A 46,471-nucleotide genomic window follows, 5' to 3' on the forward strand; every position below is an offset into this window, starting at 1 on the left:
AGCGCGCGCCGGATCACATCGCTCGTCCGCTCGCCTTCTTCCATGGCCGCCCGGATGATGCGTTCGTCCTCGGGGGTGGCCCGGAAACCGATGTTCGCCATCATGGTTCCAGCGTACCCCGGCGCGTTCGACTTTTGTCTTGCAGTTGTTCAACGGGGCGGCGGCCGAAGAGGTAGATGACGGGCAGGGTGCACAGGAGGGGGCCCACGATGGCGATGGGGCGCTCCAGCCACCACTTGAGGTCGGGGGGCACCTGTGCGCCCAGGGTGCCGAAGAGCCACCACGACACCCCCAGCGCGATCGCCATGCCGGTCGTGTGGAAGAGGAAGAGCGGCAGGGCGAAGCGGTTGATGGTGTGGTTGACGCGCCGCCAGCCCGGTTGCTCCAGGAGGCGTTCCATCGACGGCCGCAGCATCTCGACCAGGCCGATCTGGAAGATGAGCAGGGCCACGATGACGAAGGTGGGCGGGGCCATGTTCGACCACTTGTCGCCGGGCACGCCCACCATCGAGCCCGGGTAGATGCCCGAGTAGACGAGCCCGAACAGCGCGAACAGTCCCGTTCACAGCAGGCCGGCGTCGTAGCGTCTGGGCAGGGCGACGATCCGCTCGTAGAAGAAGCCCGCCTGGTGGGCCAGCCCCCAGACGACGATCATGTTGAGCCAGCCGACCCATTCGACGCCGTAGCGGAAGCGCAGCACGTCGATCACCAGGGCCGCGCCGCCGAACCAGATGAGCGTGAGCACGTCGTAGCGCCGGTGCAGCCAGAGGGCCACCGGCAGCAGCGCGATGAGCACCAGGTAGACGCCGAGAAACCAGAGCGGGCTGAGCACGAGCAGCACCACCCGCCACATCCAGTCGACCTGGAATGACCAGGTGACGACCGCGCCGACGGCGACCCAGACGCCGGACAGGGCGAGCGCGGGCACGGCCAGCGCGCGGATGCGCCGCCAGACGAACGCCCCGATGCCGACGCCGCGCGCGTGGGCCCGGTTCCAGGACAGCAGGTGGACGTGGCCGCCGACGTAGAAGAAGAGGGGTAGCACCTGCAGCAGCCAGGTGAGGATCCAGAGGCCGGAGGTGAAGCCGAGCGGGCTGGTCGGCTCGGGACCGCCGGGCTTCCACTGCAGGATCGTGAACGCCCAGTGCCAGACGACCACGACGATCAGGCTGAGGGCGCGGAGCCAGTCGACGTACCGGTCGCGAGGCGGGGGAGGGACGGCCGGGGTCACTTGTCGATGTCGCCCACGACGAAGAACATCGAGCCGAGGATGGCCACCATGTCGGCCACCAGATGCCCGGGCAGCATCTCGCGCAGCACCTGGATGTTGTTGAAGGAGGCCGAGCGCAGCTTCAGCCGCCACGGGGTCTTGTCGCCCCTGGACACGAGGTAGTAGCCGTTGATGCCGAGGGGATTCTCGGTCCAGGCGTAGGTGTGGCCCTCCGGCACCTTGAGCACCTTGGGCAGGCGTTGGTTGATGGGACCCGGGGGCAGCGAGCGGAGTCGTTCGACGCAGGAGTCGGCCAGGTCGAGCGAGACCTTCAGCTGGTCGAGCAGCACCTCGAAGCGGGCGTGGCAGTCGCCCGCGGTGCGGGTGACGACCTTCACGGGCAGCTCGGGGTAGGCGAGGTAGGGCTGGTCGCGGCGCAGGTCGAAGTCGACGCCCGAGGCCCGCGCGATGGGCCCGCTCACGCCGTACTGCATGATCTGCTCGCGGCCGAGCACGCCGACGCCCTTGGTGCGGGCGAGGAAGATCTCGTTGCCCAGGATGAGGTCCTCGATGTCGGGGACGCGGCGGCGGGTCTCGGCGACGGTCTCCGACACCCGGTCGAGCCAGCCGAGCGGGAGATCCTCCTTGAGCCCGCCGACCCGGTTGAACATGTAGTGCATGCGGCCACCGGAGATCTCCTCCATGACGGCCTGGATGCGTTCGCGCTCGTTGAAGGCGTAGAAGAGCGGGGTGATCGCGCCCAGCTCCAGGGGATAGGAGCCGAGGAACATCAGGTGGCTGAGCGCCCGGTTGAGCTCGGCCAGCAGCGTGCGCGCCCACACCGCCCTGACCGGTGGCTCCATGCCCAGCATGCGTTCGGCGGCGATGACCACGCCCAGCTCGTTGGCGAAGCCGGACAGCCAGTCATGCCTGTTGGCCAGCATGATGATCTGCCGGTAGTCGCGGACCTCGAACAGCTTCTCCGCGCCCCGGTGCATGTAGCCGATGATCGGCTCGCAGGTGGCGATGCGCTCGCCGTCGAGGGTGAGCCGCAGCCGCAGGACGCCGTGTGTGGACGGGTGTTGCGGGCCGATGTTGAGGATCATGTCCTCGGTCGCCAGCTCCTTGGCGCCCGCACCGATCCCCACCACGCGTTCCGTCATATGGCCCATGCTGCCACCGCCCGCGGTGGGGGGCCAGCCGAGCGGATGGTCAAGGAACGGTACGGGAGTGCATCGCATAGTCGGACATGGGGAGGATAAACGGAAATGGGGGGAGATATCACCATGAAAAGATCCATGTTCGATCTAGCCGCCCTGATCTCGCGGGTGACGATCGGCGTGATCTTCGTAGCTCACGGATGGCAGAAGTGGCAGGGCGGTCTCGGAGCCACGACGCAGGCGTTCGCCCAGTCGGGGGTCCCGCTGCCGCAGCTCGCCGCCGGGTTCGCGTCCGTGGCGGAAATCGTGGGAGGCGTCCTGCTGATCCTCGGACTGTTCGTACGGCTGTCGGCGCTGGTGTTGCTGATCGTGAGCCTCGGCGCGCTCATCTTCGTCCACGCCCCGAAGGGAATGTTCGTCCAGGAGGGCGGCTGGGAGCTGGTCGGCTCGCTGGCCGCGATCTGCCTGCTGTTCCTCGTGCTGGGCGGAGGGCGGCTCGGCCTCGACAGCCTGTTCGGCGGACTGCACCGCAGGCGCGCCGCGCGGCAGGTCGCCGCGGGCGAAACCACCGGCCGCACCCCGCCGCCGACGACCGGGCCCACCTCCACGACCGGCGAGACCACGACAGGCCCGCCGAACGTGCCCAGGCAGCCCCGGGGGTTCAGGTCGAGCAGCGACCTGAGCGACCAGGACATGCAGGACATCGACGCCATCATCGACGAGCCGACGAAACGCCGCCCGCCCAACCGCTGAGCCGGCTAACGGCCGGTGAGGTCCCGCAGAGCCCCGACGAGGCGGTCCACGTGCTCCTCGGTGCTGCCGATGCCGATCGACGCCCGCACCGCGGAGGCCGTGCCGTCCTCGCAGCCACCGTCGTGCTCACGGTCGTGCCCGCTTCGGTCCTCGTCGGCTCCCGCGTCGCCCACCCCGTCCGGGCTCCTGCGCTCCGGCGTGCCGAGCAGGTGGCGGACGAACGGGTGCGCGCAGAACTTGCCATCCCGTACGCCGATCCCGTACTCGCCGGAGAGCGCCTCGGCGACCTCCCGCGCGGAGTGGCCCTCCACGGTGAACGAGACGATGCCCACGCGCGGGTGGTCCGGCCCCCACAGGGACAGCTCGCGCACGCCGGCGATCGAGGCGAGCCCGGAGCGCAGCCGGGAGATCAGCCGCTCCTCCTCGCGGACCAGCGCGGTCCACCCGGTGGCGGAGAGCGCGTCGCAGGCGGCGGCCAGCGCGATGGCGCCCAGCACGTTGGGGGTGCCGGCCTCGTGACGCGGCTCGGGGTCGTCATGCCACACGGGCTCGCCGTCCACCGAACGCACCGCGCCACCGCCCTTCAGGTACGGCTCGCCCCCGGCCAGCCAGTCGCGCCGCCCGATCAGCGCCCCGGCGCCGAACGGCGCGTAGAGCTTGTGCCCGGAGAAGACCACGTAGTCGAGGTCCAGCGCGGTCAGGTTGAGCCGCCGATGCGGCACCAACTGGGCCGCGTCGACCAGGATCCGGGCGCCGTGGCGGTGCGCGATGTGCGCCAGCGCCGCGATCGGCCAGAGCTCGCCGGTGACGTTGGAGGCGGCGGTCACCACGAGCAGCTTCGGCCCGTCGACGGCCGCCAGCGCCTCGTCGGCCGCGCGTACGGCCGCTCCGGGGAAGTCGGGCGGCGGCAGCCGTACCGCATTCCTCCAGGGCAGGAGGGAGGCGTGGTGCTCGGTGTCGAAGACGACGGTGGTCGTGCCGGCGGGCAGGCAGGCGGCGAGCAGGTTGGTGGCGTCGGTGGTGTTGCGGGTGAAGATCACGGCGTCGTCGGGGCGGGCGCCGACGAAGGCCCGTACGGTGTGCCGGGCCTGCTCGTAGCGGGTGGTGGTGAGCTGGGAGGCGTAGCCCGCGCCGCGGTGCACGCTGGAGTAGGCCGGGAGCGCGGCGGCGACGGCCGCGCTGACCGGCTCCAGACAGGGGGCGCTCGCCGCGTAGTCGAGGTTGGCGTAGCCCACCAGCCTGCCGCCCCTGACCGGGACCTCCAGGCCGGCGCCGAGCACGGCCGGGATCGGGCGGCGGCCGTCGTCGGCCGACGCCTCGGCGGGCTGGGCGGGCACGGAGTTGAAGATCGTCAACGTGGACACGGCGAACCTCCTGAGGGCCGTCGGACCCCTGGAGCAGCCACGGAGCCCGCGCTTGCCCGCCACACCTCGTGACGGACCAGGTCTTCACCCGGGGCACCCCGCCGCGGACGCGAGGGTTGCCGGCCAGCGAGCCGGGGCTTGGCGCTGGCGCTCATGACCTACGCCCGCACTATAACCGACCCGCCACATTCGATCGCAACCCGGTGAACTTCTGAGTCGCCTGGCTCGTTGGTACCCCCGATATCCCCCGATTGCGTGGAGGCAGGCAGATGCTGGACTGGGTGGCCGACCCACAGATCTGGATAGGGTTCTTCACGCTGGTGGCCCTGGAGATCGTCCTGGGCATTGACAACATCATCTTCATCTCCATCCTGGCCGGGAAGCTCCCGCCGGAGCAGCGCGACAGAGCACGCGTCCTCGGCCTGGCGGCGGCCCTGATCAGCCGCCTGCTCCTGCTGCTTGCGCTGTCGTGGGTGGTGCGGCTGACCGAGCCGTTGTTCGAGGTGCTGGACCACGAGATATCCGGGCGTGACCTGATCTTGCTGCTGGGCGGGTTGTTCCTGCTGGCCAAGAGCGTCACCGAGATCGGGCACAGCATGGAGCCCAAGCACCAGGACGGCAAGACGCGGGCCGTCACCTCGTTCGCCTCGGTGATCGCGCAGATCATGGTGCTCGACGTGGTGTTCTCGCTCGACTCGGTGATCACCGCCGTGGGCATGGTCGACGAGCTCGGCGTGATGGTGGCGGCGGTCATCGTGGCGGTGCTGGTGATGTTGTTCGCCTCGGGGCCGATCAGCAGGTTCGTGGACCAGCACCCGAGCATCAAGATGCTGGCGCTGGCGTTCCTCGTGCTGATCGGGGTGCTGCTCATCGCCGAGGGTTTCGGCCAGCACATCCCGAAGGGCTACATCTACTTCGCGATGGCGTTCTCGGTCATCGTCGAGCTGCTGAACATCCGGATGCGCAGCAAGCACTCCAAGCAGGCAGAACTTCCTTCTAAGATGAAATAGTGCGCTTTGATCCTTGGAATCCGGATTTTGTGGCTTATCCCTACGACGTCTACGCCGACCTGAGGCGTGAGGCTCCGGTCAGCTTCTTCGAGCCGACCGGGCAGTGGCTGATCTCCCGCCACGCCGACGTCAACACCCTGCTCCGAGACCGCCGGCTGGGCCGCTCCTACCTGCACGTGGCCGGCCACGAGGAGTTCGGCCAGGAGGCCGAGCCGGAGTTCCAGGAGCCGTTCTGGCGGGTGGTCAGAGCGGGCATGCTGGACGTCGAGCCGCCGGTGCACACCCGGCTGCGCCGCCTGGTCTCCAAGGCGTTCACCCCGCGCATGGTCGAGTCGCTGCGCCCCCGCGTGCGCGACATCGCCGGCGGCCTGGTCGACACGTTCGTGGAGAAGGGCGGCGGCGACCTGATCGCCGAGGTCGCCGAGCCGCTGCCGGTGACGGTCATCGCCGAGATGCTGGGCATCCCCGAGGCCGATCGTCACCTGCTGCGCCCCTGGTCGGCCGACATCTGCGGGATGTACGAGCTCAACCCGTCGCCGGAGGCCCAGCACACGGCGGTGCGGGCGGCCGACGAGTTCGCCGGTTACCTTAAGGCCCTGGCCCGCGAGCGCTCGGCCCGCCCGGGTGACGACCTGATCAGCGCGCTGGCCGCGATCGACGAGCTCACCGAGGACGAGCTGATCGGCACCTGCGTGCTGCTGCTCAACGCGGGTCACGAGGCCACCGTGAACGTGACGGGCAACGGCTGGTGGTCGCTGTTCAGAAACCCCGCCGAGCTCGTACGGCTGCGCGAGGACCGCGGCCTGCTGCCCACGGCGATCGAGGAGCTGATGCGGTGGGACACCCCGCTGCAGATGTTCGAGAGGTGGGTGCTGGAGGACCTCGAGGTCGGCGGCGTCGAGATCCCGCGCGGAGTCGAGGTGGCACTGCTGTTCGGCTCGGCCAACCGCGACCCGGAGGTCTTCGACGACCCGGACCGGCTCGACGTGGGCCGGACGGACAATCCGCACATCTCCTTCGGCGCGGGCATCCACTTCTGCCTCGGCGCGCCGCTGGCCCGGATCGAGCTGCTGGAGTCGTTCGGGGCGCTGCTCGACCGGGCGCCCAAGCTGGAGCTGGTCACCGAGCCGGTGTGGAAGCCGGGCTACGTCATCCGCGGCCTGCACTCCCTGGACCTCGCCGTCTAGCGGGTCTGGCTGAGCCAGCCGAAGCCGCCGAGGCCCCGCGGGTCGATCAGCTCGGCCTCCTCCGAGGCGCGGGCCAGCGCCCGGAGGTAGCCGCTCGGGTCGTGCCCGGCCAGGTCCAGTGGCGGTCGCGCGCCGGTGATCCCCAGGGCGCGCAGCGCGTCACGTTGTGTGGACAAGGCTGTGGATATCGCGCCGGCCCGTTCGCCGGCGGCGGCGCAGGCGTCGAGGGCCACGTGCGCGGTGATGTCGCAGGTGCCGTCGGGGACGGGCGTCACGACCGAGCCGTCGCGGTATCCGGTGAGGGTGCCGTGGGCCGGACGGTTATCCACAGGATGTGCATAATCGACGGCGACCGCGCACCCCCGCGCGAGCCGCTGTATCACCGACGCCCAGGCCGCGTCGCGCGGGTGGCCGATCTCGGCACGCGAGCCCACGCAGGACAGTGGCCACCACCGGTCGATCCACTCGCGGTCGGCGGCTCCGATGGGCTCGCCAAGCCGTTCCTCGCCGGTGCGGACATTGACCATGACGAGGTGTGGCCCGTCGGGTGTCTGCTCGGCCACGTCGAGCGGGATGTTGTCGAGCCATTCGTTCGCGATCGCCAGGCCGGTGATCCCGGACGGGATGACGGCGCTCCAGGTGATCGACTCGGCCAGCCCGGCCGGCCGGAGGGAGAGGTCGACGGCCGTGACGCGCAGCCTGTCGCGCAGGCCGGGATCGGCGGCGTCGAGGACGTGGCTGACGAGGACGCCCTCGCCCGCGCCGATGTCGACGAGGTCGAGCACGGGCGGCGTCTTCAGCTCGGCGTCGACCTCGACCAGCAGCGCCAGCACGGCCTCGGCGAACGCCGGTGAGGCGCCGACCGAGGTGCGGAAGTGGCCGGACGGGCGTTCGCGGAGGTAGAAGCCGCCTTCGGCGTAGAGGGCGTGCTGTGTCGCGGCGCGCCAGGTGAGCCACATTCCTGGACTATCTCATGACCCGATAATGCAGACGTGATGTTATCGAGCGAACACTCTTGGTCACGTCATTGCGCTAGCGTGTACGCGTTCGTAAGAGCTCGGACCGGCCCTGTCCAGCCGGCCCGAGCTCCGATTCCCGGCCGGTCAGTCGGCGGATGGCCGGCCAAGGTGCGCACCTCCAGGGGTTCGCACGACGCGGGCGTCGGGTCCGGTTCGGGGACTCGGCGCCCGCTCCTCTGCGTGAACCCCTTTCCTCATCTCTTCCGACAGGGGTGCACCTTTTTGTCTGCCCTTGTCCGATATGTCACTAACTCAACATGCGGCAAAACCCCAGTCACATCCGCAGTCCCCAACAGTCGTTACGCTGGTCGGCAGTGCCATCGGGTCGACAGGGGTGGGACGTCATGGACGCAGGTGATCGCCCGGCACGGCTGGCCGTTGGCGTGCTGGGAGCAGGAAAGGTGGGCTCCGCGCTCGGCGCGGCGCTCGCGCAGGCCGGGCACCGGATCGTCGCCGCCAGCGGGGTGTCGGACGCCTCGCAACGCTGGGCCGCCGAGAGGCTCGGCGTCACGCCGACGCGCCCGGAGCAGGTCGTCACCGCCGCGGAGCTGATCCTGCTCACCGTGCCCGACGACGCGCTGCCTGATCTCGTCAACGGGCTGGCCACGACCGGCGCCGACCTCAAAGGCAAGCTGGTGGTGCACACCAGCGGCGCCTACGGGCTGTCGGTGCTCGATCCGGCCGCCAGGGCCGGAGCCCTGCCGCTGGCGCTGCACCCGGTGATGACGTTCACCGGCAGAGACGACGATCTCAACCGCATCACCGGCTGCTCGTTCGGGGTGACCGCGCCAGATCCGCTCAGGCCCATCGCCGAGGCCCTGGTCATCGAGATGGGTGGCGAGCCGGTCTGGATCGCCGACTCCGACCGGGCCCTCTATCACGCGGCACTGGCCGGAGCCGCCAACCACATGGTCACGCTCATCGCCGAGTCGTCCGAGCTGCTGCAGCGCATCGGCGTCGAGCACCCGGGCAGGATGCTCGGCCCGCTGCTCGGCGCGGCGCTCGACAACGTGCTCAGGCTCGGCATCGCCGCGCTCACCGGGCCGGTCGTGCGCGGCGACGCGGGCACCGTGCGCAAGCACGTCGACGCGCTCATCCTGGCGGCTCCCGAGGCGGCCGACGCCTACATCGCGCTGGCCAGGCTCACCGCCGACCGCGCGCTCGCCGCGGGGCTGCTCAAACCGGAGGAGGCCGAACGGTTGCTCGACGCCCTGGGTGGCAACATATGGACCTGACCGTGACCCGCATGGCACGGATCCAGCCGTCGCCCTCGGAGGCACCCCATGGACCTGATCGTTGCCCGAAACCGCACCGACCTGCTCAAAGCACGCGGTGACGGGCCCGTCGCCCTGGTTCCCACGATGGGGGCGCTGCACGAGGGTCACCGCTCGCTGATCCGTGAGGCCCGCGCCCGCGCCGCCCAGGTGGTGGTCAGCATCTTCGTCAACCCGCTCCAGTTCGGCCCCCATGAGGACTTCTCGCGATACCCCCGGACGTTCGACGCGGATCTGGAGGTGTGCGAGGTCGAGGGGGTCGACGTGGTGTTCGCCCCGTCGGCCGAGGACATGTACGCCCCCGACCGCCAGGTCAGCGTCCGCGCCGGAGAGATGGGCCGGATCGTCGAGGGCGCGGCCAGGCCGGGCCACTTCGACGGCATGCTGACCGTCGTGCTCAAGCTGTTCAACCTGGTCCGGCCCGACGTCGCGGTCTTCGGCCAGAAGGACGCCCAGCAGCTCGCGATGATCCGGCGGATGGTGGCCGACCTCGACCTGGACATCGAGATCATCGGCGCCCCCACGGTCCGCGAGCCCGACGGCCTGGCCCTGTCGAGCCGCAACCGCTACCTGTCGGCCCCCGACCGCCAGGTGGCGCTCGCGCTCTCCCGGGCCCTGGCCGCGGGAGCGGAGCGGGCCACGCCGTCGAAGGTCCTCGCGGCGGCGCGGGCGGTGCTCGACGAGGCCGGGCCCGCGCTCGACCTCGACTACCTGGTGCTCGTCGACCCGGCCACCTTCGCCGAGGTGGACGAGTCCCACTCCGGCGCCGCGGTGCTCGCGGTCGCCGCCCGGGTCGGCGCCACCCGGCTGATCGACAACGTGGTCGTCTCCCTCGGCCGGTGAGCCCCCCGGGCATGGAGCACGCGCCGGCAGGCGTTATCGTCATACTGACGAAATCGCCTCGATGAGGAGACTCCATGAGCGCACCGGCGATTCCCCTGCGTCTGACGGCTCCGGCACCGGGCTGGGTCGTCGAAGCGGACGTGGTCGTCGTGGGGTCCGGCATCGCCGGGCTCACGGTGGCCCTGCGTCACGCCGAGCTCGACCCCTCGGCCAGGATCCTGGTCGTCACCAAGGACGTGCTCTCGTCCGGCTCGACCAGGTGGGCGCAGGGTGGCATCGCCGCCGTGCTCGCCCCCGACGACACACCCGACGAGCACCTGAACGACACGCTGGTCGCCGGAGTCGGCCTGTGCGACGTGCGGGCCGTACGCATGCTGGTGACCGAGGGGCCCGGCGCGCTGCGGCGGCTCATGGGACGCGGCGCGCGGTTCGACCGGACGCCCGACGGGGAGCTCCAGCTCACCAGGGAGGGCGGACACCGCCGCGACCGCATCGTGCACGCGGGCGGCGACGCCACGGGCGCCGAGGTGCAGCGCGCGCTGGTCGAGGCGGTGCGGGCCGGCGCGATCGAGGTGATCGAGCACGCGCTCGTGCTCGACCTGGTCAAGGACGCCCGTGGCCGGGCCCGGGGCGTGACGCTGCACGTCATGGGCGAGGGCGCGCGTGACGGGGTGGGCGCGGTGCACGCCAGGGCGGTGGTGCTCGCCACCGGCGGCATGGGACAGGTCTACGCGGCCACGACCAACCCCGTCGTCTCCACGGGCGACGGGGTGGCGCTCGCGCTGCGCGCCGGAGCCGAGCTGCGCGACCTCGAGTTCGTCCAGTTCCACCCCACCGTCCTCTGGCTCGGCGAGGGCTCGACCGGTCAGCAGCCGCTGATCTCCGAGGCGGTCAGGGGCGAGGGCGCGTTCCTGGTCGACCACGAGGGCAACGCGTTCATGCGCGACGTGCACGAGCTGGCCGACCTCGCCCCGCGCGACGTGGTGGCCAAGGCGATCATGCGCACGATGCGCGCGACCGGACGGGATCGCGTCCACCTCGACGGCCGCCACTTCGGCGAGGAGAGGTGGCGGACCAGGTTCCCCACCATCTACGCGGTCTGCCGGGCCAACGGCATCGACCCGGTCACCGAGCCGATCCCCGTCGCCCCCGCGGCCCACTACGCCAGCGGCGGCATCCGTACGGACCTGCGGGGCCGTACGTCCATCGAGGGCCTCTACGCGTGCGGCGAGGTCGCCTGCACGGGCGTTCACGGCGCCAACCGGCTCGCGTCCAACTCCCTGCTGGAAGGGCTGGTCTTCGCCGAGCGCATCGCCGAGGACATCCACGCCGTCCGACCCGCGCCCGGCGACCCGGTCGACGGCGGGGCGCCCGGTGGCCTGGTCGATCCCCGGGTGCGGACCCGGATCCAGGCCCACATGAGCACGGGGGCGAGCGTGCTGCGCAGCCGCGAGTCGCTCACGGCCACCGCCACGGCGCTGCGCGACGCCCGCTGGACGCCGGTCCACGTGCCGCCGTGCACCGAGTCGTGGGAGGCGACCAACCTGCTCACGGTCGCCACCGTCCTCACCGGAGCGGCCCTGACACGGCTGGAGACGCGCGGCTCCCACTGGCGCGAGGACTTCCCCGATCGCGACGACAATGAATGGCTGGGGCACCTGGACGTGACCCTGACGGAGGAGGGCCTGAAGATGACCTACACGCCGCACGGCGACGCGATGCCGCCGCGCCTGGCCCAGGAGCTCACCGCCGCCGGTCTGGACCCGGCCGAGGTCGACGCGGTCGTCGACCGGGCGCTCGCCGAGGACCTGACCGAGGCCGGCGACGTCACGAGCGAGGCGACCATCCCGGCCGGGCAGCGCTCGATCGGCGACGTGGTGGCACGGAGAGACGGCGTCGTCGCGGGCCTGGGCGTGGCCGAGGCGGTGTTCCTCCGCCTCGGCGCCCGCGTGGAGCGTGGAGCCAAGGACGGCGAGCGGGTCAGGGCGGGCGACGTGCTGATGACCGTCGAGGGGCCGACCAGGGGGCTGCTGACGGCGGAGCGCACCGCGCTCAACCTGCTCACCCATCTGTCCGGCATCGCCACGCTCACCGCGCGGTGGGTGGAGGCGGTCAGCGGCACCGGGGCGCGGGTGCGCGACAGCCGCAAGACGCTGCCGGGCCTGCGGGCGCTGGAGAAGTACGCGGTGCGCTGCGGGGGCGGCGTCAACCACCGGATGTCCCTGTCCGACGCGGCCCTGATCAAGGACAACCACGTGGTGGCCGCGGGCGGCGTGGCCGAGGCGTTCCGCGCGGTGCGAGAGCGCTATCCCGACCTGCCGATCGAGGTGGAGGTGGACAGGATCGACCAGCTCGCGCCGGTGCTCGACGAGGGGGCGGAGGAGATCCTGCTGGACAACTTCACGATCGAGCAGACCGCCCTGGCCGTAAAAATCGTGAAAAATCGGGCGAAACTGGAGGCGAGTGGCGGGCTGACCTTGGAATCGGCCCGTGATGTGGCCGAAACTGGCGTTGACTACCTTGCGGTGGGAGCGCTCACGCACTCGGCGTCGGCCCTGGACATCGCACTGGATCTACGGGGGTAATCGATGCTGCTCACGATCGACGTCGGCAACACGCACACGGTGCTCGGCCTGTTCGAGGGCGAGGAGGTCATCGAGCACTGGCGGCTGGCCACCGATGCCCGCCGCACCGCCGACGAGATCGCGGTCGTGCTCCAGGGGCTGCTCGCCCAGTCACCCCTGCTCAAGGGAGCCGACATCAGCGGCATCGCGATCTGCTCGACGGTGCCCAGCGTGCTCAACGAGATGCGTGAGATGTGCCGCCGCTACTACGGCGACGTGACCGCGGTGATCGTGGAGCCCGGCGTGCGCACCGGTGTGCCGGTCCGGATGGACAACCCCAAGGAGGTCGGCAGCGACCGCATCGTCAACGCGCTGGCCGCCATCGACCAGTACGGCGGCCCCTGCATCATCGTCGACTTCGGCACCGCGACCTCGTTCGACGCGGTGTCGGCCAAGGGCGAGTACGTAGGGGCGGTCACCGCGCCCGGCATCGAGATCTCGGTCGACGCGCTGGCGGCCGCGGGCGCCCAGCTCCACAAGGTCGAGCTGGTCAGGCCCCGCTCGGTGATCGCCAAGAACACCGTCGAGGCGCTCCAGGCCGGCATCATCTACGGCTTCGCGGGCCAGGTCGACGGCATCGTCGAGCGGATGGCGGCCGAGCTGGCCGAGGATCCCGACGAGGTGACCGTGGTGGCCACCGGCGGCCACGCGGCGCTGGTGGTGGGGGAGTCGCGCTCGATCGACGTGCACGAGCCGTGGCTGACGCTGATCGGACTGAGGCTCATCTACCACCGCAACACGGCATAGAACAAGCGGCCCCCCGCTCGGGAAGGGGGCCGCTTGGGTTCTGGTCGGGTCACTCGCTCTCGGCGGTGTAGATGTAGTCCCAGCGACCGCACTTCGTGGGGTAGCCGCCGTGGACGCTGATCTGGCAGACCTTCACCCGCAGGCTGCTGACGTCGTCGGTGTCGAAGGCGAACTTCTTGTAGCCGGGGAAGCCGCAGTACTTCTTGGTGTAGACGGTCGACCAGTCGTGCTCGAAGTCGCCGGCCTGGAACTTCACGTACGCGCACTTGCCGCCCTCGTCGTAGCCGCGGTTGTCCAGGTCCCACAGCCTGCCCTTGACCTCGACGGTGTTGGACTCCTGCTCCTCGTCCCACTCCACGCCGACCCAGCCCTGAGCCTTGGCCAGGTGGTGACGGGCGTAGACGGGACCCCAGTACTCGGAGTAGTCGTCGGCGGAGGAGCTCGCGGACGAGGACGCCGCGGAGGCGGAGGCGTTCGCCGCCGAGGGCAGCGACAGCGCCAGTGCGGAAGTGGCGGCGACGGCGAGGACGCCGGTCGCGATCTGCTTCATCATGATCTCTCCTTGAGCCCTCCGGGCCGGCTCCCTGCCGGCTTCCCACCTGAGCTCGTGGGACATTGGTAACGAAGGGTTCTTGCAGCGTCCCTGCAGCGAACCGACGAGTCCTTGCAGTTCGCCATATCCCCTACTCTTTGATGCTGTGAGCGACGAACTTCCCGAGCAGATGCGCATCCGGAGGGAGAAGCTCGACCGCCTTCGCAGCGAAGGCGTCGACCCTTACCCGGTGAACTTCCCGCGTACGGCCACCAACGCCGAGGTCAGGGCCCGATACCAGGGGCTGGAGGCCGACACGGCGACCGGTGACCGGGTGTCGGTCGCGGGCCGCGTCATGCTCAACCGCGTGGGCGGCAAGCTGTGCTTCGCCACGCTCCGCGACGGCGGTGGCGACCTGCAGGTCATGATCTCGCTGGACAAGGTGGGCGAGGAGTCGCTGGCCGCCTGGAAGCGCGACGTCGACCTCGGCGACCACGTGGGCGTGACGGGAGAGGTCATCACCTCCCGGCGCGGCGAGCTGTCGATCCTGGCCGACAGCTGGCAGATCACCTCCAAGTGCCTGCGCCCGCTGCCGGAGAAGCACGTCGGCCTCACCGACCCCGAGGCGCGGGTGCGCCAGCGCTACGTCGACCTCATCGTCAACGACGAGGCGCGCGAGATGGCCCGCGTCCGCAGCGCCACCGTGCGCGCGGTGCGCGACTTCTGGCACGAGGAGGGCTACCTCGAGGTCGAGACGCCGATGCTGCAGCCGATCCACGGCGGCGCCGCGGCCCGGCCGTTCAAGACCCACATCAACGCCTACGACATGGAGCTCTACCTCCGCATCGCGATCGAGCTCTACCTGAAGCGGCTCGTGGTGGGCGGCATCGAGAAGGTCTTCGAGATCAACCGCACCTTCCGCAACGAGGGCGCCGACTCCACGCACAACCCCGAGTTCACCATGCTCGAGGCCTACGGCACCTACCTCGACTACCACGACATGGCCGACCTGACCCAGCGGATGTACCAGAAGGCCGTGGTGGCCGCGCTGGGCACCACGGTGGTCGTGCACGAGGGCGTCGAGGTCGACCTGGGCGTCGCCGAGTGGCCCCGGGTCACCCTGTACGGCTCCGTGTCCGAGGCGGTGGGCGAGGAGGTCACCACCGACACCCCGGTGGAGCGGGTCCGCGCGCTGGCCGACAAGCACGACGTCCACTGGGACGCCAAGTGGGGCCAGGGCAAGCTCGTCCAGGAGCTGTTCGAGGCGCTCGTCGAGCACACGATCATCCAGCCCACGTTCGTCATGGACTACCCGATGGAGACCTCCCCACTGGCCCGCCAGCACCGCGACGACCCGCTGCTGACCGAGAAGTGGGACCTCATCGGCTTCGGCAGCGAGCTCGGCACCGCCTACTCCGAGCTCAACGACCCGATCGAGCAGCGCCGCCGCCTGGTGGAGCAGTCGCTGCTGGCGGCGGGCGGCGACCCCGAGGCGATGCAGCTCGACGAGGACTTCCTGCAGGCCCTCGAGTACGCGATGCCTCCGACGGGCGGCATGGGCGCCGGGATCGACCGGATGATCATGGCCTTCACCGGCCGCAACATCCGCGAGACCATCCTGTTCCCGCTGGTCAAGCCGGCTCGCTGAGCGCCCGCACCGGCAGGGTGGCGAGGCCGCGCAACACCAGGTTCGCCTTGTACGGCGGATCGGGGTCGAGAAGCTCCAGCTTGGGCGCCGCCTGGGCCAGGGCGCGCAGCGCGATCTCGCCCTCCAGCCGGGCCAGCGTCGCCCCGAGGCAGAAGTGGATGCCGAGCCCGAAGGCCAGGTGCCTGCCCGGAGCGCGCAACGGGTCGAACCGGTCCGGGTCCGCGTATTCGGCGGGATCCCGGTTGGCGGCGCCGATCAGCGCGAGCACGGGGGTGCCCGTCGGCGTCGGTGTCCCGCCCAGCTCGGTGTCCCGCAGCGCGGACCTGAGCGTCAGCTGGACCGGCGGGTCGTACCTCAGCACCTCTTCGACGACCTGCCGGGGCCGTTCGGCGGCCAGGGGCAGCGCGCCGTGCCTCAGCAGGGTGAGCACGCCGTTGGCGATGAGGTTGACAGTCGTCTCGTGACCGGCGACGAGTAGCAGAACACAGGTGGCGATCAGCTCGGCCTCGGTCAGCTCCTCGACCCGCGCGAGCGCGCTGAGCAGGTCGTCGCCCGGACGGCTGCGCCGTTGCTCGACCAGGCCCCTGAAGTAGTCGCCGAACTCCAGCCGGGCGCGTTCGCTCTCCGACATCAGCTCGGTGGACAGCAGCGGGTCGAGGCCGCGGGCCAGCGCCTCGCTCCAGCCCTGGAAGCGCTCGTGGTCCTCGGCGGGCACGCCGAGCATCTCGGTGATCACCATGACCGGCAGCGGATAGGCGAACCCGGAGACCAGGTCGCCCTCCTCGGGCAGCGCGGCGAGGAGCCCCGCGGTGATCGCCTCGACCCGCGGGCGCAGCCGTTCCACCATGCGCGGGGTGAAGGCCCTGCTGACCAGCCCGCGAAGGCGTGTGTGGTCGGGCGGGTCCATGCGCAGGAACGACGGCACGGGCTGGTCCGGACTGCCCGTCCTGAACGGGGTGGTGTCGTGTCCGAAGGCGGGGTCGCGCAACAGCGTCGAACAGTGCTCGTACGTGGTCGCCACCAGAAGCCCGCCACGGGTGCGGAGCAGCGCGCCCTCCTGCCGCATTTCGCGGTAGCACGAGTATGGATCGCGCACAAAATCCGGATCGAACGGATCGAAACCCAGCACGTCGGTGGCGCTCAACGACGAGCTGTAAGGATCACTGTGATCGCTCATCGCGCTCCGAAGTGTGACGACATATCACGAGTACTTCATATATAAGGGATCATGTCAACGTGTGTCGTCAAGCGCAGGCATTGTCGCGCTTGACGGCCTTTCAGATATGCGTTTACCGTCTGCGGGACGAGCAGGGTGTTTCGGGGAGAATCGCTGTTGGGGGGAGGGCTCCCGATGGATGTGCTCACCGAGGGTGTTGAGCTGAGCCATGCCGACTTAGCGTTGCTGGCGGAGCTTGCCAAGGGAGTCACGGTCGATCGGGTCGGCAGACGCCTGGATATCAGCGGCCGCACGGTCCGCCGCAGGCTGCGGGGGATCTGTGACCGCATCGGGGTCGCCACGGCGATCGAGGCCGTGGCCTGGGCGGCGCGGCGCCAGCTGATCTAGCGATTTCCGGCGACCGACCCGGTGACGCCGCCGCTCAGTCGGCGATGCGCACGGCACCGGCGAACGGCCGCCGGGCGATCGACGCGATGCGCACGACGTCACCCGTCCGGGGCGCGTGGACCATCATGCCGCCGCCGAGGTAGATGCCGACGTGGTGCAGGTCGGTGTAGAAGAACACCAGGTCGCCCGGCCGCAGCTCCTCCTTGGAGATGTGCCTGCCGGCGGTCCACTGGCTGCCGGTGTAGTGCGGCAGCGAGATGCCCACCTGCTGGTAGGCGGCCATGACCAGGCCGGAGCAGTCGTAGCTGCTCGGCCCCTCGGCGCCCCAGACGTAGGGCTTGAGCTGCTGCGTGAGCGCCCACCTCGCGGCCTCGGCGGCCTTGCCGCTGCCCGCGATCGGCAGGCTGACCCGCACGGCGCGGGTGCCGGGACGCCCGGCCTCGCCCAGCGCGCGGCTGAACAGGTTGCTCTCGACCTTGGCGACCAGCTTCACGATCTTGTCACGCTTGGTGTCGACGTCGGCGACGATCTTCTGCACCTCGTCGATGCGGGCCTTGGCGCTGTCTCTGGCCCGTTCGGCCGTCGCCCTGGCCCAGGTGACCTGGTTGACCTCCTCGCCCTGCTCATGCTCCAGGGCGAAGGTGGTGGCGGCGCGGTCGAGGAAGCCCTCGGGGTCCTCGGAGTTGATCAGGGCCATGGCCCGGCCGAGGCCACCGGTCATGTACTCGTTCTGGGCCAGCAGGACGGCCCTGGCACGCTTGGTGGCCAGGTCGGTCTCGCTGGTGGCCAGCGTCTTCTTCGCGGCCTCGGCGGACTTCTGGGCGGTCTTGAGCTTCTCCCGCTGGCCGTTGTATTCCTCGGTCAGCGTCTCGATCTGCGTGTGCATCTCCTCGACCTGCTTGGACAGGTCTTCGAGGGACGGCTTGGGGTCGGCGACGGCCGGAGCCGCGGGAACGGCGAACACGAGCGCACTGATCACCGCACCGAGGACGGCGAGCCGGCGGGGTCCGGAGTGTTCCGGAGGGCGGGCGTGCTCGCCCGCGGCCTTCCTTCCGCGATCGCGCGTGCGCTTCACCAACCAACTCCTCTCGTCGACGCCTACCGGGTTAGCTGACGGGTTCGGGCCGGAGCAGCCCTACCGAGCGTCGCGCTCGGATTCACCCCGGTGGTGGCGTTCGCCACCGGCGGGTCCCCGGCTCCCCGTGCGGGGATTGGGCGCGTCTCCACGCGGGGGTCGCGTGGGTGACATCGTCGCTGGACATTAGTGCACCTTGGGTTGGTGCTCAACCAGAACTGCCAACTCGGTCGAGGTTGAGCTACCGATGGGTCACAAGGTGATGTCGTGCCCGGCCGCCCCTGACTGATTTTATGTCCTGTTTGCCCTAGTTTGGGCTGGCCTTGTCCTCCTGGGGGTGACATGTCGGAGAGGGGTAAGACGGGAGATTTACGGGCGAGCCGTAATGCGATCTGTACTCTGGAGAGCCATGGAACAGGCCACCGAAGTGACGGTCCAGGACACCGGGATCCTCGTACGCCGTGCCCGCACCACCGATGTCAGGACCATCGGGCGCCTGGTCGCCACCTATGCCGGGGCCGGGCCCCGCCTGCTGCGGAAGGCCACGGTCACGTTGTACGAGGACGTCCAGGAGTTCTGGGTGGCCGAGCGGTCGGGGGAGGTCGTCGGCTGCGGAGCGCTGCACGTGCTCTGGGAGGACCTCGCCGAGATCCGCACGGTCGCGGTGGATCCCGAATTCCGCGGCCTCGGGATCGGTCACCGAATCGTCTCCGCGCTGCTCGGCACGGCGACGGAGTTGGGCCTGCATCGGGTCTTCTGCCTCACATTCGAAGTCGACTTCTTCGGCAGGCACGGATTCCGTCCCATCCAGGGCACGCCTGTCTCCCCCGAGGTCTATGCCGAACTCCTGGCCTCGTACGACGAGGGTGTGGCGGAGTTCCTTGATCTCGAACATGTCAAGCCGAACACCCTGGGCAACACCCGTATGCTGCTCCACTTGACATCGGGTGACACGGATCTTGACAAAGACGAAAGGTGATTGTTGATACCTATGTCGATACGTTGTGCAGCACAGGCATGTGTCCTGACACGTGCCACATGCGCACTCGAAGCGAGGTGACACGGTGAGCACAGGACAGCCGCCGTATCCTCAGGACGATTCCGGCGAGAATGCCGGGTCTCCTGAATACGGACAGCAGTACCAGGGTCGCCCCCATGGTGAGCCCGACCCCGATGTGACGGTCGTGGGCTACCGTGCCGACGACTACGGCCAGCAGCCCCAGCCCGGTTACGGCCAGCAGCCGCAGTACGGCCAGCAGGGTTACGGCCAGCAGGGCCAGTCCCAGCCCGGCTACGGTCAGCAGCCGCAGTATGGTCAGCAGCCCGACTACGGCCAGCAGGGCTATGGCCAGCAGCAGGGGCAGCAGCCCGGCTACGGCCAGCAGCAGCCCGGTTATGGCCAGCAGGCGCAGTACGGTCAGCAGCAGCCCCCCGGCCAGCCGTACGGCCAGCAGGGTCAGCAGCCTGGCTACGGTCAGCAGGGTCAGTCCCAGCCCGGCTACGGTCAGCAGCCGCAGTATGGCCAGCAACCGCAGTACGGTCAGCAGCCCGACTACGGCCAGCCAGGTTACGGCCAGCAGCAGCCTTCGGGCCAGCAGGGCTACGGCCAGCAGCAGCCCTCCGGCCAGCAGCAGCCCTCCGGCCAGCAGTACGGCCAGCAGCCCGACTACGGCCAGCCGCAGTACGGTCAGCAGCCCGGCTCCCAGCCGGAGTACGGCCAGCAGTACGGAGGCCAGCCCGGCTACGCGCAGCCCCAGCAGGGCTACGGCCAGCAGCCCGGCTATGGCCAGCAGTACGGCCAGCCGCAGCAGCCGGCCTACGGGCAGCCCGGCTACGGCCAGCCGGGCTACGGTCAGCCCGGTTACGGCCAGCCCGGCTACGGCCAGCCGGTGGGCGTGCAGCCGCCCGGCGCCCCGGCTCCGCTCGCGGAGTGGTGGCAGCGGCTGGTGGCGAGGCTGATCGACGGTGTCATCTTCGGTGTGATCATGACCGTGCTGTCGTTGATCCTGACAGCTCTCCTCCTCGCCAGGGTCGACTGGACGACCGGGCAGACGACGGGCTTTATGGGCCCGTTCGTGTTCGGTCTCGTGATGGCCATCATCCTCACCGGGGTCTATGTCGCCTACGAGTTCTTCCTGACGAAGGCCAAGGGGCAGACGCTCGGCAAGATGGTCATGGGTATCAAGATCGCCCAGGTCGGTGGGCCGGTGCCGCTGGAGGGCATTCCCAACGACGTCGCGCTCAAGCGGGCCGGCGCGACGTGGGGCGGCTACCTCCTCTACTTCCTGCCGTTCGCCGGGCCTTTGCTCGCCGCGATCGCCGTGGGCCTGAATGGCGCGTCCCAGCTGTGGGACAAGCCGCTGCAGCAGACCTTCGCCGACAAGGTGGCCGCCACCGTCGTGGTGAAGATCAAGTAGCCTTCGTCAACGTCAACAGAGGCCGGCCGCTGGTCGGCCTCTGTTTTGTGTGTACGACCCGTACCAATATGGGAGTCGACCGGATCGCCGACGGGGCGAGGTGGGGTTATGGCCGGGATGCGGGCGGGCGCGAAGCCCGCGGAATGGTGGGAACGACTCGTAGCCCGGCTCATTGAAGGTCTCGTCTTCGGGGTCTTCTATTACATTCTGTTCATTACGCTGTGGGGCGTCTTCCGAACTGTCGGGGTGTTGGGCGGGTTCGACGGCCGACTGCCGGGCGTGTTCGCCTGGTTGCTGACCGGGCTGGGATATACGGTCTATGACTGGGTCGCGCATTCCACGCGCGGTCGCACGTTCGGCAAGGCGATCATGAAGATTCACGTGACGCCGGGCGACCTTCCTCGGCGGGCTCTGCTGAAACGCGCCCTGGTGTATCCCGGTCCGGTCATGCTGATGGGCATTCCGGTGGTCAATGTGCTCGCCGGAATCTTCGTGTTCGCCGTGGGCCTGCTCATCCTGGTGGACAAGCCGCTCGAACGCGGCCCGCACGACAGGCTGGCGGGAACCCGGGTGGTCAAAGATCTTGGTTGACCCTCGACGGTCCCTCTGGCCGAAGCCTTTCCGCAAAGTTTTCCCTTGATCCGGTAAGGAGCCTGGAGAGACTGCCATTAGGCTATGGGGCGTCCGGGATGTCGGACGTTGGTGCCCCTGACACACCGAGTGCGTCTGTGTGCCGCTATGGTCAGGTGCGGGGGATGTCATCCCGCGCGGCGTGAGAGCCGCTCCTGCTCCTGCTCGCCGCGTCGGCGGTGCAAAAAGACGCCCCCTGAAAGCCCGTCCGCTGTGGAGACGAGGACGAATGGAAGCCGTAACAGACGTATTGTCAGCGCTCATCCCGCCGGTGGTGGTCGCCGGCGCCTTCATCTTTGGCGTTGTGAAGTTGGTCCGGGCGGAGGGCCCTGGACGCCGTCCAAACCCTGAGGATCAGGCCGAGAAGAGCAACTGATCGGCGAGTCAGCCGAATCCCCGTAGCGCTGAATTGTCTCCGCGCCTTTTCCGGTATATGTTTGGCCTCAGCGAATGAAACAATGCTCCGCGAAAGGATTGCGTAGATGGCCAAGCAGATCCAGGAGATTCTCATCGATGACCTCGATGGGGGCGAGGCCAATGAGACGGTCAGCTTCGCTATTGACGGCTCCTCCTATGAGATTGACCTCAGCGACCTTAACGCCAAGAAGCTGAGGGACGCGCTCACACCTTTCGTACAGCACGCTCGCCGGGCTGGTGCCGTGGCCGCGCGGCGACGGGGGCGTGGTGGGCAGCGTGCGATGAGCCGCGAGAAGAGCTCGGAGATCCGGCAGTGGGCCAAGGCCCACGGCCTGCCGGTGAGCGAGCGAGGCCGTATCGCCTCCACCGTTGTCGAGAAGTACGACGCCGCTCACTGAGCGAGCCTCGTCTCCTGACCATGCGCTTATGCCGTTCGCCTAGAACCCCGGCGATCGCCATAAGCGCATGATCATTTCTGGCTGTTCTCGAATGCTGGACAGCCCGGTCGGTTTGTCGATCTTGCGATCCCCTCCGTATGTGGACATTTGGGCCGGTGTCGCTCCCGTTACCGAATGCCACATGCGCAAGGCTTTTTGCGACGACCCCTGGCGAATGCGGTTTCTCCTCGCTGGTGCGTTCCACGCCTGGAGACGCGCGGGCGGGCCGAATGCCGGCGCCCTCCGCGCCGCCGGCGGGGGGCTCGGACGCCTCCGGTAACCGGGCTGACCAGTCTGCGGATTTCGGTGGAGCCGGGTCCGTTTCGCGGGCGGTTTGGCATGGTTTGAGTCCGGACATAGGATGTTTGCGTATGAGTCACGGACGCGACATCCGCGACGGCCGCCCCAGGCCCACTCGCTCCCGCGTCCGACGGCGATCCATGACGATCTGCCCCCGCTGCGTCGGCGAATTCGAGCCGCTTCCCGCAGGCCCTCTAAACATCGTTCGCTTGCGGCGTATCGGGAACACGTCACCCCCGAACGGTAGTTGGATAGAGGGTGAACGCCCTGCTCTCGGGGAACGTCTCTGCTATAGAGCGTGTCAGCGGCAGTCGGCGCGGTTCGCCGAGCCAGGGCTAGCATGCGGGATGACGGGACGGAGTTACCGGCCTGACTGACCGCTCTGTGAGGAGCGACGAGATGTTCGAGAGGTTCACCGACCGAGCGAGGCGGGTTGTCGTCCTGGCCCAAGAAGAGGCCAGGATGCTCAACCACAACTACATCGGCACTGAGCACATTCTTCTTGGTTTGATCCATGAAGGTGAAGGCGTGGCCGCCAAGGCTCTGGAGAGCCTCGGCATCAGCCTTGAAGGAGTGCGCCAGCAGGTCGAGGAGATCATCGGCCAGGGCCAGTCGGCTCCGTCGGGGCACATTCCGTTCACCCCGCGGGCCAAGAAGGTTCTTGAGCTGTCGCTCCGTGAGGCTTTGCAGCTGGGCCACAACTACATCGGCACCGAGCACATCCTGCTCGGGCTCATCCGTGAGGGTGAAGGTGTGGCGGCACAGGTGCTGGTCAAGCTTGGAGCAGATCTCAACCGTGTCAGGCAGCAGGTCATCCAGTTGCTCCACGGCTACCAGGGCAAGGAGCCGGCCGCCGCGGGCGGCCCGCAGGAGTCGGCCCCGTCGACCTCCCTGGTGCTCGACCAGTTCGGCCGCAACCTGACCCAGGCCGCCCGCGAGGGCAAGCTGGATCCGGTCATCGGCCGCGAGAAGGAGATCGAGCGGGTCATGCAGGTCCTCTCCCGGAGGACCAAGAACAACCCCGTTCTCATCGGCGAGCCCGGTGTCGGCAAGACCGCCGTCGTCGAGGGCCTGTCGCAGAAGATCGTCAGGGGCGAGGTGCCCGAGACGCTGAAGGACAAGCAGCTCTACACGCTTGACCTCGGCGCCCTGGTCGCCGGCTCCCGCTACCGCGGTGACTTCGAAGAGCGCCTGAAGAAGGTGCTCAAGGAGATCCGCACGCGCGGCGACATCATCCTGTTCATCGACGAGCTGCACACGCTCGTGGGCGCGGGCGCCGCCGAGGGCGCGATCGACGCCGCCAGCATCCTCAAGCCGATGCTGGCCCGCGGCGAGCTGCAGACCATCGGCGCCACCACTCTCGACGAGTACCGCAAGTACCTCGAGAAGGACGCCGCTCTGGAGCGCCGGTTCCAGCCGATCCAGGTGGCCGAGCCCTCGCTCAGCCACACGATCGAGATCCTCAAGGGTCTGCGCGACCGCTACGAAGCGCACCACCGCGTGTCCATCACCGATGGCGCGCTGGTCGCCGCCGCGCAGCTGGCCGACCGCTACATCAGCGACCGCTACCTTCCCGACAAGGCGATCGACCTCATCGACGAGGCCGGCTCGCGGATGCGCATCCGCCGGATGACCGCTCCGCCAGACCTGCGCGAATACGACGAGAAGATCGCCAACGTCCGTCGCGACAAGGAGTCCGCGATCGACGCGCAGGACTTCGAGAAGGCGGCTGCCCTCCGCGACCAGGAGAAGCAGCTCCAGCTCAAGCGCGAGCGCCGGGAGAAGGAGTGGAAGGCCGGCGACATGGACGTCGTGGCCGAGGTCACCGAGGAGCTCATCGCCGAGGTCCTGGCGACGGCCACCGGCATCCCGGTCTTCAAGCTGACCGAGGAGGAGTCGCAGCGCCTGCTCCGCATGGAGGACGAGCTCCACAAGCGGATCATCGGCCAGGACGACGCCATCAAGGGCCTGTCGCGGTCCATCCGGCGCACGCGCGCCGGTCTGAAGGACCCGCGGCGTCCCGGCGGCTCGTTCATCTTCGCGGGTCCGTCCGGTGTCGGTAAGACCGAGCTGTCCAAGGCTCTGGCCGAGTTCCTCTTCGGCGACGAAGACGCTCTGATCAGCCTGGACATGTCCGAGTTCATGGAGAAGCACACCGTCTCCAGGCTGTTCGGCTCGCCTCCCGGCTACGTCGGCTACGAGGAGGGCGGCCAGCTCACCGAGAAGGTGCGGCGTAAGCCGTTCTCCGTGGTCCTGTTCGACGAGATCGAGAAGGCCCACCCCGACATCTTCAACTCGCTGCTGCAGATCCTGGAAGACGGTCGCCTGACCGACGCCCAGGGCCGGGTGGTCGACTTCAAGAACACGGTCATCATAATGACCACCAACCTCGGCACCCGAGACATCTCCAAGGGCATCGGGGTCGGGTTCGCGAAGTCCAACGACGCCGACTCCAACTACGACCGGATGAAGTCCAAGGTGCAGGAAGAGCTCAAGCAGCACTTCCGCCCCGAGTTCCTCAACCGTGTCGACGACATCGTGGTCTTCCACCAGCTGACGCCGGCCGAGATCATCAAGATCGTGGATCTGATGCTCGCCCAGGTCGACGCCCGCCTGAAGGACCGCGACATGGGGCTCGACGTCTCGCCCGACGCCAAGCAGCTGCTGGCCGACCGCGGCTACGACCCGGTCATGGGCGCCCGCCCGCTGCGGCGTACGATCCAGCGCGAGCTGGAGGACTCTCTGTCGGAGAAGATCCTTTACGGCGAGCTCCGTCCGGGGCAGGTCGTCAAGGTCACGATCGAGGGCGAAGGCGACAACGCGAAGTTCATCTTCGTCGGTGAGGACACCGTCTCCAAGGTTCCCGACTCGGCCGCTGCGATCGCCGCGCCGATCCAGCACTGACGGCCGCCAGGCCGGACGAAGGCCCCCGTGTGAGTGATCACACGGGGGCCTTCGCGTGTCCGGGACACGCGGCAGGTAGTTGTTGCTGAATTGTTGGTCAGCGAGGTGTATCGCCACCGCAAGTAGTACTACACTGCGTAGAGTTCGCCGAAGCCTGCTCCAAGTAGGCCGCAAGATCGAGTGCCTAGGGTGTCACTGCTCCCAGAGGAGTAGTGAGCAATCAACTCAGGGTGGACGCGTGTGCCCACTTTGAGCAGGCATGCTCGACAGGGTCCGCGTGATCCCTGTGGCGGGCGACGAGAACGATCAATGCAAGCCGTGGAGGAAACCGATGCGCCTGCGTCACAACGACGGAACGCTCGTTCACCTCGCCTATAACGCAGGCGTCCACCCCGCTGAAGACCTGGAGAACCTGATCGCTCACCTCACCCGCTACGCCGTGCCGGTGCGCAAGCGGCTCGGCGTCGAGCGGATGGGCATCGGGCTGTGGCTCTCGCCCAGCGTGGCCGACCATCTCACGGCGGACCGCATCGAGCTCGTACGCCTGCGCCGCTCCCTGGAGGAGCGCGGCCTGGAGGTGGTGAGCCTCAACGGCACCGGCGGGCGCAACCAGGAAGTGCCGGGGCCCGACTGGGCCAAGCCCGAGCGCTACCGCTACACGATGGCGCTGGCCAAGATCCTGGCCTTCCTGCTGCCCGACGACGTACGGTTCGGCAGCATTTCCACGATACCGATCGGCTGGCGGCATGACTGGCCCGCCGACCTCCACTCGATCGCCACGCGCCGCCTGGAGCGGCTGGCCAGAGAACTGCGCGGCATCTACAGCGTCACGGGCAAGACGATCCGCGTCGGCTTCGAGCCGTGGCCCGGGTGCGTCCTGGAGACCACGGAGCAGGCGCTGGAGCGCGTCTGCGGCATCGACTCCGAGCACCTGGGCGTCGTCCTCGACGCCTGTCACCTGGCCGGCGGCGCCGAGGAGGCCGGTGAGGCGCTGCGCGGCCTGGCCGCCGCCGGCGCTCCCGTGGTCAAGCTGGGCCACGTCCACAGCCATGAGACGCCCGGCACGGGCGTGGTGCTGCACGACACGCTCACGGCCATGCTGTCGGGTGCGGTGAGCGGCAGTGCCCACATCGAGGTGGGGACGCACAACCTGTCCGTACCGGGCCGGGGCAAGGGGCCCGGCGCCCTGGTGTCCGTGCTGGCGGAGGAGCTCGACTGGGCCCGCACCAACCTCACGGGCCTGGGTCTCCAGCTCGCCGCCTGAGAAGGCGTCTCAGAGGGTGCCGAACCAGCCCGGTATGTCGAGGCGGAACATGTCGGGCGGGGTGACCTTGCGCAGGTCGGCCTCCAGCGCGCTCAGGCGCTCCTCGCCGATCTCCCGCGACCAGCGGGCGCGCAGCGTCTCGAAGATGCGGGCCGAGCGGGCCAGGGCGTCGAGGCCGTAGGGGGTCAGGCGGACGATCTTTCGCCTGGAGTCGCCGGGGTCCACGCTGCGCTCGACGTAGCCGATCCGTTCGAGCGTCTCGATCGTCTTGCCCGCCGCCTGCTTGGAGACGCCCAAGGTGCGGCCGAGGTCGACGGCGGTGGTGCCGCCGCGGCCGATCGCCTGCATGACGAACCCGTGCATGGGGCGGATGTCGGGATGGCCCTGACGGGCCAGCTCCGCGTGCAGCTCGTCGATGAGCACCCTGAAGCCGAGCAGGAGCCGGAGCGGTAGTTCGAACCCTGGGGAGTCACTTGACACGATAGACAACCTGATTAACTATATGGACAATGTTATTGTCCATCTTAGGGGAGTGAGAGATGACTGTCATCCGTGACGGTGAGGCACGCCGGTCCGAGACCCCGGGCGGCGTCATGACCACGTTCGCCTCGCCCAGCCAGGGAGGCGCGTCGCGGTCCATCTGGCGGGTCGACGCCAAACCGGGAGTCGCGGGGCCGGTGCACGACTTCGACAGCGAGCAAGTGTGGACCTGGATCGGCGGCGCGGCGACGGTCGAGCTGGGCGACGAGACCTTCCACGTGGCGCCCGGCGACACGGTGGTGATGCCCGCCCGGACGCTCCGGCGCGTGCTGGCGGACCCTGACGAGGGTTACACCGCCGTCGTCACCGCGGCGGCCGGCGCCAGGGCCCTCGCCACCGACGGCGGCGACTACGGTGTCCCCCCGTGGATCGCCTGACGCCCACTCCGTGAGCACGCGTCCCCGCCACCCGCAGGAAGCACGAGGGCCGTCCTCATCTCACGGCGCCACACCTGTCACCAGGTCGAACTCGTGCACCACTCCCGTCGACGGCGCCTGGCCGGGTCAGGAGTGGGGGAGGCGGTAGGTGCCGTCGTCGAGGTGTTCGGCCAAACCATCGGTGATGAGGCCGTCGAGGGCGCGCTCACGTTGTACGGCGTCGTCCCACACCGTGTCCAGCGCCTCCTTGGGCACCGGGCCGTGGGCCGCGCGCAGGACCGCCAGCAGGCGCCCCCGGCACTGGCGGTCCGTGCCGGCGTAGGTCTGGCCCTTGCGGGCGGGGCCGGCGTGTGGCGGTTTCCCGGCCAGGCGCCAGGCACACGTGTGGGCGATCGGGCAGTCGGCGCACCGCGGACCGCGGGCCGTGCAGACCAGGGCGCCCAGTTCCATCACCGCCACGCCCCAGCGGGCGGCGCCGAGCTCGGGCAGGAGCGCCTCGGCCAGCCGGCGTTCGGCCGCGGACGTGGACACCGGGGGATACTCCTCGGCCCGCACCGCCCTCGCGAACACCCGGCGCACGTTCGTGTCGAGCACCGCGTGTCGAGCCCCGTACGCGAAGCTGGCGACCGCGGCGGCGGTGTATTCGCCGATGCCGGGCAGCGTGAGCAGCGTCGCGTGGTCTGACGGCACCTCGCCGCCGTGCTCCTCGGTGATGGCCCTGGCGCAGGCGTGCAACCGGAGCGCCCGGCGCGGGTAGCCGAGCCTGCCCCAGTGGCGGACGGCCTCGCCGGGCGGCTCGGCGGCCAGCGCCTTGGGAGTGGGCCAGCGATCCATCCACTCGTGCCACACGGGGAGCACGCGGGCGACCGGGGTCTGCTGGAGCATGATCTCGCTGACCAGCACGCCCCACGGCGTCGCCTCGGCGGCACGCCACGGGAGATCCCGGGCGTTGGAGTCGTACCACTCCAGAATGGGTAGGTGTAGGAGGTTCGGCTCAACCACGCGCCCCAGCGTATGCCGAGATGGCCAACAGCGGCGTGTCGTCACCCTAAGTAGCCAACGAATTACCATGCTGTGTGTATGGATCCGGAAGCGATGCGTGGCGACGGCGGCGATGGAGACGGCGACGTCTATTGGCGACGGCGGATGAGCGTGCTCATCGCGGTCCTGGTAGTGGTGGCCGTGGTGGCATGGGCGTGTTCCAGCGGGGCCGACGGGCCGCAGCGCGCCTCCAGCGCCGAGTCCTCGCCGTCCGCCTCCTCGAGCACCGACCCGTTGCTGGCCGGGCTCCGCACCCTGGCCATGGGCACGGCCACTCCGACGCCCAAACCGAGCCCCAGCAAGACCACACCGGACGCCAAGCCGTCGCAACGACCAGGAGAGCCCTGCAAGGAGAGCGACCTGGTGCTCAGCCTGCGAGGCGAGCAGGAGGTCTACGCGGCCGGCGCCCGGCCCGGCTTCCTCGTCACCCTGGTCAACACCGGGCCCGTGATGTGCAAGGCCGACGTGGGGCCGAGGGCGATGGAGATCCGCATCACGTCGGGTAACGATCGGATCTGGTCCACGGCCGACTGTGTCAGCGGGGCGGGCACCGACATGACGGAGCTGCAGCGGGGGGTGCCCTACGTGCGCACCATGGAGTGGGACCGGCGCCGGTCGAGCGAGACCTGCGGCTCACAGCCGTCGGACGCGTTGCCGGGGACGTACGTGGCGGTGGTGCGGATGGGCAAGCTGAGGAGCCTCAAAGGGGTCTTCCACCTTCGCTAACCCCCGTTTTCGCACATGACGCTTCCTGGCAGGTCAGCCGGTATGGCTGATCCAGCACCGACCGTGATCAACACAGCTCAGAGGTGGCGACGTGCGGGGAACGGGCCAGCCAGTGAGGCTGGACGTGGCGTTCGAGGATCGGTGAGGGCTAGACGTAGCGCTCGAGGATCGAGGACTCGGCCAGGCGGGACAGGCCCTCGCGGACACTGCGGGCGCGCGACTCGCCGACGCCGCCGACCGCCTGCAGGTCGTCGATGCTCGCCGCGAGGAGCTTCTGCAGGCTGCCGAAGTGGTTGACCAGGCGGTCGACCACTGTGGCCGGCAGGCGGGGGACCTTGGCCAGGAGGCGGAAGCCGCGCGGGCTGACCGAGCTGTCGAGCGTCTCGCCGCCGCTGCGGCCGAGCACATGGGCGACCGTCGAGAGGTCGAGCAGCTCGCTGCCCGAGAGCTGGTCGAGATCGTGCATGGCCTCGGAGAGCCGTCGGGTCCGCCGGCCCGTGGGGGGCGGAAGATAGTCGCGCACCACCAGCTCGCGCTCGGAGTCGACGCCCGCCACCAGCTCGTCGAGTTGAAGCGACAGCAGGCGGCCGTCGGTGCCCAGCTCGACCACGTAGCCCTTGATCTCGTCGCTGATGCGCCTGACCATCTCCAGCCGCTGTGCCACGGCCGCCACGTCGCGGACCGTCACAAGGTCCTCGATCTCCAGGGCGGACAGGGTGCCGGAGACCTCGTCAAGGCGGTGTTTGTAGCGTTCGAGGGTGGCCAGGGCCTGGTTGGCCTTGGACAGGATGGCCGCCGACTCCTCCAGGACGTAGCGGATGCCGTCGAGGTAGAGGGCGATGATGCGCATCGACTTGCTGATCGCGATGATCGGCAGGCCGGTCTGCCGGGCGACGCGCTGGGCGGTGCGGTGACGGGTGCCGGACTCGTCGGTGGGGATCGCTGGGTCGGGCACGAGGTGCACCGCGGCACGAATGATCTTGTGCTCGCCGTTGACCACGATCGCGCCGTCCATCTTGGCCAGCTCGCGCAGCCGGGTCGCCGAGAAGTCGACATCGAGCTCGAACCCGCCGCTGCACACCTCTTCGACCACGCTGTTGTGGCCGAGCACGATCAGCCCCCCGGTCTGACCGCGCAGGATCCGCTCAAGACCATCGCGTAGCGGCGTGCCCGGAGCCACCGATGCCAGGGCTTCTCGACGGCGGTCGTCGAGACTCCTGTTGTTTGCCACCTGACCCCCGTGTCCGATTAGTCAAGCTCAGCTTAGCCGTGCTATGTGACGTGCGTGAGCGCGTCCCAGACGTTCTCCGCCTCCATCACCTCGAAGCCGGGGGCGAAGGAGACCGGCCCCACGGGCACGAGACTGCGCTGCCCGTCGCGCCTGCGGGTGCCCTCGTCGAGCGAGCCGGCGGGCACCAGCGCGCGCTTGAAACCGAGCCGGGCGGCCTCGCTGAGCCTCCGCCGCACGTCCTTGACCGGTCGCAGCTCGCCCGCCAGGCCGACCTCGCCGAGCGCCACGAGCCCCGCGGGGAGCGGCTTGTCGCCGGCGGCGCTCGCCACCGCCAGCATCACCGACAGGTCGATCGCGGGATCGGACAGCTTGATGCCGCCCACGGTCGCGGTGAAGACATCGCAGCCGCCGAGCTTGGCGTTGAGCCTGCGCTCCAGCACCGCGAGGATCATCTGGACCCGGTAGGTGTCGAGCCCGGAGGAGGAGCGCCTGGGCTGCTGCGCCTCGGTGCGGGCGACCAGGGCCTGCACCTCCGCGGGCAGCGGGCGGGTGCCCTCGACGGTCACGGTCACGCAGGTGCCGGGCACCGGCTCGCTGCGCCGCGAGACGAACAGGCCGCTCGGGTCGGTGATGCCCTCGATGCCGCGCTCGTGCAGGTCGAAGCAGCCGACCTCGTCGATGGGGCCGAACCGGTTTTTGATCGCGCGGACCATGCGGAGCCGCGAGTGCCGGTCACCCTCGAAGCTGAGCACGACGTCGACCAGGTGCTCGAGCGTGCGCGGCCCGGCGATGGAGCCCTCCTTGGTGACATGGCCGACCAGCACGGTCGCCATGTTGCGCTCCTTGGCCAGGCGCACGAGGTTTGCCGCGACCTCGCGCACCTGGGTCACCCCACCGGGCACGCCGGTGGCCTGCGCGGAGCCGATCGTCTGCACCGAGTCGACCACGAGCAGCCTGGGCTGGACCTTCTCCACATGGGTGATCAGGGCCGACAGCTCGGTCTCGGCCGCGAGGTAGAGGTCGTTCTGGATGGCGCCGATGCGGTCGGCCCGCAGGCGCACCTGGGCGGCCGACTCCTCACCCGTGATGTAGAGGACGGTGTCGCGCTCGGCGATGCGGGCCGCCGCCTCCAGCAGCAGCGTCGACTTGCCGATGCCCGGCTCGCCCGCCAGCAGCACCACGGCGCCCGGCACCAGGCCGCCGCCCAGCACCCGGTCGAGCTCGGCCACGCCGGTCGTGCGGGCGGTCGCCACCTCGGCCTTGATCTGGCCGATCGGCATCGCGGGCGCGGTCGTGGCGCCGGCCTGGACGACGTGGGCCCCGGCTCGCGCGCCCTCCTCGTCGACCGTGCCCCACGCCTGGCACTCGCCGCACCGGCCCACCCACTTGGTGGTGCGCCACCCGCACTCGGCACAGCGGTAACCGGGCTTCTGCGCTGACTTGGCCATGCGGAGCAGGCTAGCGGGCACTGCCGACAATCTTCGACTTCACAGGGTGTGCGTCCGGAAGGCGGTCGCCTGCGGTGTCAGGTTGACCGTGTTCGGCGGGGGCGTGAAACCCGGAACCACTGATAAATCATGACTACGGGTGAAAATTCGGATCTGGGTCTTGGCCGGTGGCAGCACCAGCGTGACCTCCAGGGGACCCGCCGGAGCGTGATAGGCGAAACCGCGCCGCTTGCCCAGCTCCCTCCCGTCGACCGTGATGGGCACCGGCTCCGCCAGGCTGAGCCCGGTGGTCGGCGCGCCCGCTTCGGGCGTCAGCCTGAGTGTGAGCGTGCGCCGCTCACCGGACGTCTCGTCCTTCACCACGTCGACCGACGGCGCCCGCAACAGTGTGGACGTCTGGGCGGGCGTGGTGGCCCAGCGACCGTCATCGAAGAACCTCTCGCTCTCCGCGCTCTCCTCTCCTGACCGGGACCCCCAGACGGCCGCACCCGTCGCGGTGTCCGTGGCGTAGGCCACGCTGGTCTGCCGGGGATGCTCGGCGTCGAAGCGGTCCACGACCAGGCCCGCGCCCAGCAGCGCCACGGCCGCGGCCAGGCCGGCCACGGGCACGAGGACCGCCCGGCGGCGCGGCCACGGCCGCACCTCGGCCAGCGGCAGCAGGAGCAGCACCAGGATGGCGAGGTGCGGGGCCGACAACATGCCGCCGATCCCGAGCCCCACGTCGAGCGAGCCGAGCGCGGTGCCGCCGAGCAGCACGGTGGCCGGAGCCAGCCCGATCGTGAGCGCGAGCATCGGCCATCGCACGCGCAGCGAGACCAGCCAGCCGAGCGCCGCGAACAGCGCGGACCAGGCCAGTGTGTGGGAGCCGCCGGGCAACGCCGCCGCGGACGCCGCGCCGAGCAGGGCCACGAGCAGCACCGTGCCCGCCGCGAGCTCGACGGGCCGTCCGAACAGCCGCCAGGCCGTCACGATCGCCGCGGTGAAGACCAGCAGCGCGGCCTGGTAGAGCCACGGCCGGTAGGGGTCTCCGGTGAGCAGCTCCGTGTATTCCGGCCTGATCAGCCCGAGCAGCAGCATGACCGCGTAGCCGGCGGCGCCGGCGGCGAGCACCGGCACCAGTGCCAGCCCGGTGGCCGCGGCCAGGCGGGGCAGGCTGACCAGCCCGCGCCCGCGCAGCGCCCACACGAGCGCCCCGGCCGCCACCAGCGCGCCCAGCGCGACGGGCAGCTCCAGCCAGCCCGGATAGCGGACGAACAGGCCGGGGACGTTGAAGTAGACGGACTCTCCGGCGGATTCGAGCGCCGCCAGGTCGGTCTCGCCCAGCGCGCGGGTGAGGGCGAGGGTGTTGTCGCCCGTCTGCTGCAGGCTGCCCAGATCGAGGTGGGCCGGGTCGTCGAGGGGTGTGTGATAGTAGGCCCCGCCGCCCAGGAAGGCCGAGTCGAGGCCCATCCAGCCGGCCTGGTCGAACACGTGGTAGTCGGTGTTGTTGGGCAGCAGGCCGAGCAGCGAGGCGAAGGCCGAGTCGGCCGACGGATGGGGCGCGGCCGATCCGTAGACCTCGACGGCGCCGGGGGAGCCGCGGAACATCTGCACGGTGCCGCGCACACCGCGGGCCTCGTTGTTGAGCACCACGGCCCTGCCCTTGGCCAGGGGGTCGTGCCTGACGAACGCGTCGGCGCCGAGCAGGCCGAGCTCCTCGCCATCGGTGATGAGGAAGACGACGTCGTTGCGCAGCGGACCGGGCAGCGCTCGGGCGACCTCCAGCATGGTGGCCACGCCCGCGCCGTCGTCGGCGGCGCCGGGAGCCGTGGCCACCGAGTCGTAGTGCGCGGCCAGGATCACCCGGCCGGTCGGGTCGGCGCCGGGCCGGACCGCGACGATGTTGCGCATCCGGCCCATCGGCGTCACGCCGTCGTGCTCGAGGGCAAGCACCCCGACGCCTTCCTGGACCCGGGTCTCGAAGCCGAGCGCGCGCAGCCGGGTCACCAGGTGGTCGCGGACGCGGTCGTGCTCGGCCGAGCCGGTGGGATGGGGAGCGCGGGCGACGGCCTCGACGTGCTCGAAGGCTCTGGTGGCGCTGAAGGATCCGGCGGGAGCACCGGCCGGGCTGGGGCCGGGGGGTGCGAGGTCGAGCATCGTGACCGCGAGCAACGCCGCGAGCGCCACGAGCCCGACGAGGGCGTTGCGGGTCATGGACCCAACGCTAGGTCGTCCGGCCCCGCCTGCGATCAGCCCGGAGCATGATCCTCGGGTAGGTCTTTCAGCCCGGAGCATGATCCTCGGGTAGGTCTTAGGGACTACGCGAGGCCGAGCTCGGCCACCAGCATGCGCTTGGGCCTGGCTCCCACGACCTGCCTGACCGGCACGCCGTTCTCGAACAGCAGCAGTGTGGGCAGGCTCATGACGCCGTAGCGGGCCATGATCTGAGGATGCTCGTCGGTGTTGAGCTTGCCGATGGCCAGGCCGTGCTCGGCCTCGATCTCGGCGAGCACCGGGGCGACCATGCGGCAGGGCGGGCACCACTCGGCCCAGAAGTCGACGAGCATCGGCTTGTCGCTTCCGAGGACCTGCTCGTCGAAGTTCTCCGTGCTCAACGTGATCATTTCTCTCCCTTGAGGAAGCAACCTGGACAGGACTCGGCCAGTTGGGCGGCCACTTCCGCCCGGCGGGCGAGCAGGACGCGGAGCTCGTCGTCGATCTGGGCCAGCTTGCGCTGGTAGACGGCGATCGACTCGAGGCAGGAGCCGCCCGTGCTGTGGCCGGCGCGCAGGCAGTCGACGAACGGCCGGGTGTCCTCGAGCGTGAAGCCCACGGACAGCAGCGCCCGGATCTCGGCCACCAGCCTGACGTCGTCCTCGGCGTATTCCCGGTAGCCGTTGGATCCCCGCCGGGTCGTGAGCAGGCCGTGCTGCTCGTAGTAGCGGAGGGAACGGCTGCTCGCCCCGGTCCGCCGGGCCAGCTCTCCGATGCGCATACGGTCACGGTAAACGTTGACACCGACGTCAGGGTCAAGCCGGCTCAGAAGTGGCGCCAGCGCAGCACGTTGGGATAGGCGAGTTCCAGGCCGGGCGTCTCCGCGATCGCCTGCTCGGCCACCCGTGGGGCGAACTCGATGCGCAGCACCGCCTCCAGATCGGCCCTGCGCTCGAAGACCATGCGCAGGTCGAGTGGCTGCCGCTGCCAGCCGTGCCGCTGCCAGAAGTCCTCGACCCGCCGCGCGGAGTAGGTGGGCACGGTGCGCGAGAACCACCGGCCGAACGACCCGCGCCCGGCGTCGAGGTCGACGACGAAGGCCGTGCCGCCCCGTCGCACCACCCGGGACAGCTCGCGCAGGCCGGGCTCGCTGCCGGGACCGAAGAAGTAGGCCCAGCGTGCGACCGCCACGTCCACCGAGGCGTCGGGCAGCGGAAGGTCCTGCGCGGCGGCGGCGTGCACCGTCACGTTGGCCAGCTCGGCGCACCGGCGGCGGGCCAGCGCGACCAGGTCGCCGTGCGGCTCGACCCCGATCACCCGCGCCGCGGCGGCGGCGAAACCGGGCAGGTGGTAGCCGGTGCCACAGCCGATGTCGAGCACGGTGGCGCCGCGCCACGGGCGCAGCGCCCACATGGCGGCGTTGGCGGCGCCGTCCGGGTCGACGGCGCGATTCTCCAGCTCGTAGACCTGCGGAGAGTTCCAGATGTTGGGGCTGGGGATGGCGCCTTTGGCGATCCGGGACATGCCTCAACCGTAGGGGCTCGCGCGCCAGAACGGCTTCACCCGCTTAGGCTGGCAACGTGGCTGACGTCATCCGCGTGCCCAATGCGAAGATCGCATTGTCCACCGCTTCGGTATATCCCGAACGCACTCCTGACGCGTTCGAACTGGCCGCACGCCTGGGTTACGACGGTGTCGAGATCATGGTCGGCGCCGACCCCGTGAGCCAGGACATCGACGTGATCGAGCGGCTCTCAGATCACTACGAGATCCCGGTGCTGGCGATCCACGCGCCCTGCCTGCTGGTCACGCAGCGGGTCTGGGGGCGCGACCCGTGGGCCAAGCTGGTCAAGGCACGGCAGGCGGCCGAGCGGCTCGGCGCCTCGACGGTCGTGGTGCACCCGCCGTTTCGCTGGCAGCGCGACTACGCGCGCGACTTCGAGGCCGGGCTGGCCCGGATGCGCGACGAGACGGACATCGCGTTCGCGGTGGAGAACATGTTCCCGCTGCGTGCCAGGGGCAACGACGTGGTTCCCTACTCTCCCGACTGGAACCCTCTCGACTACGACTTCCCCCAGGTCACGCTCGACCTCTCGCACACCGCCGTGTCGGGCTCCGACGCGATGGACATGGCCGCCAAGCTCGGCGACCGGCTGGCCCACCTCCACCTGGCCGACGGCCTCGGCGTGACCAACAAGGACGAGCACCTGGTGCCGGGCCGGGGCAACCAGCCGTGCGCGCCGATGCTGGAGCGGCTGGCGGGCTCTGGTTACGGCGGGCTGGTCGTCCTCGAGATCAACACCCGTAAGGCGACCAGCCGCACCGAGCGGATCGACGATCTGGCCGAGGGGCTGGCCTTCGCCCGGCTCCACCTGGCGGCGTCCACATGAGCGTCGGCCCGACGCGCAAGCCGGCCCGGGTGAGGCCATGAGCACCATCAAGCGGCGTCCCGGCCGCCGGCCCGGTTCGGCCGACACCCGCGGCGAGATCCTGGCCGCGGCGAGGCGGGTCTTCGCCGAGATGGGGTTCGACAAGGCCACGGTGCGCGGCATCGCCAGGGAGGCGAAGGTCGACCCCGCTCTCGTGCACCACTACTTCGACACCAAGGAGGGCATCTTCGCGGCAGCCCTCCAACTGCCGCTCAACTCCGAGCTCGTCGTGTCGACGCTGCTGGAGGGCCCGCGAGAGAGCATCGGAGAGCGGTTGGTAAGGTTGATCCTGACAGTTACCGCGACTCCCGAGACCCGGGATCCGATGATCGCCCTGATTCGTTCGGCGATGACGCATGACCATGCCGCGTCGATGTTCAGGGATTTTGTCACCAATGCCCTCCTCTACCAGGTCGCCGACGCACTCGGCGTTCCACACCTGCGGATCGAGGCCGCGTTCGGGCAGATGTTCGGCGTGCTGATGGCTCGTTACGTGCTCAAACTCGAGCCGATGGCCAGCGTCGATCCGGAGGAGCTCGTTGAACTGCTGGCTCCGACCTTGCAGCGCTACTTCACCGAGTAGAGCATTGTTCTAGAATGGGTCGCGACCTTAGAGTGGGTCGCGTTGCCTCGGTGATGTTACCGATAGGTAGGATTTCGAGGACACCTGGTCATTACGTGGATGACCGGCGACCGTACGCTGGCAGCCAACGTCGTCTGTGGGAGGACCCCGTGCTCTGGGTAGCCATCATCGGGCTCGTCATGACCGTCCTGGCGGTGGCCGTCGCGGGCCGCAGGGCGCTGTTCCTCTTCAAGCTCGCGACGGTGGGCCCACCCGCGCCCGAGCGGATCGAGTACGCCAAGGCCAACGCGGGCGCCGAGCTCAAGGCGCAACTCGTCGAGGTGTTCGGGCAGAAGAAGCTGCTCAAGTGGACACCGTCCGGCGTCGCGCACTTCTTCGTCATGTGGGCGTTCTTCATCCTGCTGACCGTCTACATCGAGGCGTACGGCGCGATCATCCAGGGCGCGATCACCGGCAAGCCCGACTTCCACATCCCGCTCGTCGGGACCTGGCCGATCCTCGGCTTCCTGCAGGACTTCATCGCCGTGGCCTGTCTCCTGGGCCTGGTCGCCTTCGCCGTCATCCGGATCAAGAACTCACCCAAGACGCTGGGCCGCAAGTCGCGCTTCTCCGGCTCTCACCTGGGCGGCGCGTGGCTCGTCCTGTTCATGATCTTCAACATCATCTGGACGCTCTTCCTGGCGCGTGGCGCGGCGTCGGCCAACGGCAACTTCCCCTACTCGGCGGGCGCCTTCGTGTCGATCCCGCTGGGCGACGTGCTGCCGCAGAACAACACCCTGCTGGAGGAGATCGCGCTGCTCCTCCACATCGGCTTCATGCTGGTGTTCCTGATCATCGTGGTGCACTCCAAGCACCTGCACATCTTCACCGCACCGCTGAACGTGCTCTTCTCGCGCCGCCCCGACGGCCTCGGCGCCGCCTCCGAGCTGCGCATCGACGGCAAGCTCGTCAACTTCGAGGACGAGGACCTCGACCCCGAACGACTGGGCCGCGGCAAGATCGCCGACACCACGTGGAAGGGCTTCCTCGACTTCTACTCGTGCACCGAGTGCGGTCGCTGCCAGTCGCAGTGCCCGGCGTGGAACACCGACAAGCCGCTGTCGCCGAAGATGCTCATCCTCGACCAGCGTGACCACGCCTTCAAGGTGGCCCCGTACATGATGGCGGCCGCAGGCGGCGGCTCGACGGCCGAGGCGAACCCCCACGCCGACACCGACGTGCTGGCCCTCCTGGAGAAGCCGCTGGTCGGCGAGGAGGGCGTGATCCACCCCGACGTGCTCTGGGCCTGCACCAACTGCGGCGCCTGCGTCGAGCAGTGCCCGGTCGACATCGAGCACATCGACCACATCCTCGACATGCGCCGCTACCAGGTGATGGTGGAGTCGTCGTTCCCGTCCGAGGCGGGAGTGATGGTGAAGAACCTGGAGAACAAGGGCAACCCCTGGGGCATGTCCGAGATGAAGCGGGCCGACTGGATCGAGGAGCTCGACTTCGAGGTCGAGGTCGTCGACGAGAAGATGCCCGAGGACACCGAATACCTCTTCTGGGTCGGCTGCGCCGGGGCTCTCGAGGACCGGGCCAAGAAGACCACCAAGGCCGTCGCGGAGCTGCTGCACATCGCGGGTGTGAAGTTCGCGGTGCTTGGCCCGATGGAGGCGTGCACCGGCGACCCGGCCCGCCGCCTGGGCATGGAATACCTGTTCAACATGCTGGCCCAGCAGAACATCGAGACGCTCAACGAGGCCGGCGTCAAGAAGATCGTCGCGACCTGCCCCCACTGCTTCAACACGCTGGCCAACGAATATCCCCAGCTCGGCGGCACGTACGAGGTCGTGCACCACACGCAGTTGCTGTCCAAGCTGGTCGATGAGGGCCTGCTCACCCCGATCACGCCGATCGAGGAGAAGATCACCTACCACGACCCGTGCTTCCTCGGCCGCCACAACAAGGTCTACTCCCAGCCCCGCGACATCATGTCGAAGGTGCCGGGCGTGCAGACCCAGGAGATGCACCGCCACAAGGACCGCGGCTTCTGCTGCGGCGCCGGAGGGGCGCGCATGTGGATGGAGGAGCGCATCGGCAAGCGCATCAACACCGAGCGCGTCGACGAGGCGCTCACCACGAATCCCGACACCGTGTCCACCGCCTGCCCGTTCTGCATGGTGATGCTCGGCGACGCCATCAACGAGAAGAAGAACAACGGCGAGGCCAAGGAGTCGCTGGAGGTCGTGGACGTCGCCCAGCTCCTGATCAAATCGGTCAAAGGCGCTTCCTGACCCGACGAGGTCCGACTCCTCCACAGGTTTCTGTGGAGGAGTTCCGCCTGTCAGAAGCGCCTCACGCCGGAAATCCGCCATCCACATAACGGGAAAATCACGGTAACCTCAACGTCGCATGGCTTCATTCGACGGGGAGGGGGCTCGCGATGCGCGTCGTCGTCACAGACGCGGAAGTCACGCTCGCAGACGTGCTCTCCCTGCGACTCGCCATCGAGGAGCCGTTGGAAGACGGCACGGAGCTCGTGCTCCGGCATCGTACGACGGGGGTCGAACGCGGCGTGCTGCTCGGCACGCCGGGCGCCAGGGCCAGTGAGGCCACACTGGCCGTCTCACTGGCGCCGCTCGTGCTCAGCGCCGGCCGCTGGGACGCCTACCTGCGCCGCGAGGGCAGACGCGTGCGGTTGCGCAGCGTCGATCCGGGCTTCTCGCTCGACCACCTCGACGCCTACGCGCTGTGCAGACGGACTCTGGCCTACCGCTCCTACCGCACCCGCAACGGATTCCTGGCCCTGAAGATCGACGACGCCGCGCCCGCCGCCGAGGTGCGCGCGATCTGGTTCCGCGAGGGCCGCTTCGAGGTGACCGGCCTGCTGGCGTTCACCGGGCTGGAGGACGACGACTGCCGGCACGAGGCCCGGCTGGCGCTGCACCGCCGGCAGTCCGAGGACTTCATGACGCGCACCTCCGCCACCGTGCAGGGAGTGCGCTTCCACGCCGCGTTCTCGCTGGTCGACGTGCTCGCCGCCGACCCCGACGGCGTCGGCACCTGGGAGCCGTCGCTGAAGGTCGAGGGCGTGCCGACGGCGATGAAGCTCGGGTCGCGCCTCGACGACGTCGACGGCAAGCGCCGCCGCCTGCACTACCCGTCGGCCCGGATCGACGGGGTGCCCATCCGCCCCTGCTACACCGCCGACGACGAGCTGCGGATCGAGGTGGGCGGGTGAAGATCACCCTGGTGCTCGCCTCCGCGTACGGCATGCGCGGCGACGTGCGCTCCACCCTCAACCTGGCCAACGCCCTGGCGGAGCGGCACGAGGTCGAGGTGATCAGCGTCCGGCGGCCCAAGGAGAAGCCGTTCTTCCCGGTCGCGTCCGGCGTGACGATGCGCTCGGTGATCGACGCCAGGCCGGGGAGCAGGCGTCTGTTCCCGCGCGGCCAGGTGCGCGCCGAGGTCGCGCTGTGGCGGCTGCTCCGCGGCCTCAGGTCCGACGTGATCATCACCACCCGGCCGGGGCTCGGCGTGCAGGTGGCCAAGCACGCGCCACGCGACATGCTCAAGATCGCCCGCGAGTGGAGCCGGCCGGCCGTGCCCGGGCCGGTGCAGCGGTTCTATCCGAGGCTCGGCGCGGTGGTCACGGCGACGGAGACGGCCGAGGCGGAGTGGGCCGAGCTGCTGAAGGAGGAGGGGCCCGTCGTGCACACCGTGGCCGACGCGCTGCCCCACGGGCCGTGGCCGCGCTCGCGGATGGACAACCGCATCGTGGCGGCGGGCGGCAGGTGGGTGCCCGTCAAGGGCTACGACCGGCTGATCAGGTCGTTCGCGATCGTCGCTGACAAGCGGCCCGACTGGCGGCTCCGGCTCTACGGCGGCGGGCCCGAGGAGAGGCTGCTGCGTGCCCTGGTCCGCGAGCTCGACCTGCACAACCACGTCTACTTCATGGGCACCACGCCCGACCTGCCCGGTGAGTTCGCCAAGGCGTCGATCGTGGCCAACACCTCGCACACCGGCGACCTGGGCATGACCGTGCTGGAGGCCATGGGCTGCGGGGTGCCGGTCGTGGCCGTCGAGGGCGCGAGGGGGCCGACGGAGTTCGTGGCGACCGGCTACAACGGGGTGCTGGTGCCCGAGGTCGAGGACGAGCTGGAACTCTTCGCCGCGGCTCTGCTGGCGCTGATCGACGACGAGCGCAGGCGCCGTTCGCTGGCCGCCGGAGCGCTCGAGACGGCCGTACGTCACTCGGCCGACGAGATGGCCCGGCAGTGGGAGAGGCTGATCTCCGGACTCCGCTGAGAGATACCGGATACGGGTATCCTGGGGGTATGCATGGGTACAGCGGAGACAAGCAGGCTTATCTGACTCGGCTGAGGCGGATCGAGGGGCAGATCAGGGGTCTGCAGCGGATGGTCGATGACGACGCCTACTGCATCGACGTTCTCACCCAGGTGTCCGCGGCGACACGGGCGCTTCAGGCGGTCGCCCTCGGGCTGCTGGAGGAGCACCTCTCGCACTGCGTGGCCGATGCCATCAACACCGGAGGCCCCGAGGCCGAGGCGAAGGTCAAGGAGGCGTCGGCGGCGATCGCGCGTCTCGTCCGGTCGTAGAAGATCGGCGGCTTGACTGACTAGTCATATTGTGGGAAGCGGCACACCCCCCGAAATGACTGTCCCGGACCCCTGAGGAGTCCGGGACTAGGTCTTTGTGATGGTCCTTCAGCGGCTCGCCGAAGTCCGCAATCCGAGCGCGTCGTCGAGCTCGTCCAAGGTCAGCCGCCGTTCGCTGACAGCGACAGCGGTAAGCACCTCAGCGTAGAGCGCAATCTCGTCCAACGCGACACGGTCGTGGACCCGAGAGTCCAGGTCATCGTGCCCCACCGCGTCGTCCTTCCTTCCGCAGCCCACACCCTCTACGAGGTTACGGCTGAGGCCCTTCCGGCGACATGGCCCATCGGAGTCATTCCTTTCCGTGCCACTCGGGCCTCTGCAGGATCATTTCCCGAATCCGAGATCACAATTCAGCGAATTGTCTGTTATCTGAAGTAGTGGAACGATATAGGCGGAGTAAGGGTTAAATAACGGTATTAGTGGGTTAGGAGGGAACATCGTCACGTTCGTGGACGAGCCTCCGCACGAGCGCCGACTGCCCCGCGAACCCACGCTCCGGCACCTTGGCCCCGCTCACCCGGCCCCACGCCAGCCCGGTGGCATAGGCGGCCCCGAGCACCGCCGCCGCGCTCGCCCGGCCGGGCGGCTCGATCTCGAACCCCGACACGACGTGCCGGCCCGGCGCCCGGGCGAGCACGTGCCAGCCCTCACCCTCCGGCGCGGCCGGGGCATGACGGCCCGAGTCGGCGGGCAGCGGCTGGGCCGGCCCCAGCACCGGGAACCCGTCGGGCTGCGTCGACTCCGCGGCCGAGGTGCCGGTGAGCCCCGCGCGGGCCAGCTCGCCGTAGGCCCGCCGGAGGCGGTGGTCGAGGTGGCCGGGCAGCGAGCCCCGGGAATCTGACAGGTCGGCCAGCAGGGTGGCCGCCGCGTGGGCCGGGTCGCCGGTGAAGGCCAGGGCCTCGGCCAGGTCGTAGACGCTGTGGCAGAAGTGGGCCGCGGGGTCGGTCTCCGCCAGCACGGCCCTGGCCAGCCGGACCGGGCAGCGCTCCAGCCACGCCTGGCGTACGGCCCGGTCGTCACGCAGGGCGGCGCGGTCGTCCAGGTCCGGCCGGCTGAGGGCGGGTTCGACCATCGTGAGCAGCGCGAGCGCGCGCGGCCGGAAGCGGGCGTCGGCGAGCAGGATCTGGGCCGTGTCCGCCATCACGGCGGCCAGGCGGAGCGCCTCGCGCGAACGGCCCGACCGCAGCCGCTCGGCGACGAGCGTGACGAGGTCGAGCAGCGGCGGCGCGGGCAGCCAGCGCACCCACTCGTCACCCGGCAGCGGCCGCCGCAGGTATTCGCCGAAGACCGTGATCAGCCCCTCGTTGCCGTCGAAGGCGGGCGCGTAGGCGCACCACATCACCGTGCCCCAGACGGCGGCGACCGTGCTCGGCACGTCGGCCGCGAAGATCTCGTCGAAGGCGGTCAACGGGAAGTCGCGCTCGGACTTGCGGCCGTTGGTCCGCAGCAGCACCCTGACCTGCTCGGTCAGCCCGGCCGGCACGTCGGGGCCGATGAACGCCTGTGTGGAGCCGGGCTCGGCGGCGAAGTCGGGGCCCCGGGGGATCACCGGAGAGGGCAGCGCCGCGGCGGAGTGGCCGACTCGGCGGGCATGGGCGCCCCTCGGCGGCGGGGCGAGGTGCCAGCGGCCGTCGGCCGGGTCGTGCAGGTGCCAGCGCGCGTGCGCGCCGAACAGCCACCGGTCGCCGTCGGGCGTCACGAGGGCCCTGGCCGCGATCGCCTGGGCGCGCGCCGGCACCGGAAGGGCAGGCCAGCGATGGTCGGCGACCATCGCACGGACCTCCGACTCCGCGGCGGCGAACGCATCCCAGGGGCGCACGGCGGCCATCGTACTGGCCGAGTTCGAAATCAGCAGTGACCATGACACGGCAGAATGTCCACTATGAGGGCGAAGATGGCAGGGATCGTGGCGGTCGCGAGCGCGCTCGCCGGTTGCGGCACGTTGACGGCGGCGCAGCCTTCGCCCACGGGACCGGGCGTGCTCACACTGGAGGCGGCCACCCCGCCGACGCCGGGAGGCGAGGTGGGCGCGGCCTCCACCGAGTTCGCCGCCGGCACCGACCTGTCGATGTGGACGAAGCTGAGCGAGGTCGAGAAGGACCTCGACCGGATCGCCAGGCTCGACGTCAACAAGACGGCGAAGGGCGCGATGTACCTGGAGCCCAGGACCTCCGCCTGGTTCGACGGCTTCCGCGGCCCGTTCGTCTTCCAGGAGCTCGCCGGCGACATCGTCATGCACGCCCGGGTCAAGGTCGAGGGCAAGAAAGGCGGCACGCCCAGGCGCAAGTTCTCGCTCGGCGGCCTGATGGCCCGCCAGCCCGGTTCGTACGCCGTGCCCAACTGGGTGTCCGTCACCACCGGCACGGCCGACAAGCGCGGCCAGGTCGAGGTGAAGTACACCAAGGAGGGCAGCTCCAAGCCGCAGGAGTTAGCCGTGAAGAGCGGCTGGGTCGACCTCGTCCTGGCCAGGGTCGGCCGCGTCGCGGTGGCCCTCTACAGGGAGGACGGCGGCGCCTGGAAGGTCGCCAGGCGCTGGGAGTCGAACCTGCCCGAGGTGCTGCAGTGGGGCATCACGGCCTACACCGACTGGGACAGCTACAGCACGCTCAAGAAGGACGCCACGAAGGGCAACGCCAAGCAGGTGAGGGGGGTGCCGGACGTGAAGATGACCGTCGACTTCGTCAGGTTTCTGCGTCCGGAGCTGCCTGACTACGCCGACCCGCTCAACACCGCCTCGGTGCCGGACGCGGTGCTGATCAAATCGCTGACGCCTGCCCGTGTCTGATCGCCTTGGCCATGTAGTTGTCGGGCGTGCGGGCGAAGGAGTCGCGGTCGTCGTCGGTGAGCTCCCGCACGACCCGGCCCGGCACCCCGGCGACCAGCACGCCGGCCGGGATCTTCTTGCCCGGCCCGACCAGCGCTCCGGCCGCCACCAGTGTGCCCGCGCCGACGCGGGCGCCGCCGAGCACGATCGCGCCGATGCCGATCAGCGCGCCCGTCTCGACGTGGGCGCCGTGCACCATGGCCTTGTGCCCCAGGCTGACCCTCGACTCCAGGATCGCCGGCTCGCCCGGGTCGGAGTGCAGGCAGCAGAGATCCTGTACGTTGCACTCTTCCCCGATCTCGATCCGCTCGTCGTCTCCCCGGAGAACGGAGCCGTACCAGATGCTGGACGCTCGTCCCACACGCACCTTCCCGACCACGACGGCACCGGGGGCGATGTACGCCTCGGGATGAATGTCCGGGACTGCTCCGTTGTTCAATGCAGCGATGTACACCCGTCACATCGTAATTCCCGCCCCAGGTCTGGCGTTCCGGTTGCGGACGTGGGCAGATGGCAGGAAAGTCGTTTCCTGACGTCTCGTCGTCAGACCCTTACAAGCCGCAGTTTTCCCCCGCCTCACGCAAACCCTTAGGTATCCCCCATGACAAACCAGCACGAGAACTTTCCCGATCTGATGCAGGATGACACCTTCGAGGTCGCGCTCCGCGGCTACAACCGCGCTCAGGTCAACGACTACGTCAACCGCACCCGCAACCAGATCCGCGATCTGGAGGAGCGGCTCGTCCGGGCGATCGACCAGGCCGAGCAGGGCCGGCTCGAGCTCGCCGAGGCCAGGCGGCGCATGGTCGAGGCGCCACAGAGCTACGAGGATCTCAGCCCGAGGCTCGCGCAGATTCTCAAGCTGGGCGAGGAGGAGGCCGCGTCCAAGAAGGAGGACGCCGAGGCCGAGGCCACCAGCGTGCGTGACGCCGCCAAGTCGGAGGCCGAGCGGCTCGTCACCTCGGCCCGCGAGACGGCCGACAGCATCCTCACCTCCGCCCAGGCGGAGGCCGAGCGGCGGGTGGGCGAGGCCACGGCGGCGGCCGAGCGGATGCTGGCGCAGGCGGGCGCCGACGCCGATGAGAAGCTGACCAGCGCGCGCCAGGAAGCCGACGCCACCCGCCTCGAGGCGCGCGAGGAGGCCGAGCAGTTGGTCACCTCCGCCCAGGCCGAGGCCGAGCGGCTGGTGGAGAGCGCCAACGCCGAGGCCGCGCGGACCCTGGCCGCCGCCCGGGGGGAGGCGGAGTCGACCCTCACGGCGGCACGGCAGCGCGTGGCCGCGCTCGACGAGCACGCGGGCCGGCGGGTCGAATACCTCGGCAACACGCACACGGAGGTCGTGCGCCGGCTGACCGAGATCAGCTCGGTGCTCGGCGATCTCATGCACGCCGAGAAGGCGGCGGGTCCGCTGCTGGTCGAGCCGGCGCCGGTGCCCTACGAGGGGCCGCCGCAGGAGGCCCAGACTCGGGACGGCCGCTACGACGAGGGCCGGTCGGAGGAGGGCCGGCCGGAGGAGGGCCGGTCGCAGGAGGGCGAGCCGCAGGAGGCCCGCTACGACGAGTCGCAGACCGAGGAGGTCCGGTTCGCCGATCCCCAGGCGGAGTCGCGGGACCCTCAGCCGCAGGAGGCTCACTACCAGGAGCCTCCGACGCGAGACCTGAGCTTCCCGGAGCGGGAGCGGCCGGGCGACGTCCGCGTCATCGTCGGGGAGGACGAGGAGGCGCCGGTCCGGCGCGCGGTCTCCGATGACACCGACGTGAACCTCGGCCACCTGTCAGACATTCGCAAGTAGCACGTAGAACGTTCCGTGAGCGGAAGCCTCCGCCCCCGATAGGGTCGGAGGCTTCCGCGCATGCGGCCCCCTGGGGGCCCGGTGCCGGAGCCGCCGAGACGCTGGACCCGGCACCGGGCTGTTCGTGTGCGCCCGCCAATGCATACACACTGCTCGGCGGAGGAAAGAGCGACTGAACAACAACGATACCGCCGCTACATCCGCGCGGTTTGCTGGAGAGTTGAGCCGCGCTGTCGAATGACTGCTG

General features: G+C 69.6%; 44 protein-coding genes and 2 riboswitches (1 of these 46 running past the window's edge). Of the genes, 25 read left to right on the top strand and 19 right to left on the bottom strand.

Features of this window, described 5'->3' with window-relative positions; translation table 11 throughout:
* The 4 genes in view from AB0C16_RS26600 to AB0C16_RS26615 are tightly spaced (at most 54 nt apart) and all read right to left on the bottom strand, a layout consistent with a single transcriptional unit that may run on beyond the window.
* On the bottom strand, positions 1–104 hold the 5' portion of the coding sequence (locus AB0C16_RS26600) for a hypothetical protein (RefSeq protein ID WP_357686676.1). It extends 97 nt beyond the left edge of the window; the window shows 104 of its 201 coding nt (coding positions 1–104); it begins with the start codon at positions 102–104; its stop codon lies off the left edge, out of view.
* On the bottom strand, positions 101–508 hold the full coding sequence (locus tag AB0C16_RS26605; protein WP_357686677.1) for a hypothetical protein: 408 nt from the start codon (positions 506–508) through the stop codon (positions 101–103). The genes AB0C16_RS26600 and AB0C16_RS26605 overlap by 4 nt, the downstream gene beginning before the upstream one ends.
* Before the next feature lie 54 nt (positions 509–562).
* On the bottom strand, positions 563–1,231 hold the full coding sequence (locus AB0C16_RS26610; protein WP_357686678.1) for an acyltransferase family protein: 669 nt from the start codon (positions 1,229–1,231) through the stop codon (positions 563–565).
* Entirely contained in the window at positions 1,228–2,373 is a 1,146-nt protein-coding gene (locus AB0C16_RS26615) for an NADH-quinone oxidoreductase subunit D (RefSeq protein ID WP_357686679.1), read from the bottom strand. Before AB0C16_RS26615 ends, AB0C16_RS26610 begins: the two co-directional genes overlap by 4 nt.
* Before the next feature lie 123 nt (positions 2,374–2,496).
* On the opposite strand from AB0C16_RS26615, the gene AB0C16_RS26620 reads away from it, so the two are divergent.
* Positions 2,497–3,123, top strand: coding sequence for a DoxX family protein (locus tag AB0C16_RS26620; RefSeq protein WP_357686680.1), 627 nt, complete (start codon positions 2,497–2,499; stop codon positions 3,121–3,123).
* 5 nt (positions 3,124–3,128) lie between these two features.
* Here AB0C16_RS26620 and AB0C16_RS26625 read toward each other — a convergent pair whose 3' ends face one another.
* A complete protein-coding gene (locus tag AB0C16_RS26625; protein ID WP_357686681.1) occupies positions 3,129–4,487 on the bottom strand; it encodes an aminotransferase class V-fold PLP-dependent enzyme in 1,359 nt (452 codons plus the stop codon).
* 43 nt (positions 4,488–4,530) lie between these two features.
* Positions 4,531–4,646: riboswitch (SAM riboswitch) on the bottom strand.
* Between the two features lie 110 nt (positions 4,647–4,756).
* Between AB0C16_RS26625 and AB0C16_RS26630 the strand changes: the two genes are divergently transcribed.
* Positions 4,757–5,497: a TerC family protein gene (locus AB0C16_RS26630; RefSeq protein WP_357686682.1), complete on the top strand. Its 741-nt coding sequence runs from the start codon at positions 4,757–4,759 to the stop codon at positions 5,495–5,497.
* A 29-nt stretch (positions 5,498–5,526) separates the two neighbouring features.
* Entirely contained in the window at positions 5,527–6,684 is a 1,158-nt protein-coding gene (locus AB0C16_RS26635; protein ID WP_357686683.1) for a cytochrome P450, read from the top strand.
* On the opposite strand, the gene AB0C16_RS26640 is transcribed toward AB0C16_RS26635, so the two are convergent.
* A complete protein-coding gene (locus AB0C16_RS26640; protein ID WP_357686684.1) occupies positions 6,681–7,643 on the bottom strand; it encodes an SAM-dependent methyltransferase in 963 nt (320 codons plus the stop codon). The two genes, AB0C16_RS26635 and AB0C16_RS26640, sit on opposite strands and share 4 nt — an antisense overlap.
* A gap of 404 nt (positions 7,644–8,047) precedes the next feature.
* Here AB0C16_RS26640 and AB0C16_RS26645 point away from each other — a divergent pair, with 404 nt between their 5' ends.
* The 4 genes from AB0C16_RS26645 (at position 8,048) to AB0C16_RS26660 (ending at position 13,191) form a co-directional block, all read left to right on the top strand.
* Positions 8,048–8,938 (top strand): DUF2520 domain-containing protein, encoded by an 891-nt coding sequence (locus tag AB0C16_RS26645; protein WP_357686685.1) that lies wholly within the window; start codon positions 8,048–8,050, stop codon positions 8,936–8,938.
* A 48-nt stretch (positions 8,939–8,986) separates the two neighbouring features.
* Positions 8,987–9,820: a pantoate--beta-alanine ligase gene (gene panC / locus AB0C16_RS26650; RefSeq protein ID WP_357686686.1), complete on the top strand. Its 834-nt coding sequence runs from the start codon at positions 8,987–8,989 to the stop codon at positions 9,818–9,820.
* Positions 9,821–9,894: 74 nt separating this feature from the next.
* On the top strand, positions 9,895–12,405 hold the full coding sequence (locus AB0C16_RS26655) for an L-aspartate oxidase (protein ID WP_357686687.1): 2,511 nt from the start codon (positions 9,895–9,897) through the stop codon (positions 12,403–12,405).
* Positions 12,406–12,408: 3 nt separating this feature from the next.
* On the top strand, positions 12,409–13,191 hold the full coding sequence (locus AB0C16_RS26660; RefSeq protein WP_357686688.1) for a type III pantothenate kinase: 783 nt from the start codon (positions 12,409–12,411) through the stop codon (positions 13,189–13,191).
* A gap of 49 nt (positions 13,192–13,240) precedes the next feature.
* Here AB0C16_RS26660 and AB0C16_RS26665 read toward each other — a convergent pair whose 3' ends face one another.
* The gene (locus tag AB0C16_RS26665; RefSeq protein WP_357686689.1) at positions 13,241–13,744 is read right to left on the bottom strand and encodes a hypothetical protein; all 504 of its coding nucleotides are present in this window, start codon (positions 13,742–13,744) and stop codon (positions 13,241–13,243) included.
* 169 nt (positions 13,745–13,913) lie between these two features.
* Between AB0C16_RS26665 and lysX the strand changes: the two genes are divergently transcribed.
* Complete coding sequence (gene lysX, locus AB0C16_RS26670; protein WP_357686720.1) at positions 13,914–15,371, top strand: bifunctional lysylphosphatidylglycerol synthetase/lysine--tRNA ligase LysX; 1,458 nt, start codon at positions 13,914–13,916, stop codon at positions 15,369–15,371.
* Here the strand turns inward: lysX and AB0C16_RS26675 are convergent.
* Entirely contained in the window at positions 15,355–16,548 is a 1,194-nt protein-coding gene (locus AB0C16_RS26675; RefSeq protein ID WP_357686690.1) for a cytochrome P450, read from the bottom strand. The genes lysX and AB0C16_RS26675 overlap by 17 nt on opposite strands.
* A 174-nt stretch (positions 16,549–16,722) precedes the next feature.
* On the opposite strand from AB0C16_RS26675, the gene AB0C16_RS26680 reads away from it, so the two are divergent.
* Complete coding sequence (locus AB0C16_RS26680) at positions 16,723–16,935, top strand: LuxR C-terminal-related transcriptional regulator (protein ID WP_043615366.1); 213 nt, start codon at positions 16,723–16,725, stop codon at positions 16,933–16,935.
* A 34-nt stretch (positions 16,936–16,969) separates the two neighbouring features.
* Here the strand turns inward: AB0C16_RS26680 and AB0C16_RS26685 are convergent, their stop codons facing one another.
* Positions 16,970–18,010: an NlpC/P60 family protein gene (locus tag AB0C16_RS26685; RefSeq protein WP_357686691.1), complete on the bottom strand. Its 1,041-nt coding sequence runs from the start codon at positions 18,008–18,010 to the stop codon at positions 16,970–16,972.
* Between the two features lie 5 nt (positions 18,011–18,015).
* Positions 18,016–18,163, bottom strand: a riboswitch (cyclic di-AMP (ydaO/yuaA leader).
* Positions 18,164–18,419: 256 nt separating this feature from the next.
* Here AB0C16_RS26685 and AB0C16_RS26690 point away from each other — a divergent pair.
* From AB0C16_RS26690 to AB0C16_RS26715, 6 genes are all read left to right on the top strand, one after another.
* Complete coding sequence (locus AB0C16_RS26690; RefSeq protein ID WP_357686692.1) at positions 18,420–18,989, top strand: amino-acid N-acetyltransferase; 570 nt, start codon at positions 18,420–18,422, stop codon at positions 18,987–18,989.
* A gap of 85 nt (positions 18,990–19,074) precedes the next feature.
* A complete protein-coding gene (locus AB0C16_RS26695) occupies positions 19,075–20,427 on the top strand; it encodes an RDD family protein (protein ID WP_357686693.1) in 1,353 nt (450 codons plus the stop codon).
* Between the two features lie 108 nt (positions 20,428–20,535).
* Positions 20,536–21,018, top strand: a complete 483-nt coding sequence (locus AB0C16_RS26700) for an RDD family protein (protein ID WP_357686694.1) — start codon at positions 20,536–20,538, stop codon at positions 21,016–21,018.
* Positions 21,019–21,539: 521 nt separating this feature from the next.
* Complete coding sequence (locus AB0C16_RS26705; protein ID WP_357686695.1) at positions 21,540–21,872, top strand: Lsr2 family protein; 333 nt, start codon at positions 21,540–21,542, stop codon at positions 21,870–21,872.
* A 738-nt stretch (positions 21,873–22,610) separates the two neighbouring features.
* Positions 22,611–25,115 (top strand): ATP-dependent Clp protease ATP-binding subunit, encoded by a 2,505-nt coding sequence (locus tag AB0C16_RS26710; RefSeq protein ID WP_357686696.1) that lies wholly within the window; start codon positions 22,611–22,613, stop codon positions 25,113–25,115.
* Between the two features lie 331 nt (positions 25,116–25,446).
* Positions 25,447–26,379 carry a TIM barrel protein gene (locus AB0C16_RS26715; RefSeq protein WP_357686697.1) on the top strand — a complete coding sequence of 311 codons (933 nt, stop codon included), beginning with the start codon at positions 25,447–25,449 and terminating at the stop codon, positions 26,377–26,379.
* A gap of 9 nt (positions 26,380–26,388) precedes the next feature.
* Here the strand turns inward: AB0C16_RS26715 and AB0C16_RS26720 are convergent, their stop codons facing one another.
* Complete coding sequence (locus AB0C16_RS26720; RefSeq protein WP_357686698.1) at positions 26,389–26,859, bottom strand: MarR family winged helix-turn-helix transcriptional regulator; 471 nt, start codon at positions 26,857–26,859, stop codon at positions 26,389–26,391.
* Positions 26,860–26,918: 59 nt separating this feature from the next.
* Between AB0C16_RS26720 and AB0C16_RS26725 the strand changes: the two genes are divergently transcribed.
* Positions 26,919–27,296 (top strand): cupin, encoded by a 378-nt coding sequence (locus AB0C16_RS26725; protein ID WP_357686699.1) that lies wholly within the window; start codon positions 26,919–26,921, stop codon positions 27,294–27,296.
* A 126-nt stretch (positions 27,297–27,422) separates the two neighbouring features.
* Here AB0C16_RS26725 and AB0C16_RS26730 read toward each other — a convergent pair whose 3' ends face one another.
* Entirely contained in the window at positions 27,423–28,298 is an 876-nt protein-coding gene (locus AB0C16_RS26730; protein WP_357686700.1) for an A/G-specific adenine glycosylase, read from the bottom strand.
* A 78-nt stretch (positions 28,299–28,376) separates the two neighbouring features.
* Between AB0C16_RS26730 and AB0C16_RS26735 the strand changes: the two genes are divergently transcribed.
* Positions 28,377–29,063, top strand: a complete 687-nt coding sequence (locus AB0C16_RS26735; RefSeq protein ID WP_357686701.1) for a hypothetical protein — start codon at positions 28,377–28,379, stop codon at positions 29,061–29,063.
* Positions 29,064–29,211: 148 nt separating this feature from the next.
* On the opposite strand, the gene disA is transcribed toward AB0C16_RS26735, so the two are convergent.
* The 6 genes from disA to AB0C16_RS26765 all read right to left on the bottom strand — a co-directional run bounded on the left by disA (position 29,212) and on the right by AB0C16_RS26765 (position 35,459).
* Entirely contained in the window at positions 29,212–30,294 is a 1,083-nt protein-coding gene (disA, locus tag AB0C16_RS26740; RefSeq protein ID WP_357686702.1) for a DNA integrity scanning diadenylate cyclase DisA, read from the bottom strand.
* 41 nt (positions 30,295–30,335) lie between these two features.
* The gene (gene radA / locus AB0C16_RS26745; protein ID WP_357686703.1) at positions 30,336–31,742 is read right to left on the bottom strand and encodes a DNA repair protein RadA; all 1,407 of its coding nucleotides are present in this window, start codon (positions 31,740–31,742) and stop codon (positions 30,336–30,338) included.
* 39 nt (positions 31,743–31,781) lie between these two features.
* A complete protein-coding gene (locus tag AB0C16_RS26750; RefSeq protein WP_357686704.1) occupies positions 31,782–33,935 on the bottom strand; it encodes a M20/M25/M40 family metallo-hydrolase in 2,154 nt (717 codons plus the stop codon).
* A gap of 104 nt (positions 33,936–34,039) precedes the next feature.
* The gene (gene trxA / locus AB0C16_RS26755; RefSeq protein ID WP_357686705.1) at positions 34,040–34,345 is read right to left on the bottom strand and encodes a thioredoxin; all 306 of its coding nucleotides are present in this window, start codon (positions 34,343–34,345) and stop codon (positions 34,040–34,042) included.
* On the bottom strand, positions 34,342–34,716 hold the full coding sequence (locus AB0C16_RS26760; RefSeq protein WP_357686706.1) for a MerR family transcriptional regulator: 375 nt from the start codon (positions 34,714–34,716) through the stop codon (positions 34,342–34,344). The genes trxA and AB0C16_RS26760 overlap by 4 nt, the downstream gene beginning before the upstream one ends.
* 44 nt (positions 34,717–34,760) lie before the next feature.
* Positions 34,761–35,459, bottom strand: a complete 699-nt coding sequence (locus tag AB0C16_RS26765) for a class I SAM-dependent methyltransferase (RefSeq protein WP_357686707.1) — start codon at positions 35,457–35,459, stop codon at positions 34,761–34,763.
* 56 nt (positions 35,460–35,515) lie between these two features.
* On the opposite strand from AB0C16_RS26765, the gene AB0C16_RS26770 reads away from it, so the two are divergent.
* From AB0C16_RS26770 to AB0C16_RS26795, 6 genes are all read left to right on the top strand, one after another.
* On the top strand, positions 35,516–36,325 hold the full coding sequence (locus AB0C16_RS26770) for a sugar phosphate isomerase/epimerase (protein ID WP_357686708.1): 810 nt from the start codon (positions 35,516–35,518) through the stop codon (positions 36,323–36,325).
* Positions 36,326–36,362: 37 nt separating this feature from the next.
* A complete protein-coding gene (locus AB0C16_RS26775) occupies positions 36,363–36,947 on the top strand; it encodes a TetR family transcriptional regulator (protein ID WP_357686709.1) in 585 nt (194 codons plus the stop codon).
* 149 nt (positions 36,948–37,096) lie between these two features.
* The gene (locus AB0C16_RS26780) at positions 37,097–39,223 is read left to right on the top strand and encodes a (Fe-S)-binding protein (RefSeq protein ID WP_357686710.1); all 2,127 of its coding nucleotides are present in this window, start codon (positions 37,097–37,099) and stop codon (positions 39,221–39,223) included.
* Positions 39,224–39,372: 149 nt separating this feature from the next.
* A complete protein-coding gene (locus AB0C16_RS26785; protein WP_357686711.1) occupies positions 39,373–40,170 on the top strand; it encodes a hypothetical protein in 798 nt (265 codons plus the stop codon).
* Positions 40,167–41,237, top strand: a complete 1,071-nt coding sequence (locus AB0C16_RS26790; protein ID WP_357686712.1) for a glycosyltransferase — start codon at positions 40,167–40,169, stop codon at positions 41,235–41,237. Before AB0C16_RS26785 ends, AB0C16_RS26790 begins: the two co-directional genes overlap by 4 nt.
* Before the next feature lie 29 nt (positions 41,238–41,266).
* On the top strand, positions 41,267–41,548 hold the full coding sequence (locus AB0C16_RS26795) for a metal-sensitive transcriptional regulator (RefSeq protein ID WP_357686713.1): 282 nt from the start codon (positions 41,267–41,269) through the stop codon (positions 41,546–41,548).
* 484 nt (positions 41,549–42,032) lie between these two features.
* Here the strand turns inward: AB0C16_RS26795 and AB0C16_RS26800 are convergent, their stop codons facing one another.
* The gene (locus tag AB0C16_RS26800) at positions 42,033–43,427 is read right to left on the bottom strand and encodes a hypothetical protein (RefSeq protein ID WP_357686714.1); all 1,395 of its coding nucleotides are present in this window, start codon (positions 43,425–43,427) and stop codon (positions 42,033–42,035) included.
* A 63-nt stretch (positions 43,428–43,490) separates the two neighbouring features.
* Here AB0C16_RS26800 and AB0C16_RS26805 point away from each other — a divergent pair, with 63 nt between their 5' ends.
* On the top strand, positions 43,491–44,393 hold the full coding sequence (locus tag AB0C16_RS26805; RefSeq protein ID WP_357686715.1) for a hypothetical protein: 903 nt from the start codon (positions 43,491–43,493) through the stop codon (positions 44,391–44,393).
* On the opposite strand, the gene AB0C16_RS26810 is transcribed toward AB0C16_RS26805, so the two are convergent.
* Entirely contained in the window at positions 44,365–44,886 is a 522-nt protein-coding gene (locus AB0C16_RS26810) for a gamma carbonic anhydrase family protein (protein ID WP_357686716.1), read from the bottom strand. The genes AB0C16_RS26805 and AB0C16_RS26810 overlap by 29 nt on opposite strands.
* A 147-nt stretch (positions 44,887–45,033) precedes the next feature.
* Between AB0C16_RS26810 and AB0C16_RS26815 the strand changes: the two genes are divergently transcribed.
* Positions 45,034–46,224, top strand: a complete 1,191-nt coding sequence (locus tag AB0C16_RS26815) for a hypothetical protein (protein WP_357686717.1) — start codon at positions 45,034–45,036, stop codon at positions 46,222–46,224.
* Positions 46,225–46,471: the final 247 nt, after the last annotated feature.

The organism is Nonomuraea sp. NPDC048916 (assembly GCF_040649575.1).
GTDB lineage: Bacteria > Actinomycetota > Actinomycetes > Streptosporangiales > Streptosporangiaceae > Nonomuraea.

Coding starts and splice junctions, on each gene's coding strand:
- AB0C16_RS26605 (WP_357686677.1), bottom strand. CDS start 508: ATGGTGGGCGTGCCCGGCGACAAGTGGTCGAACATGGCCCCGCCCACC.
- AB0C16_RS26690 (WP_357686692.1), top strand. CDS start 18,420: ATGGAACAGGCCACCGAAGTGACGGTCCAGGACACCGGGATCCTCGTA.
- radA (WP_357686703.1), bottom strand. CDS start 31,742: ATGGCCAAGTCAGCGCAGAAGCCCGGTTACCGCTGTGCCGAGTGCGGG.
- AB0C16_RS26750 (WP_357686704.1), bottom strand. CDS start 33,935: ATGACCCGCAACGCCCTCGTCGGGCTCGTGGCGCTCGCGGCGTTGCTC.
- lysX (WP_357686720.1), top strand. CDS start 13,914: ATGCGCATCCGGAGGGAGAAGCTCGACCGCCTTCGCAGCGAAGGCGTC.
- AB0C16_RS26645 (WP_357686685.1), top strand. CDS start 8,048: ATGGACGCAGGTGATCGCCCGGCACGGCTGGCCGTTGGCGTGCTGGGA.
- AB0C16_RS26765 (WP_357686707.1), bottom strand. CDS start 35,459: ATGTCCCGGATCGCCAAAGGCGCCATCCCCAGCCCCAACATCTGGAAC.
- AB0C16_RS26620 (WP_357686680.1), top strand. CDS start 2,497: ATGAAAAGATCCATGTTCGATCTAGCCGCCCTGATCTCGCGGGTGACG.
- AB0C16_RS26640 (WP_357686684.1), bottom strand. CDS start 7,643: ATGTGGCTCACCTGGCGCGCCGCGACACAGCACGCCCTCTACGCCGAA.
- AB0C16_RS26735 (WP_357686701.1), top strand. CDS start 28,377: ATGGATCCGGAAGCGATGCGTGGCGACGGCGGCGATGGAGACGGCGAC.
- AB0C16_RS26630 (WP_357686682.1), top strand. CDS start 4,757: ATGCTGGACTGGGTGGCCGACCCACAGATCTGGATAGGGTTCTTCACG.
- AB0C16_RS26660 (WP_357686688.1), top strand. CDS start 12,409: ATGCTGCTCACGATCGACGTCGGCAACACGCACACGGTGCTCGGCCTG.
- AB0C16_RS26775 (WP_357686709.1), top strand. CDS start 36,363: ATGAGCACCATCAAGCGGCGTCCCGGCCGCCGGCCCGGTTCGGCCGAC.
- panC (WP_357686686.1), top strand. CDS start 8,987: ATGGACCTGATCGTTGCCCGAAACCGCACCGACCTGCTCAAAGCACGC.
- AB0C16_RS26680 (WP_043615366.1), top strand. CDS start 16,723: ATGGATGTGCTCACCGAGGGTGTTGAGCTGAGCCATGCCGACTTAGCG.
- AB0C16_RS26665 (WP_357686689.1), bottom strand. CDS start 13,744: ATGATGAAGCAGATCGCGACCGGCGTCCTCGCCGTCGCCGCCACTTCC.
- AB0C16_RS26710 (WP_357686696.1), top strand. CDS start 22,611: ATGTTCGAGAGGTTCACCGACCGAGCGAGGCGGGTTGTCGTCCTGGCC.
- AB0C16_RS26615 (WP_357686679.1), bottom strand. CDS start 2,373: ATGACGGAACGCGTGGTGGGGATCGGTGCGGGCGCCAAGGAGCTGGCG.
- AB0C16_RS26675 (WP_357686690.1), bottom strand. CDS start 16,548: ATGAGCGATCACAGTGATCCTTACAGCTCGTCGTTGAGCGCCACCGAC.
- AB0C16_RS26715 (WP_357686697.1), top strand. CDS start 25,447: ATGCGCCTGCGTCACAACGACGGAACGCTCGTTCACCTCGCCTATAAC.
- AB0C16_RS26760 (WP_357686706.1), bottom strand. CDS start 34,716: ATGCGCATCGGAGAGCTGGCCCGGCGGACCGGGGCGAGCAGCCGTTCC.
- AB0C16_RS26795 (WP_357686713.1), top strand. CDS start 41,267: ATGCATGGGTACAGCGGAGACAAGCAGGCTTATCTGACTCGGCTGAGG.
- AB0C16_RS26805 (WP_357686715.1), top strand. CDS start 43,491: ATGAGGGCGAAGATGGCAGGGATCGTGGCGGTCGCGAGCGCGCTCGCC.
- AB0C16_RS26705 (WP_357686695.1), top strand. CDS start 21,540: ATGGCCAAGCAGATCCAGGAGATTCTCATCGATGACCTCGATGGGGGC.
- AB0C16_RS26815 (WP_357686717.1), top strand. CDS start 45,034: ATGACAAACCAGCACGAGAACTTTCCCGATCTGATGCAGGATGACACC.
- trxA (WP_357686705.1), bottom strand. CDS start 34,345: ATGATCACGTTGAGCACGGAGAACTTCGACGAGCAGGTCCTCGGAAGC.
- AB0C16_RS26700 (WP_357686694.1), top strand. CDS start 20,536: ATGGCCGGGATGCGGGCGGGCGCGAAGCCCGCGGAATGGTGGGAACGA.
- AB0C16_RS26655 (WP_357686687.1), top strand. CDS start 9,895: ATGAGCGCACCGGCGATTCCCCTGCGTCTGACGGCTCCGGCACCGGGC.
- AB0C16_RS26725 (WP_357686699.1), top strand. CDS start 26,919: ATGACTGTCATCCGTGACGGTGAGGCACGCCGGTCCGAGACCCCGGGC.
- AB0C16_RS26785 (WP_357686711.1), top strand. CDS start 39,373: ATGCGCGTCGTCGTCACAGACGCGGAAGTCACGCTCGCAGACGTGCTC.